The following is a 55226-nucleotide window of genomic DNA, read 5'->3' as shown; positions in this document are numbered from 1 at the left end:
GTCTACCGTTCGCGTGACGAAAGCTATTATGTGCAGGGCTTCGGCCAATGGGCGATCGACGGCCGGTCGTCGTTCAGTGTCGACCTGTACGGCAATTATTTCACCAGCGGGATCGAAGGCGGTCTCGATGCCTGGGGCGGCGGGGCGCAGGGCGGCTATTACCGGCGGTTCGGGCGAGCCTATGGAAGTTTGACCGCCGGGCTGTACGGGTTCGATGTCGAGGGGGCCGACGCCGATGTCATCGCGCAGGCGCTGCTGGGGGTCGGGTACCGGTTCTAGGGCCGATCGACCTTCAGTTCACCGGGCGCAGGAATAGCGTTCCATCCCCTTTCGTCACTCCCGCGCAGGCGGGAGTCCATAGACGCCAGCGTCGTGGATCGAGCCAAACCGTCGGCGCGTATGGATTCCCGCCTGCGCGGGAATGACGAAATTCCGTGGGTTTCGGTGAATGTCGATCGCCCCAGGATGAAGGGATAGCACCTCGCGCTGCTGCGCACGTCGCGTCCTTCCCGCGCAGGCGGCAATCCTTATCTGCGGACGGTCGTGCGGATTCGGTGACCCCGCGTCGATGCACCGCTGCCTTTGCGGGGGTGACGAGGGAATATTACGCCATCGTCAGCGGCTTGCCGTACCGTCATGACCTGCACATACATCGCGGCGCGAAATTTTAAGAAGAATAAACCGATCGGGGGTTATACAGCTCCCAACGGAGATGCTGATGTACGACGATCACTATGGCCTGACCGGTCGCCCGTTCCAGCTGACGCCCGATCCGGCGTTCTGGTTCGATACCGCGACGCATCGCAAGGCGATGGCGTATCTCGGCTATGGCCTGAGCCAGGGCGAGGGCTTCATCGTCATCACCGGCGATCCGGGTACCGGCAAGACGACGCTGCTCGGCCATTTGATGCGGACGATCGATGCCGCGCGGCTGAACGTCATCCGGATCGTGACGACACAGATCGAGGCCGACGACCTGTTGCGGCTGGTCGCGTCGGGGCTGGACGTCGATCCCGCCGGGCTGACCAAGGCGCAGTTGCTGAGCGGGATCGAACGCGGGCTGCACAATGTCGCGCGGTCGGGCCGGCGGACGCTGCTGGTGATCGACGAGGCGCAGTCGCTGCCGGTCGGGTCGATCGAGGAATTGCGGATGCTGTCAAACTTTCAGGCGGGCGGCTATGCGCTGTTGCAGATCTTCCTGCTCGGCCAGCCCGAGTTCCGGCAGCGGCTGCACGGGTCAGACCGGCTGGAGCAGCTGCGCCAGCGGGTGATCGCGATGCACCACCTCGACCCGATGGAGGTCGAGGAGGTCGGACCGTATCTGGAACACCGGTTGCGGGTGGTCGGATGGACCGGCAGCCCGAGCTTTTCGCCCGATGCGCTGGCGGCGCTGCACCGCTGGTCGGGGGGGATTCCGCGGCGGTTGAACCAGTTGGCCAGCCGGGTGCTGCTGTTCGGCGCGATCGAGGGGATCGACCAGTTCGGCGCGCTGGACGTCGAGAACGTGATTTCCGATCTGGACCGCGACGGGCTGGGCAGCCGGACCGGGGACGCCGAGGCCGAGGAGCCGGCGTCGTTCGGCGAGGCCGAGGCGCGCCCGATGACCCCGCCGCCGCCGCCGGTGCCGCCGCGCCCGATCCATTTGTCGGTGGTCGAGAGCGGCCAGCGCCCGCCGGCACCGGTTGCCGATACCGAGGCGTTGCTGGCGCGGATCGAGTCGCTGGAAGCACGGCTGGAGCAGCAGGATCTGGCGCTGCGCCGGGTGCTTACGCTGCTGGTCGACTGGGTCGAGGGTGAACAGCGCCGGCCCGACCTGACGTCCGTCCGCGTCGCGGGCTGAGCCACCCCCATGCGCAACGCGATGTCGGTCGACGTCGAGGACTGGTTTCAGGTCGGCGCGTTCGAAACGGTCATCGACCGGCGCGACTGGGACGGGCTGGAACACCGGGTCGAGGCGAATACCGATGCGGTGCTCGACCTGTTCGCCGCCGCCGGGGTGACGGCGACGTTCTTCACGCTCGGCTGGGTGGCCGAGCGGTTTCCGGGGCTGATGCAGCGGATCGTGGGCGGCGGGCATGAGCTGGCGAGCCATGGGTGGGACCATCGCCGGGTGTTCACGATGACGGCGGCGCAGTTTCGCGACGATCTGGCGCGGGCGCGGACGGTGTTGGAGGATGCCGGCGGACGGGCGGTGACCGGCTATCGCGCGCCGAGTTTCTCGATCGATGCCCGCACGCCGTGGGCGCATGGCGTGCTGGCCGATTCGGGTTATCGCTATTCGTCGTCGGTCGCGCCGCTGGCCCATGACCATTATGGCTGGGCCGATGCGCCGCGCGGGCTGTACCGGCCGGTGGCGGGCAACACTTTGGTCGAATGGCCGATCACCCTTGCCAGGGTGCTGGGCCGCGATGTGTCGGCGGGGGGCGGGTTTTTCCGGTTGCTGCCGAACCGGGTCGTCGAGGATGCGGTGGTGCGCAGCAACCGGACGGACGCACATCCGGCGATTTTCTATTTTCATCCATGGGAGATCGATCCCGGACAGCCGCGCGTGGCGAATGCGCCGTTCAAGTCAAAGCTGCGCCATTATTCGCGGCTGTCGGCGATGGCGGGGAAGCTGGAGCGGTTGATGGCGCGCCATGAGTGGGGCCGGGCCGATGCGATCGTCGCCGAGCGTGCGGTCGCGCTGTGAGCCTGCGCGTCCGGCGGGCGGATCTGGGCGATGTCGGCGAACGCGCGCGGATCATGGCGTTCGTCGAGGGGCGGGCCGATGCGACGCCGTTCCACCTGCCGATCTGGGGCGAGGCGACGGCGGCGGGGTGCGGGCAGGCTTATCGAATGCTGCTCGCCGAGGATGCAGGGGCACTGGTCGGGCTGGTGCCGCTGACGCAGGTGCGCTCGCCGCTGTTCGGCGCGGCGCTGGTATCGACCGGATTCGGGGTCGGGGGCGGCGTGCTGGGCGAAGGCGCGGCGGCGCGGTTGCTGGCAGAGGCGGCAGTGGGCGTCGCGCGTGAGCTTGGCTGTCCGACGATCGAGATGCGCGGCGGGGCGGCGATCGATGCGCTGGGCTGGACGTTCGACGACAGCCGCTATCTAGGGTTCGTCCGCTCGCTTGCGGGGGATGACGAGGCGGAATTGCTGGCGATCCCGCGCAAGCAGCGTGCGGATGTGCGCAAGGCGCTGGCCGCGCCGTTCGAGGTGGCGATCGGGCGCGACCGTGCGGCGCTGGCCGAGCATTTCCGGGTCTATGGGACGTCGGTGCGCAACCTCGGCACGCCGGTCTTTCCAAGGTCGCTGTTCCGCGAGGTCGTCGCGGCGTTCGGCGAGGATGCCGACGTGCTGACCATCCGCCACGAGGAACGGGCGGTGGCGAGCGTGCTGTCGATCTATTGGCGGGGCGCGGTCTATCCCTATTGGGGCGGCGGGACGGCGGAGGCGCGGGGGCTGCGCGCCAATGAGCGGATGTATTTCGAATTGATGCGCCATGCGCGTGCGCGCGGATGCGACCGGTTCGATTTCGGCCGGTCGAAGGTCGGGACCGGGCCGGCGGCGTACAAGAAGAATTGGGGGTTCGTCGGCGAACCGCTCGGCTATCCGACATGGACCGCCGATGGGGCCGCGCCGCGCGACGCCAATCCGCTCAACCCCAAATACCGGCTGAAGATCGCGGCGTGGCAGAAGCTGCCGCTGGTCGTGTCGAACCGGATCGGACCTTGGATCGCGAAGGGGCTGGGGTGAGCGACATCCTGTTCCTTGCCCACCGCGTCCCCTATCCGCCCGATCGCGGCGATAAGGTACGCAGCCATCATGTCATGCGGCATCTCTCGACGCTGGGACGGGTGCATCTGGCGACCTTCGCCGACGATCCGCGCGATCTGGGTCATGATGCGGCGCTGAAGCAATGGTGCGCGAGCGCGGTGGTGGTGCCACGGACCAAGGGCAATGCGCGGGCGGCGGTCGAGGCGCTGGCCGGCGGGCGGGCGGTGTCGCTGGCGGCGTTCGATCATCGCGCGATGCGGGCGGCGGTGGCGCGGTTGCTGGCCGCGCGGCGCTATGAGGCGATCTATGTCTATTCGGGGCAGATGGCGCAGTATTTACCGGACAATGCGCGGTTCGTCATGGATTTCGTCGACCTCGATTCGGCCAAGTTCACCGCCTATGCCGAGGATGCACGCGGACCGATGCGCTGGATGATGCGGCGCGAGGCGCGGTTGCTAGGCGCGTTCGAACGCAGCGTGGCGGATCGGGCGCAGGCGACGCTGTTCGTGAGTGCGGCGGAGGCGGCGCTGTTCGGCACCGGGCAGGTCCATGCGGTCGAGAACGGGATCGACACCGGCTTTTTCGATCCGGCCGCCGTGACGCCGGTGGCGGAGGCAGGGCCGCTGATCGTGTTCACCGGGCAGATGGATTATCGGCCGAACATCGATGCGGTGCGCTGGTTCGTACGCGAGGTACTGCCGGGGGTGCCGGGCAGGTTCGCGATCGTCGGGCGCAATCCGTCGGCGGCGGTCCGCGCGCTGGTCGGTGAGCGGGTGATCGTGACCGGCGAAGTCGCCGACGTGCGCGGCTGGATCGCGGCGGCGGACGTGGTCGTGGCACCACTGCTGCTGGCGCGCGGCGTGCAGAACAAGGTGCTGGAGGCGATGGCGATGGCGCGGCCGGTCGTCGCCTCGACGGCCGCCGCCGAGGGCATCGATCATGATGGTTCGATCCGGGTCGCGGGGGATGCAGGCGCGTTCGTTCGTGAGGTGAAGGCGTTGCTGGACGATCCTGTTGCGGGCGATACGCTCGGACAGGCGGCGCGGGCGCGGACGATTGCGCGCTATGGCTGGGACGCGCGACTGGCACCGCTGGCGGGGCTGATGGGATTGTGAACAGCCTGGCGCTCGATCGGCCGTTGGACGTGCTGACGCCCGAGTGGCGGCGGTCGTTGATCGCGCTGGGCGGGATCTGGGCGGCATTGCTGCTGATCTTTCGCCGCGATGTCGGCGATGTGGTCGATATCTGGTGGAATTCGACCACCTATGGCCATTGCCTGTTCGTGCCGCCGATCATCGGCTGGCTGGTATGGCAGCGGCGGCACGAGGTGCTGGCGTTGCAGCCCGGCGCATGGTGGCCGGGGCTGACGATCGTCGTGGTCGGTGGCGCGGGCTGGCTGGTGGGCGAGGCGGCGGCGGTGGCGCTGTTCCGGCATGTCGGACTGGTGATGCTGTTGCAGGGGGCGGTGGTCACGCTGCTGGGCTTGCGGGTCGCGCGGGGACTGTTGTTTCCGCTGGCCTATATGGTCTTTCTGGTGCCGTTCGGCGATTTTATGGAGCCGTGGCTGCAATCGGTGACGGTCGCGCTGACCATGCCGATCCTGCACGCGCTGGGCGTATCGGCGAGCGTCGAGGGCGTGCTCATCACCATTCCCAACGGCTATTTCGAAGTGGCGGAGGCGTGTTCGGGCGCGAAGTTCGTGATCGCGATGATCGCGTACGGGGCGCTGGTCGCCAATGTCTGCTACGTCGCGCCGGCACGTCGCGCGGCGTTCATGGCAATGGCGCTGGTGGTGCCGGTACTGGCCAATGGCGTGCGGGCGGCGGGGACGATCTATGCCGCGCATTTGACGTCGGTCGCGGCGGCGACCGGGTTCGATCACATCGTCTATGGCTGGGTCTTCTTTGCGCTGACGATGGCGGGGGTGCTGGCGATCGGATGGCACTGGTTCGATCGCGATCCCGATGCGCCGTGGTTCGACGTCGCGCGGGTGCAGGCGATGCCGATGCGCGTCGCCGACCGGTCGATGGCGGCGGGCGCGGTGCTGGGCATCGCCGTCGCCTTTGCCGCCTGGGGGTGGATGATTGACAGCCGCGCCGATCCGCTGCCCGACTGGATCGATTTGCCAAGCGTGCCGGGATGGCAGCGGATCGCAATCACCGGCGAGCCTTGGGTGCCGCATTATCCGGGCGCGGACCATTTCCTGATCGGTCGCTATGGCGATGCCCGCGGGCGCAGCGTCGACCTGGCGATCGCGGTCTATGCCGCACAGGGCGAGGGGCATGAGCTGGTCGGGTTCGGTCAGGGGCCGATCCGCGAGAACGACCGATGGGTACGGATCGCCGACACCCCGCCGATTGCCGGTGGCACCACGCTGCGCATGGCCGCGCCCGGCCCGGTCGAGCGCGAGGTCGCGACCTGGTATCGGATCGGATCGACGACCACCGGCAGCGAAGATCGGGTGAAGCTGGCGACGCTGAAGACGCGCCTGTTGGGCGGGCCGCAGCGCGGCGTGGCGGTGCTGATGTCGGCGGAAAAGGGCGTGGGCGATCCGCGGGGGACCATCACCGATTTCCTGCGCGCGGCGGGGCCGGTCGACGCCATCGCCGATCGCGCCGCGGGAGGGCGCTGACCATGTGCGGTATCGCCGGCATCTTCCATCCCGCCAGCCCCAAGCCGGTCGATCCCGCGCGGATCGCGGCGATGACGCAGGCGCAGGCGCATCGCGGGCCGGACGGATCGGGGGTGTGGACCGCGCTCGGCGTCGGTCTCGGCCATCGGCGGCTGTCGATCATCGACGTAGCGGGCAGTCCGCAACCGATGGCGCTGCCGGGCGAGCGGATCGTCGTCACCTATAATGGCGAAATCTACAACTTCGCCGAATTGCGCGCCGAACTGATCGCGCGGGGTGCGGTGTTTCGCACGCAGGGCGATACCGAAGTGCTGCTGCACGCATGGGCGGCATGGGGGCCGGACATGCTGTCGCGGCTGAACGGCATGTTCGCCTTTGCGATCTATGACGCCGATTGCCAGTCGCTGTTCCTCGCGCGCGACCGGATGGGGGTGAAGCCGCTCCACTATGTCGAGCTGGCCGATGGCGCGGTGGCGTTCGCTTCGGAACTCAAGGGGTTGCTGGCCCACCCGCTGGTGCGGCGGACGCCCGACCTGCGCGCGACCGAGGATTATATGGCGCTGGGCTATGTCCCCGACGACGCCTGTATCGTCGCGGGGGTGCGCAAGCTGCAGTCGGGGCATTTCCTGCTGATGCAGCGCGGGCGGGCGGTGCCGTCGCCGATGCGGTGGTGGGACATCGACTTTTCCAAGCGGGCGACGGGTAGCACCCGCGACCTGGAGGCCGAACTGGTCGAGCGGATGCGCGAGGGCGTCCGGTCGCGGATGGTCGCCGACGTACCGCTGGGCGCGTTCCTGTCGGGCGGAGTCGATTCGTCGGCGGTCGTCGCACTGATGGCGGAGGTGAGCCGTACGCCGGTGCAGACCTGTACGATCGGGTTCGACGAGGCGGGGCATGACGAACGCGGGCCGGCCGCCGCCGTCGCGACGCGCTTCGCCACCGATCATGCGGTGCGGACGGTGCGGTCGGACGATTTCGGGCTGATCGACACGCTGGTCGCGGCGTTCGACGAACCCTTTGCCGATGCATCGGCTCTGGCGACCTATCGCGTCTGCGCATTGGCGCGCGAGCGGGTGACGGTCGCGCTGTCGGGCGACGGCGCGGACGAGGCGCTGGCGGGATATCGCCGCTACAAATTCCATGCCGCCGAGGAACGAGTGCGCGGGCTGCTGCCGCCGGGATTTCGAGAGCCGGTGTTCGGGGCGCTGGGCGACGTCTATCCCAAGGCCGACTGGGCACCGCGTCCGTTCCGGGCCAAGACGACGCTGCTGGCATTGGCGCAGGACGGCAACGAGGCCTATGCCGGCGCGGTCGGGGTAACGACGCCGGGCGTGCGGCAGGCGCTCTATACGCCGGCAATGGCGCGGCAGTTGAACGGGTATCGCGGCGAGGATCGCTATGTCGCGGCGATGCGCCAGGCACCGGGTCGCCATGCGCTGGACCGCGCGCAATATGCCGATTTCCGTCACTGGTTGCCCGGCGATATCCTGACCAAGGTCGACCGGACCAGCATGGCCGTCGGGCTGGAAGCACGCGAGCCGTTGCTCGACCATCGGCTGATCGAATTCTGTGCGACCCTGCCGCCCCGGTTGCGGCTGCGGCGGGGCGAGGGCAAGTGGCTGATGAAGAAGGCGTTGGAGCCGTGGCTACCGCGCGACATTCTCTATCGACCGAAAATGGGGTTCGTGACGCCGGTCAGCGCATGGTTTCGGGGGCAGCTGGCCGAGGAGGCGGCGGCGCTGGCACGGTCGCCGGTGCTGGCGAGCTGGTTCGACCTGCATGCGATCGAACGGATCGTCGCCGACCACCGCGCCGGCCGGGCGGAGCATGGCCGGACGCTGTGGCAGCTGGTGATGCTGGAGCGTAGTGCGGCACGGCTGTTCGGCTGATCTGCTTCGTTTCTGCACGCAATCGCCACTCGACAAAGGAGTGCGCTGCGATAGACCTTTGATGACCGGCGGGGGCCGGATGACGAGGGGGATTGCGTGAAGCGTTTGGTCATGGCTCGGGCTGCCGTATTGGCGGCAGTGTGTGTTCCGGCACTGGCATGGGCCAGCGATACGCCACTCTATCAGCCTGCCCCTTCATGGGTGATCGCGCCGCCGTCGGTCCCGGCGAGCGCGGCAGAGGAATTGCCGCCGATCGTGCTGCTCGATTTCCAGAAGCGGATCGAGGGCGACCGGCTATGGTCCTATGTCCATCAGCAGACGCGGATCGCCAGCAGCGAGATGCTGTCGCAGGCAGCGACGCTGACCCTGCCCTGGGCACCGGACAAGGGTGACCTTATCGTCCACGGCCTGACCATCCTGCGTGGCGATCAGCGGATCGACCTGTTGGCGAAGGGGCAGAGGTTCGTCGTGCTGCGGCGCGAACAGTCGCTCGAACAGCGCGAACTGACCGGTATCCTGACGGCGACGATGGCGGTCGAGGGGCTGGAGGTCGGCGATATCCTCGACATGCGGTTCTCGGTCACCGGACGCGATGCGGCGCTGGGCGGGCGGGTGCAGGATGTCATTCCGCTGTTTGCGGCACCAATGCGGATCGGGGCGGGGCGGGTCCGCTATAGCTGGCCGACAGGAAGCCAGCCGAAATGGAAGGTCATGGCCGACGGGGTGCAGGCGACGCCGGTGACGAAGGGCGAATTCACCGAGTTGAGCTTCGCGCTGCCGCTCGCCAAGCCCAAGGAGATGCCCGAGGATGCGCCGTCGCGCTTCCGCCATCCACCGTTGATGGAGGTGGCCAGCTTCGCCGACTGGGCCGACGTCTCGAAGACCTTTGCGACGCTGTACAAGACTGACGGGTTGGTCGCGCCGGGCGGTCCGATCGCCAGCGAAGTTGCGGCGATCATGAAGGCGGAGGCGACGCCGCTCGGCCGGGCGCAACGCGCGCTGGAGGTGGTACAGGACAAGATCCGCTATCTGGCGGTCGGGATGGACGGCGGGAACTATGTCCCGCAAGTCCCTGCGAAGACGTGGGAAGTCCGCTATGGCGATTGCAAGGCCAAGACGCTGTTGCTGCTTGCCATGCTGCACGCCATGGGGATTGAGGCGGAGCCGGTCATCGCCAGCGTCGGCATGGGCGACTTCGTGCCCGAACGGCTGCCGAGCGCGGCTGCGTTCAACCATGTGTTCGTGCGGGCGACGGTCGGTGGCGAGACGCTGTGGCTCGACGGGACGGGCAGCAATGCGCGGATCGCCGATGTCCGCGACACGCCAGGCATCGGCTATGTCCTGCCGCTGCGGGCGGCGGGGGCGGTGCCGGTGATGGTCGCGACCCATGCCAATGCGCTGCCGATGGCCAGCGTCATGATCGATGCCGACGAAAGCAGCGCGGTCGATCTGCCCAGTGCGGTCGACGTGACGTTCGTGGCGCACGGCATGGTCGCGGCACAGTTGCGCGCGGCGAAGAGCCAGCTGGGACCGAAAGAACAGCGCGAGCTGATTTCGAACGTCTTGCAGAAGGCCGCCGGCGAAGGGCAATTCGCGGACGGGACGATCACGCCCGATCCCGTGAGCGGCGATGTCGTCATCCGCGCGAAGGGCGTGGTCGGCACGAGCTGGGGCATGGAAGACCGGCGGCGCAAGCGGTCGTTGAACGGTCCCTTGAGCGAGCTGACTTTCTCACCCGACCGCAGCCGTCCCGACTGGACGGCGATCCCGGTCGCCGCGCCACCGCCGCTGGGACTCGAGCGCCGGTTGCGGGTCAGGTTGCCCGATGGCGGGCGGGGCTTCACACTGGATGGAACGGCGGACGCCGATCAGCGGCTGGCGGGCCATGTCGTCAAGCGGACGACGCGCCTGACGAACGGCCTGCTGACGATGGACGAGCGGGTCGACGCACTGGGCGTGGAGGTGCCGGCGGCGCAGATCGCCGCCGAACGCGACGCGGTGGCGACGGCGACCGCCAATATCCCGCACGTGGTCGCGCCCGCCGATACGCCGCGCCGCTGGACGCTGGACAGCGCGGCAATGGCGCAGTCGAGCCAGATCAGGGCGATCCGCGCGGTCTATGCCAAGGCGATCGCCGCCGATCCCGACGAGATCAGCGGGTATCAGAGCCGCGCGAGTTTCGAGAGCGGGGTCGGAAATTACCGCGGGGCGTTGCCCGATCTTGACCGGGTCATTGCCAAGGAACCGGGAATCGATCTGTACCTGCAACGCGCCTATGTCCACGACATGCTCGGCGACCGGGCCAAGGCGCTGGCCGATGCCGAAAGCGCACGGCGGCTCGACCCGTCGAACCAGAGCGCGACGATGCGGCTGGCGTGGCTGAAGGCGGAGAATGGCGACCTGCCCGGCGGCGTCGCGCTGCTCGACCAGCGGATCGCGCTGGGCGGTGAACAGAAGCGTGCGGCGCGGCAGGACAAGGCGGCGCTGATCGGCGAGTTCGGGGACGCGGCGGAAGCGGTGAAGCTGTACGATGCGATGATCGCCGAAAAGCCGGGTTCGCCGAACCTGCTCAACGGTCGCTGCTGGATCAAGGGCACGCGGTCGGTGATGCTCGACACCGCGCTGAAGGATTGCACCAGCGCGATCGAATTGAGCGACAGCACGCTCGCCGCGCTCGATAGCCGGGCGATGGTCTGGTACCGGATGGGCCGGTATCCCGAGGCGTTGGCCGATCTCGACGCCGTGCTGGCGGCGGAACCCGACATGGCGAGCAGCCGCTATCTGCGCGCCGTGGTGATGAAGGCGATGAAGCGCGATGCCGATGCGCTCGCCGATCTGACGATGGCCCGGCGTGTCGCGCCGCAGATCGATCGGCAATATGCCCGGTTCGGCTTCAAGATGTAGGCGGCGGAGATACGGCCGATACGAGAACGGCGGGGGATTGCTCCCCCGCCGTTTGCGTTTGCAGCGATGTGCCCGCGGTTCAGTCGAACATCTTGCCGAACGCGCGCTTGGCACGGTTCTTCCATGCGCCGCGATGATAGGCGTCCGATGCCAGCAGCGGCATGACCGAGCCGGCTTCGGCAAAGACCATCTGTTCGAGCGCGGTGTCGACCTTGCCCCAGCTGGCCGCTTCCTTCAGCGTCGACGACGAACACGCGCCGTCGCGGACGTCGGCGACGGTGATTTGCACGGCGTATTTGTGCATCTCGACATCGTCATGGCCGAGGATTTCGGCGCAGACGACGGTGTCCTGGATGAAGTTCTTCGGCACGCCGCCGCCGATCATCAGCAGGCCGGTGGTGCCCGCCTTGATCTTGATGTCGGTCAGTTCGCGGAAGTCGGCGATGGCGTCGAGCACCATGTACGGCTTGCCTTCCTTCGCGCGGTCGACCTGGTGCTTGACCAGACCGAAGCCGGCCGAGCTGTCGACGAAGGCCGGGCAGAAGATCGGCACGTCATGCTCATACGCCAGCTTGACGAGGCTGTTTTCCTTCTTGCCATGCTCCGACAGATACTTGCCCATTTCGCGGATGAAGGCGCGCGACGAATAGGCCTTCGGCTCAAGCGAATTGGCGATTTCACCGATGGTGTGGTCGCAATCCTGCAGCTGCTCTTCGTCGATATAGGTGTCGTAGATGCGGTCGATGTAGAGCGAACGCAGCACGTTATCGTCAGGGATTTCAAGCGCCTGATAGTGCTTGTGACCAAGGCCTTCGAAGAAGTCCATGTCGACGATCGACGCGCCGGTCGCGACGACGCCGTCGATCATGTTCGAGCGCAGCAGTTCGGCGTACAGGTCCATGCAACCGCCGGCCGAGGTCGAACCGGCGATCACGAGGAAGATCGAGCAGTCCTTGTCCTCCAGCATCTGGTTGTAGATGCGGGTGGCGCGCGCGAGGTCGCGGCTGGTGAAGCTCATCTTGCCCATCGCGTCGATGATCGGGCGGGCGTCGAACTTGGTGATGTCGACATGCTCGACGGTGGTCGAAAGCAGTTCGGCCTTGCGGGTGTCGTTGATCGTCGTGTCGGTCATGATGGTCCCATCATCATCGATAAGCCGTCGTCGTTATGGGGACGCGGAAACCCGGTATGGCCTCCTGCCCGAAAAAGTGGGGAGGAGCCGATGGCGGTCGCATAGCGCAAAGGCCATGCAAAGCCCACCCCCGGCCCCTCCCGCACAGGTGCGGGAAGGGGGAGGTGGCTGGTTAGGATAGTGGCGTTACAGCTTGACGACGTTGTTCGAAACGAACGCCGGCACGGGATCGAGTTCGATGTACATCGATTCCATCGGCTCGTCGTCGGTCACAACGGTCTCGCCATTGCCGAAGCCGTTGAACGCGGTGCGCATCGCCGAGCCATAGGCACCGAGCATGCCGATCTCGAAATAATCGCCGCTACGGGTATCGGCCGGCAGCGGGAACGGTCCCTGCATCTGGTCGATATCGTCGCAGGTCGGACCCCAGAAGCTGAAGTCCATGTCGCGCGCGTCCGATTCCGGCTGCCGCAGCAGCTGCACCGGATATTTCCAGCCGATATGCGCCGCATCGAACAATGAGCCATAGGCCCCGTCGTTGATGAACAGTTCCGCGCCACGGCGATGTTCGACGCGGACAACGACCGACGCATATTCGGCGCACAGCGAGCGACCCGGTTCGGCCCACAGTTCCGCCGAATAGCTGATCGGCAGGCTTTCGAACGCGCGGTGGATCGTTTCGAAAAAACGCTCCAGCGGCGGCGGGGTCATGCCGGGGTAGCAGGACGGAAAGCCGCCACCGACGTCGATGACGTCGACGGTGACACCGGCATCGACGATCGCACCACGAACGCGTTCCATCGCGTTGCTGTACGCGTCGGGCGACATGGTCTGGCTGCCGACATGGAAGCATATGCCGAGCGCGTCGGCGACCTGACGGGTCGCGATCAGGAGTTGCTTCGCTTCGCCCGGACCGACGCCGAACTTCGACCCCAGCGACAGCTTTGCATATTCGGACGAAACGCGCATCCGCACGCACAGGGTCAGATCGGTCGCGCCGTCGGTGGCGGCCACGATCTTTTCCAGTTCGTCCATGCTGTCGAGCGAGAAGGTCCGCACGCCATGGTCGAAATAGGCCTCGGCAATCGCTTCCGGGGCCTTGATCGGGTGCATGAAGTGGCAGGTCGCTTCCGGCAGCGTCGACTTCACCAGACGTACTTCGCCGATTGAGGCGGTGTCATAGTGTACGATGCCGTTGTCCCGCAGGACACGGAGCAGGTCGGGCGACGGATTCGCCTTCACCGCATACATCGAGCGGCCCGGAAACTTCTCCACGAAGAATCGGGCTGCGCGCGCTGCGGCGTGCGGGCGAACGAGCGTCACCGGTTCGACCGGCCGGCGCTCTGCGATGTCGATCCCGCACTCCAACGAGGGGTCACGGCCGATAAAGGGGGCAGCTAGCCCCAGCGCGCTATAGTGCTTGGCCAATTCAAGGGACCTCCAATTGCCTTTCGGCATACGGTGACAAAAGCTGCCTTGCGGTTGGAAGTCCCATGGGGCAGCGGAGGCGCGATCTATGGTCCCTCATCCACGATGTAAAGTGGTTCTGCGACGGAACGGGCATTTTATGACTATTTTGCGACAGCCGACGCGAGCAGGGGTCCGCGATGCCGCGGCCAAGATGGCCGACATTCTGCCGCCATCGCCGCTGATGTTAAGAGAAGTCAATGGGTTGCAGGTAGCACTGAAGATGGAATCGCTGCAGCCGATCGGGGCGTTCAAGCTGCGCGGCGCATGGCACCGTTTGACCGCTCTCAGCGACGAATCGAGGGCGTGCGGCGTCGTCGCTTTTTCGTCGGGCAATCATGCGCAGGGTGTCGCGTGGGCCGCCAGGAGGCTGGGAATCGCCGCCACAATCGTGATGCCAGCCGACGCCCCCGAAACGAAGCTGCGGGCAACGATGGCGCTGGGGGCGGAGGTCGTCCGCTATGACCGGGCGACCGAGAGCCGTGAGAAGATCGCCGCGCATCTGGCACATGCGCGCGGCGCGACACTGGTGCCCAGCTTCGACGATGCGTGGGTAATTGAGGGGCAGGGCTCCGCCGGGATCGAGGCGGCGGAGCAGATGGTGGCGGCCGGGCTTCCGACGCCTTCGCTGGTCGTCGTGCCGTGCGGGGGTGGCGGACTGGCCGCCGGCATCGCGCTGGCGCTGCCCGATGCCGAGATCGTAACGGTCGAGCCGGAGGGCTGGGACGATATGCGCCGCAGCCTTGAGGCGGGATGGATCGAACCTGTCGGCGATGCGCCGCCGCCGACCGCCTGTGATGCGCTCCAGACGCTGCGGGTGGCCGAGCGCACCTTCGACGTGCTCGCTCGCCGTGGTGCTACCGGGGTGGCGGTCAGCGAGGGGGAGATTGCCCATGCGCAACGCTGGGCCGCGCTACATTTGCATGCGGTCGTCGAACCGGGTGGCGCCGTGGCGCTGGCGGCGATTCTGTCGAAACGGGTTACGGTGAGGCCGGGTACGCTGGTGCTGGTGTCGGGCGGCAATGTCGATCCCGTCGCCTATGGCGCGGTCGTGGCGGCGTGACGCAGGGTCCGGCGGGAACGCTGCTCGCGGTGCTGATGCTGGTTGCGATCCTGCTGATCGTGTTCGGCATCCGGATGATCGCACGCGGCGAACGGCGCAACGGCAGCCTGATGCTGGTCTGCGCATTGGTGATGGTCGGGAACGTCGCGATCTGGACGATGTAACGGTCAGTCGCGCTGCGGCGACATGCGATAGCTCCGCTGGTCGAGCGCCTGTCCGGCATTGGCGGCATTCTGCGCGTCGATCTGCGTCCATTCGGTCTTGGTGTGGCAGACTGGACGGGCCATGATCGAGCCGGTCGTCACTTCCCGGCGGCAGATCTTCTTTTCGGGTTTCGGCGGCGTCGGGGCGGCCGCGGTTTGGGTGGCCGCCGCGAGCAGCAAGATGGTCAGCATGGGCAGGACGTCCTGTACCGGAATGGTATCGGCATCCTATGGTGACTATCGAATATGGCAAGCATCAAACGCTCGCCGCGGCGAAGCCGCGTCGTCGGTCGGTGCCGGTTGGCATCGCCGGCCGGGCGCGGACTGGCGTTGCCAATCCGCTGCGCCGCGCCTCACTTGATCGGCGAGTTCGGGTCCAGCCGCATGTCCAGATACTTGTCCACGCTGCCCATCAGTTGCGGCATTTCGTTCTGGAAGAAGTGGTTGGCCCCGGGGATCACATCGTGATGGATGGTGATGTGGCGCTGGGTACGCAGCTTGTCGACCAGCTTCTGCGTCGCGACCGGCGTCACGACTTCGTCGGCGTCGCCCTGGATGATGATGCCTGAGGACGGGCATGGCGCGAGGAAGGTGAAGTCGTACATGTTCGCGGGGGGCGCGATCGAGATGAAGCCGCGGATTTCCGGGCGGCGCATCAGCAACTGCATGCCGATCCACGCGCCGAAGCTGACGCCCGCGATCCACGTCGTCTGCGCTTCGGGATGGAAGCTCTGCACCCAGTCGAGCGCCGAGGCGGCGTCCGACAATTCGCCGACGCCGTTGTCGAACGTGCCCTGACTCTTGCCGACGCCACGGAAGTTGAAGCGCAGCGTCGCGAAGCCGCGGCGCTGGAACGTCTTGTAGAGTTCCTGCACGATGCGGTTGTTCATCGTGCCGCCCGACGACGGGTGTGGGTGCAGGATCATCGCGACCGGCGCGCGGGGGCGGGGAGCGGGGGCGAAACGACCCTCCAGTCGACCTTCGGGACCGGGGAAGATGACTTCGGGCATGGGACGTCCTGTTACGTTTCGGGCGCGGCGATGGCGCGAAGATGGATCGCGGCTATATAGGCCTGTGCAATCGGAACGGAAGTGTTTTGACGACCCGCATCTATCTCGACCACGCCGCGACCACCCCGATCCGGCCCGAAGCGGCAGCCGCCGTCATCGACGGCATGGCGCGCTGGGCCAATCCGTCCAGCCCCCATGCCGAGGGGCGCGCCGCCCGTAGGGCGCTGGAGGATGCGCGCGCGCGCATCGCCACGGCGCTGGGCTGGGATGGCGAGGTCATCCTGACCGGCGGGGCGAGCGAGGCGCTGGCGATCGCGCTGCGCGGTGCAGGCCGATACGAAACGGTCGTTAGCGCGGTCGAGCATGACGCGGTCCTGCGGGCGGCGGAGAGCGACATCCGGTTGCCGGTGGGCAGGGGCGGACTGGTCGACACTGACGATCGTTCGTGGTTGTTGAATGCCTTCGACCCCCGCGAAGCGACGCAGCGGTTCACGATCCAGTCGGCCAACAGCGAGACGGGGGTGTTGCAGCCGCTCGACCGGATCGATGCGCTCCGGCGGGAGGCATGGGTCGGGCGACCGATCACGCTGGTCGCGGACTGTTCGCAAAGCGCGGGCAAGCTGCCGTTGCCACCCGCCGACCTGATCATCGTGTCGGCGCACAAGCTGGGTGGACCGCCGGGGATCGGCGCGCTGCTCGTCCGGGACCTGGCGTTGCTGCGGCCGACCGGCGGGCAGGAGCAGGGTTATCGCGGGGGCACGGAAAACCTGCCCGCCGCGCTGGGCTTTGCCGCTGCGCTGGAAGCGCCGGGCGACTGGTTCGCCCGGGTGACGACACTCCGCACGGAACTGGATCGCATCGTGCGGGCGCATGGTGGCGAAGTGATCGCCGATGCGTCACCCCGGATTCCGACCATCGCCGCCTATCGACTGCCGGGGCGGTCGGCGGCGGCGCAGTTGATGCGGCTGGACTCGGCCGGGTTTGCGGTGTCCGCCGGAAGCGCGTGTTCGTCGGGGACGCTCAAGACCAGTCACGTCCTGACGGCCATGGGCATCGACGCCAAGGCGGCGAGCGAAGTGATCCGCGTCAGTTTCGGTTGGACCACGACCACCGAGGATGTCGAGCGATTCGCCGAGGCATGGAAGGCGATGGCGTGACCTATCTGGATTATCAGGCGACGACGCCGCTCGCGCCGGAGGCGTTCGCGGCGATGGTGCCGTGGCTTCGCGACCACCATGCCAACCCGCATTCGCCGCATCGCGAGGGGCGGCGGGCAAAGGCGGCGGTCGAGGTCGCCCGCGATCAGGTGCTGGCGGCGTTGGCTCCGGGCGCAGAGGGGCGGTTGTTCTTTACCAGCGGCGCGACCGAGGCGGCGAACTGGGCGATTGCGGGGACGTTCGAACGGTCGGGCGCTGCCCGGCCGAAGGTGGTGACGATCGCGACCGAGCATAGTTGCGTGCTCGATACGGTGCGGGCGCTGGCGGCGCGGGGGGCGGAGGTCGTGGTGCTGCCGGTCGGTCCGGACGGGCTGGTCGATTGCGACGCGGCAGTGGCGGCGCTCGATGAGCGAACCGCACTGGTCGCGGCGATGCTGGTCAATAACGAGATCGGCGTGGTGCAGCCGATCGCATGGCTCGGCGAACGGGCCCGGTCGGTCGGGGCGGTGATGGTTTGCGATGCGGTGCAGGGCTGGGGGCGGGTCGCGCTGCCGGTTTCTGCTTGCGACCTGATCGCGGTGTCGGCGCACAAAATCTATGGACCGAAGGGGATCGGCGCGCTGTGGGTTCGCGCCGGAGCCGAGCCGGCCGCCTTCCTCTACGGCGGCGGGCAGGAAGGCGGATTGCGATCAGGCACGCTAAGCCCCGCCTTGTGTGCCGGGTTCGGCGTGGCGGCGGCGTTGCTGGCGCAGGATGATCCGTCGCACGTCGAGACCTTGTGGGACGCGACGCGGGCGGTGTTGTCGACGCCGGACTGGGTGCTGAACGGGGATGACGGGGCGCGCTGGCATGGCAATCTCAACGTGCGGATGGACGGGCTGGATGTGGCGCGGCTGATGAGCGAATGCCGCGACATCGCCTTTTCGGCCGGGTCGGCCTGTGCCAGCGGATCGGGGCGGACCAGCCATGTGCTGCGCGCGATCGGATTGAGCGATGCGCAGGCGAAGAATGCGATCCGGATCGGGTTCGGGCGCTACACGACGCAGGAGGAACTGGTGGCGGCATTGCAGACGATCGATCGCGCGGCGCGGGGGCAACGATGATCGTCCGCTTCGTCCGGGCCGATGGCAGCGTCGAGGAAGCGCGCGGGGCGACCGGCGACCGGCTGCTCGATCTGGCGCATGCCTATGACCTGCCGCTCGAAGGGACGTGCGGCGGACAGATGGCGTGTTCGACCTGCCATGTCATCGTCGACCCGGCCGATGCGCCGCGCCTGCCGCCGCCGGGCGAGGACGAGGAGGATATGCTCGATTTTGCCGAAGGCGCGGTCGCGACCAGCCGGCTGGCCTGTCAGATCGTGCTCGACGAGTCGCTCGACGGGCTGACGGTGCGGATGCCGGCCGCGGCGCGCGACGCGCGGCGGTAACGTTCGACCAGCAGCACTGCGACCGCGCCGCTGGCATAGGCGATGAAGTCTTTCGGATCGAAACCGCTGCCGAGGATCATCCGGGCGAAGCGGTCGTGATCGAGGCCGATGGCGGCAAGCACGCGGAAATACTGGCCGAACTCGATCACGACGGCGATGGCGAATGCGATCAGCGTGGCCGGCAGGACGCCCGCGTTGGTGACGGCGCGCAAGCCGGCATAGACCAGCACCACCGCCAGCGCGTCGCCGACATAGGGCCGGATGATCGGATCGTGCAGGAACAGCGCGATGGCCAGCTCGATCGCCAGCAGCGCGATGGTCAGCGCGGCATAGCCCTTGTGCAGTCGCATGGTCGCTCCCCGAACGGTGCGATCGGCATGGCGTGCGACGGGCGTCGACGCAAGCGCTTGCCCCGACGCGGCACCACCGCCTAAAGACCCGCGATGACCGTGAACGTCGATATGGGGACGGACCCGGCGGGCAAGACCGTTCCCCTTGATCTCGAAGAATTGCTGGCGACCCGATTGCTGGTGCAGGGCAATTCGGGGTCGGGAAAGTCGCATCTCCTCCGCCGCCTGCTTGAACGCAGCGCGGGCCATGTCCAGCAGGTGGTGATTGATCCCGAAGGGGATTTCGTCACGCTGGCAGGCGCCTATGGTCATGTCGTGATCGAGGCGGCCGACCATAGCGAGCGCGAGGTCGCGAGGTTCGCGACGCGCGCGCGCGAGCATCGCGCCTCGGTGGTGCTCAGCCTAGAAGGGCTGGAGGCGGAGGGGCAGATGAAGTGCGCCGCCGCGTTCCTGAACGCGCTGTTCGATGCGCCGCGCGAGCATTGGTATCCGGCGCTGGTCGTGGTGGACGAAGCGCAGTTGTTCGCACCGGCGGGCGGCGGCGAGGTCGTCGAGGAAGTGCGGCGTGCGTCGCTGTCGGCGATGACCAACCTGATGTGCCGCGGGCGCAAGCGCGGCCTTGCCGGCGTGATCGCGACCCAGCGTCTGGCGAAGCTCGCCAAGAACGTCGCGGCCGAGGCGTCGAACTTTCTGATGGGGCGCACCTTCCTCGACATCGACATGGCGCGGGCGGCCGATCTGCTCGGCATGGAGCGGCGGCAGGCCGAGGCGATCCGCGATTTGCAGCGCGGGCATTTCCTCGCGCTCGGGCCGGCGGTGTCGCGGCGGCCGCTGTCGATCAAGATCGGCCCGGTGCAGACGTCGGCGCGCAGCGGCAGTCCCAAGCTGACGCCGCTGCCGAGCGCACCGGTGGCCGATATCAAGGGTTTGTTGCTCGCCCCGGTCGAGGCGATGCTGCCGCTGGGGCCGCCGATCCGGCACGTCGCGCCACCCGAAGCGGTGGAGGCAGCGATTGCCGCGCCGGTGCGGCCCAGCAACGCGCCCGACCTGCCCGAACGGTCGGCGGACGAAACCGATACGATCGTCGCGGAGGTGCTGCGGGCGCTGGTCGAGGACGAGGGCGATCAGCCACGCGCGGCGGCGGTGCTGTATCAGGACTTCGACGTGCGCTGCCGCATGGTGGGCCTGCCGCGCCCGCCGCTCGACCTGCCGGCCTTCACGCGGCGGCTGGCGTGCGCGCGGGCCGGCATTTTCGAAGCGCCGGACGAGGAATGGGCACAGGCGCTGGCGATCGCGGATGTGTTGCCCGACGACATGCTCGGCGCGTTCATGCTCATCGCGCGGGCGGCGCGGGAAGGGCGGCCCTGCCCGAGCGATGCGGCGATCGCGCGGACCTATGGGACGAGTTCGCTGGGGCGGGTAAAGCGGCTGCTCGCCTATATCGAGGGGCGCGATCTGCTGGTGTGCCGCATCGATCTGGCGGGGAAGCGGTCGATCGCGTTGCCGCATCTGGGGTGGACGACTGAGGCGGCGGAGGCGGCGTAACGCCTCGCCGCTGTGCGGGTAGGGGGAGCACCTCGAAACGCAGCGGTGCCGTATGGGGACATCCCCCTCCACCACCGCTTCGCGGCAGTCCCCCTCCCCGTGCCGGGGAGGATTCAGGGTTTGGCGTATCGGTCTTTCAGGAGCCGCCACGTCGCGCGCAGGCCATAGGCTTCACCGCCCTTCGCCCGGCCCGGCTTCGCCGCCGCGCGCCACGCGAAGGTGTCGAGATGCGCCCATGCGGTGCCCGGCGTCACGAACCGCCGCAGGAACAGCGCGGCGGTAACCGCGCCCGCCATGCCGCCATCGGGCGCGTTGACCATGTCGGCGATGTCGGATTTCAGCAGGTCGTCATAGCCATCCCATAGCGGCATCCGCCACAACGGATCCTCCTCCGCCGTGCCCGCCGCGAGCAGGTCGGCGGCGAGCGTATCGTCATTGGCAAAGGTCGCCGGCAGATCGGGGCCGAGTGCCACGCGCGCGGCACCGGTCAGGGTCGCGAAGTCGATCAGCAGGTCGGGGTGATCCTCGCACGCCCGGGTCAGCGCATCGCCCAAGACGAGCCGTCCTTCGGCATCGGTATTGGTGTTCTCGACCGTTAGCCCCTTGCGTGTGGTCAGCACGTCGCCGGGACGGAAGCTGTCGGCCGATACGCTGTTCTCGACCGCCGGGATCAGCAGATGGAGCCGGACCGGCAGATGCGTCTCCATCACCAGCCCGGCGAGGGCCAGCGCATGGGCCGCGCCGCCCATATCCTTCTTCATCAGGCGCATGCCCGAGGAGGGCTTGATATCGAGCCCGCCACTGTCAAAGCACACGCCCTTGCCCACCAGCGCGACGCGTGGATGCGCCGGATTGCCCCAGGCCAGTTCGATCAACCGGGGTTCGCGGCCTTTGGCGGCGGCCTTTCCGACCGCATGGATCATCGGAAAGCCGGTCTCCAGATCGCGGCCTGACGTGACGGTAACGGTCGCGCCGTGCGCGTCGCCGATCGTGCGGACGGCAATGGCGAGTTCGGCAGGGCCGAGGTCGGCGGCGGCGGTGTTGACCAGATCGCGGACCCGCGCGGTGGCGGCCGCCTGTCGCAGCGATTCGTCGATCCGGGCCGGTTCGTTGGAAAGCAGGATGCGGGGGGCGTCGTCATCGCCCTTGCGATAACGGGTGAAGCGATATTGCGCGGTCGCCCAGCCGAGTTTCGCCGCGCCGGGGGTACCGCTGGCGAGGCGATAGCTCCCGGCGGGAAGCTGTGCGGGCAGGTGCGCCAGATCCCATGCCGACAGGTTTGCCGGGTCGGCGACGACGGTGGCGACCGACCATTCTTCGGGTCGTTCGCCCGGCAGCGTCGCGGTCTTGCCCGCCTTGGCGACCAGCCGCTGCGCCGTCGCGGCGGCGCGGATGCGGGGGGGGTGCTGGTCAAGCCACGCATCGAACGCGGCTACGGGGATCAAGTGGATGGTACGGGCGTCCTGCCCGCGGTCGGCGATGATCATCGGAGTCATCGCTCGGATGTAGGGGGCGGGGGGCGTCCTGTGCAATCCTCCCCGTGCCGGGGAGGAGTTCAGGCCACCGAAACGCCGTACAGGTCGTGTTCGTCGGCGTCCTCGACCTCGACCTTGACGATATCGCCCTGGGCCAGATGGCCGGCGTCGCGAAGGAACACCTCGCCGTCGATGCCCGGCGCGTCGGCGGTGCTGCGGCCGGTCGCGCCGCCTTCCTCGCCGACCTCGTCGATGATGACGTCGATGGTGCGCCCGATCTTTGCGGCCAGCTTGGCGGCGGAGATGGCGGCGGTCTTTTCCATGATCCGCGCGTAGCGTTCTTCCTTCACCGCCTCCGGCACCGGATCGGGCAGCGCGTTGGCGGCGGCACCCTCGACAGGTTCGAAGCGGAACGCGCCGACCCGGTCGAGCTGCGCCTCGTCCAGCCAGTCGAGCAGATACTGGAAATCGGCTTCGGTCTCGCCCGGGAAACCGACCACGAATGACGAACGGATCGCGATGTCGGAGCACACCTCACGCCAGCCGCGCAGGCGTTCGAGCACCTTGGCATCGTTCGCCGGACGCTTCATCGCCTTTAGAACATTGGGCGAGGCGTGCTGGAACGGAATGTCGAGATACGGCAGCACCAGCCCCTCGGCCATCAGCGGGATGACGCTGTCGACATGCGGATAGGGATAGACATAGTGCAGCCGCACCCACGGCGCGATCTGTCCCAGTTCGCGCGCCAGATCGGTCATGTGCGGCACGACCTCGCGCCCCTTCCATGCGCGCGGTTCGCGGCGGATGTCGATGCCATAGGCCGACGTATCCTGGCTGATGACCAGCAATTCCTTCGTCCCCGCCGCGACCAGCTTTTCCGCCTCGCGCAGGATCGCGTCGGGGCGGCGGCTGGCCAGATCGCCGCGGATCGACGGGATGATGCAGAACGAGCAGCGGTGGTTGCAGCCCTCCGAAATCTTAAGATAGCTGTAATGGCGCGGCGTCAGCTTCAGCCCGCTCTCGGGCACAAGATCGACGAACGGCGAGGGGATCGGCGGCGCGGCTTCGTGCACCGCTTCGACCACCTGTTCGTACTGATGCGCGCCGGTGACGGCCAGCACCTGCGGGAAACGGGCGCGGATCGTCTCCGCCTCCTGTCCCATGCAGCCGGTGACGATGACGCGACCATTTTCGGCAATCGCCTCGCCGATCGCTTCGAGCGACTCTTCCTTGGCGGAATCGAGGAAACCGCAGGTATTGACCAGCACGACATCGGCCCCGGCATAGTCGGGCGACATCTGATACCCGTCGCTGCGCAATTTGGTCAGGATGCGTTCGCTGTCGACAAGGTTCTTGGGACAGCCGAGGGAAACCATCCCGACACGGGGAGGCGAAGGAAGACGAGTTGCCATGATTGCCCGGTCACATAGCGATTTCGGCAAAAAATGATAGGGGCGGTGGTGCGGTGCGGTTTGTCGCGTCCGGCGAAGGTCGTGACGCTGCGGAAACCGATCGGCCCGAACCGCGCGACCTCCGGCGTTACCTCGTGACCACTTCGACGATCATGTCGCCGGGTTGCAGGTTGCGGGCTTCGGGGCTGTCGAACCGGATCTTGTCGCCCTGCCGATAGACGCGCAGGCCAAGGCCGGTGGTGATCGCCGACAGCGGCTGACCGACCTCGTGCGCCGCGACCGGACGTTCGGACAGCGCGACCGCGCCGTCGATCGATGCCAGATCGAGCATGTAATCGGCGATATGCGGCCCGCGGCACGATCCGGCGAGCAGCAGCCCGGCGAAGCTGACCGGATTGATGACCGTCGTCGCCCCGGCGGCGCGGGCGGGAAACTCGTTGTCCTCCGCCTTCACGATCACGCTGATCGTCAGATCGGGTGCGAGATGGCGGGCGGTCAGCGTCACCAGCACCGACGTATCATCGCGACCGGTGGCGATGATCAGCGCCCGGGCGCGGGCGATGCAGACATCGTTCAGCGTCGCGTCGCGGGTGGCATCGGCCAGCAGCACGATGCAGCCCAGTTTCTGTGCGGCGTCGAGATGCGCTTGGACGGGATCGATTACGACGATACGACGCGGGTCCTCGCCCCGCGCGACCAGTTCGTCGACCGCCTCGGACCCGGTCTTGCCGAAGCCGGCGACGACGATGTGACCGGTCAGTTTGTCTTGCAACAGCGCCATGCGCCAACGCTCCCAATTGCGCCGAAGGACGAATTGATAGGTCGTGCCGATGAACAGCAGCACGACGAAGACCCGGATCGGCGTAACGATCAACGCGTCGAACAGCCGCGCGCGTTCGCTGACCGGCGCGATATCGCCATAGCCGGTGGTCGTGATCGAGATCATCGTGAAGTAGATCACGTCGGCGAAGCTGACCTGCCCGTCATAATTGTCGCGCAGACCCTTGCGATCGAACCAGTGCACCGCGACCGCGATGCCGACCAGCGTCAGGACCGCGACCACCCGCCACAGGATCGACGCCCAGACCGGTAGCGGCGACGATTGCCGCAGGACGGCGCGGCGGAACGGCGGCTTCACCGGCGCGGCAGTCGCGACAGCGGATCAACCGGGGTACGGCCGGACCGCACCTCGAAATGGACCGCCGGGCGTTCGGCATAGCCGGTGTCGCCCGACAGTGCGATCTTCTGCCCCTTCTTCACCGCCTGCCCGCGCTGCACCAGCAACTGGCTGGCATGGCCGTACACGGTGGTGAGGCCGCTGCCGTGGCGGATGATGACCACCCCGCCAAGCCCCGGCACGCCGGTGCCGACATAGGCGACGGTCCCGGCGGCGGCAGCGGCGATCGGCGTGTCGATCGGGACCGCAATCTTTATGCCGTTGTTGCGCTCCCCGCTGTCGCCCGCGCCGAATCGTTTGAACACCCGGCCATCGACCGGCCAGATCAGCGTGCCCGGATCGGCGCTGGGCGGGACGACGGCAGCGGTCGACGGCAGGACCCGGCGGGGCGAGGTGACGGCGGGGGCAGGGCGTGCGTCTGGTTCGATCGCCGGTTCGCCGCCGGTCAGGATGTCGTCGATGTCGAGCTGGAACGCGGCGGCGCGTTCGGCGGCCGACCGCGGCACGGCATCGACCGGGATCAGAATGCGCTGCCCGGCCCGCAGGATGAACGGTTCGGTAAGCGCGTTCGCCGTGGCGATGCGCGACCAGTCGACGCCGTACGCGCGGGCGATGGCGATGCCGCTCTCGCCTTTGCCGACCATATGGTAGCGGCCGCCGGGGATGGCCAGGCGCTGCCCCGCGCGGATCATGAACGGCGGCGGCAGATTATTGGCGCGCGCGATCGCCTCGGTCCCGGCACCGGTCAGGTTGGCGATGCCGCGCAGCGTATCGCCGGAGCGGACGACATAGCTGCTGGGCGCGACGCTCCGCGCGTCGGGCACGACCCGCTTCGCTTCCCATGCGGGCGGCGGCGACGGCAGGGCGGTGACGCCGTCGCCTTGGGACTCGGTGGCGGGCGGCGTGCCGGGGGCGGCGATCGGTGCCGGTTCGACGGTCGGCTGTGACGCGATGCGGCCCGGATTGGACGGGATACAGCCACTCGCGCCGATCATCAGCGCCGCCGCTATCGCACCCCCTATCGCGAACCGCATCACCGCCCCCGTTCGTTGCTTAACCCGCCGGCGTCAGGACGTCCTGCCCGACATACCGGCGCAGCACGTCGGGCACGACGACCGAGCCGTCGGCCTGCTGATAATTCTCCAGCACTGCCACCAGCGTCCGCCCGACCGCAAGGCCGGACCCGTTGAGGCTATGGACGAAGCGCGTCGCCTTCTCCCGTTCCGGGCGATAGCGCGCGTTCATGCGGCGCGCCTGAAAATCGGTGCAGGTCGAACAGCTCGAAATCTCGCGATACCGGTTCTGGCCCGGCAGCCATACTTCGAGATCATAGGTTCGCGCCGCCGAAAAGCCCATGTCGCCGGTACACAGTTTCATGCGACGGAACGGCAGGACGAGGCGGTTGAGGATATCCTCCGCCGCCTGCGTCATCCGCTCATGCTCGGCGTCCGACTGGTCGGGGGTGGTGATCGATACCATTTCCGCCTTCTCGAACTGATGCTGGCGGATGAAACCCCGTGTGTCGCGCCCGGCGGCTCCCGCTTCCGAACGGAAGCACATGGTGAGCGCGGTGAAGCGCAGCGGCAACTCGCGCTCGGCCAGGATCTGCCCGGCAACGATGTTGGTCAGCGATACCTCGGCGGTCGGGATCAGCCAGTGATCGCCGGTCGTGCGGAACAGGTCCTCGGCGAATTTCGGCAACTGACCGGTGCCGTACAGCGCCTCGCCACGCACCAGCACCGGCGGCACGACCTCTTCAAAGCCATGGATGCCGGTCAGCGTATCGAGCATGAACTGGCCGAGCGCACGATGCAGTTTGGCAGCTGCACCGCGGACCAGCGTGAAGCGTGCGCCCGACAGCTTGGCCCCGGTTTCGAAATCGAGACCGATCGCCGGCCCGATCGCGTCATGCTCGGCGGGGGGGAAGGCAAAGGCGGTGGGATCGCCGACCGTCTTTTCGACGACATTCTCGTCCTCGCCCGTCCCTTGCGGAACGTCGGCGAGCGGAAGATTTGGGATCGCGGCAAGGCGAGCGGTCAGTTCCTCGCCGAGCATCGCCTCCTCCGCCTCGATCGCGGGCATCCGCTCCTTGAGCGTTGCGACTTCGGCCATCAGCGCGGTGGCGGTCGCTTCGTCGTGGCTTGCCTTGGCCGCGCCGATCGCCTTCGACGCTTCGTTGCGGCGCGCCTGCGCGACCTGCACTTCGGTCAGCAGGGCGCGACGGCGTTCGTCGAGATCGACGATCGCGGCCGACAGGGGCTCCATCCCGCGGCGGGCAAGGGCGGCATCGAAGGCGACGGGATCGTCGCGGATCAGGCGGATATCGTGCATGGCCGGGCTATGGCGAGCGCCGGTCGGCCATGCAAGCCGCAACCGCCGCCGCCGCCGGTGCGTTGGGCGGTCGTTGCAATCAGAGGAGAGATGGAATGCGGATTCCCCATGACGCCTGTGTGTTGGTCGCGGATGGCCGCAAAATGCTGTTTTTCCGCAACGAGGGCGATGCGAATACGCCGAACCTGGTCGTCGAGGATCAGGCGATGCAGGCGAACCCCGCCGATCGCCATCAGAAGACCGACGCCGCCGGACAGGCGCAGTCGATCCGTGGCGGCAATTTCGCGCAGGGCGGCGGCAGCATGGGCGAGACCGACTATCATCAGCAGGCGGAGGATCGCTTCGCCGCCGAAGCGGCCGAACTGCTGCGCAAGCGCGCGCTGGCCAACGAGTTCGAGGCGCTGATCGTCGTCGCCCCGCCCAAGACGCTGGGCGAGATGCGCAAGCACTATCACAAGACGGTCAGCGAGCGTCTGACCGGTGAACTCGACAAGGACCTGACCGGCCATCCGGTCGACCAGATCGAAAAGCTGATTTCGGCCGCGTGATCGACCCGCGGACCGTGCGTTGTCGCGCGCGGTCCGTTAGTCGGCGACGGCGGTCCTGCGTGCCAACCGCTTGCGCAAAACCAGCGCCGCAGCCGCTCCGCCGAACAGCAGCAGCATCGGCGGGGCGGGGACCGGCGTCGGGCCGTCCGGGTTTCCGGGCGGCGGCTTGCCGTTCGAACTGCCGTTCGAGCTCCACCCGCCGTTCGAACTCCAGCCCTTGCTCGACGAGCCGTTCGACGAGGATGAGGTCGATGTGCTGGTCGAACCCGACGATGCTGAGGACGTGCTGGTCGAAACGTTGCCGCTCGACGAAGACGAGGTTGATGACGAGACGTCGCCGCTGGACGAGGCCGACGACGATACATTGCCGCTCGACGAAGACGACACGTTTCCACTGGATGAGGAGGAAACATTGCCGCTGCTGCCGCCGGAGGCGGACGACGTGCTGCTGGTGCTCGAAACGCCGCCGGTGCTGGTCGACGACCCGCCCGACGACGTCGAGGAAGAAGAGCCCCCCGAGCCACCCGACGAGGTAGAGGTCGAACCGCCGCTGGTACTCGATGTCGAGGATACGATGATCCCGCTCGACCCGCCGCCGGAACCGCCGCCGCCGAAGAAGCCGCCGGCAAAGAAACCGCCACCGATCCCGCCGCCGCCGGTGCCACCGACCAGTACCGGTCCGCCGCCAAAGCCGCCGCCGCCCAGCATCGGCGACATGTCCGTACCGGTGAAGGCCGGGGGCAGCGGGACCGGTGCCCCCTGACTGGCGACGGTTACCACGGTCGGCGGGCACACCGTCTTGGTCCGCGTGACGACGCGGGTGACGACACGGCGCAGCGCCGGACGGGGCGCTGCACGTTTGGTGATGGCGCGTTTGGTAATGGCCCGCTTCGTGATCTCACGGTTCTGGGCAGATTCGGCGACATGCACGGCACCACCGCCAAGGACGGCACCACCGCAGGCACATGCGCACAGTTTCGCCAGGGCCATCTTCACCGACATGCCGCACCATTCTTCCTGTAAGAACCACCGGTCATCGCGTCGCCACGATACTCGGGGGTTAGTCTGCTCCACCAAGACAAAACAAAGCGTAAAACTCAACCCATGCCGGGTTCGTTTTGCCGCCTTATTTGGGAACGGCGCGACACGCTAGCCGGCGACGGCGGTTAACGTACCGTAAAGGGACGTGGGTTCACAAGCGAACCGATCCGGTTAACCCTTTTGAACCGCCGCGCTTTCGACGGCTGGTCCTGGACGCTTGTGGTGCTGCCTTCCGCCCGATATAGGCGCGCGGACAAACGAGAGGCGGCACCCCGCGGACTTCGTCAGGGGAAGCTCCGGGGTGGAGATTGGGATGGCCACGGTTTTGAGCGATACGACACGACCTCTCGACATACCGCCGCCGGCAAATGATGACGGGTATCGTCCGCACGCGGACGAGCCGTTCATGAATCCGCGGCAACAGGCCTATTTTCGCGCCAAGCTGCTCGCTTGGAAGGAAGCGATCCTGCGCGAATCGCAGGATACGCTGGCGCATCTTCAGAATGAATCGCTGCGAGAGGCGGATCTGACCGATCGTGCGTCGAGCGAGACCGACTGGTCGATCGAACTGCGGACCCGCGACCGGCAGCGCAAGCTGATCTCCAAGATCGAGGCGGCGGTGCGTCGGATCGACGACGGTGAATATGGGTATTGCGAGGTGACCGGAGAGCCGATCGCGCTGGGCCGGCTGGAAGCGCGTCCGATCGCGACGATGACGGTAGAGGCGCAAAGCCGTCACGAACGGCAGGAAAAGGTTTCGCGCGAGGAATAGCGTCGATGCGAAGCGCGGGGCCGATGACCGACCCCGCGCGGTGCGTCACAGCGACGATATCTCCTGCTTCACCTGCAATTTGCGTTTCTTTAGCGACGACAGGAGCGACTGATCGGGCGCGGGGCGATGGGTCTCTACCGAAATCTGTCGGTCGAGCGTCGCGTGTTTCGCTTCGAGTGCGGTGAGGTGGGCAGACTGCATCGTTGCATCCTCCTGCTTGGCTGTTGGGGGAATGAGTAGAACACAGGACCGGGCCAATGTCGCCATGTCCGATGGGATTTTCGACACGACGTGCGAAAATCGCTGACGGACCGTTGCCAGCGCCCGGACGGCGGGTGACTATGGGAGCCGATGGACGAATCGGACCTTGAGCAGCGGCTGGGACTGTTGCGGATCGAGCACCGCGATCTGGACGACGCGATTGCGGCGTTGGCAACCGCGACTCACCTCGACCAGTTGCAGCTGGCACGGCTGAAACGCCGCAAATTGCGCCTCCGCGACGAAATGGCGGCGATCGAGGACCAGCTGATCCCCGATATCATCGCCTGATCGTCATATTCGGGGACGGACGGCACAGCCAGCCAATCCGGCCGCCTCTTTCGCGAGTCGAGCCGGCGTGGCATCCTGCCGCCATGGACGTAGCCGAAAACGGTGCGATGGTGCATCGCCGATTGATCGATTCGATGTACGTCGAAGCGATGGTGCTCGCCGATGAGGCACGAGCCTATTTCGATCAGGTCGGGATGGCCGAGCGGGCGACGCTCGATCCCATGGCGCGTGTGGTGCTGTCCTGCGAGTCGCTGAAGATCACGACCCGGTTGATGCACGTCATTGCATGGCTGTTGACGCAGAAGGCGATCGACGCGGGCGAGATGTCGCAGGAAATGGGTGACGATCCGTTGCGCACGCTGGCCGCCGGGCCGGCAACCGACGACGACACGCTGGGGGCGATGCCGGTGGGCACGCAGACGCTGATCCGGGCGAGCGTTGATCTGTATCGCCGGGCGGAACGGATGGAGCGGTCGCGGAGCGCACCGCCGGCAGCCAGTCCCGCGCGGGCGATGTTCGAACGGCTGGCGACGCGGCTATAGCAGGCGGGTACGGGCGGCCTGATATTCGGCCGCCATCCGGGCGACAAGATCGGCGGCGGGGACGACCGCGTCGACCGCGCCGATGCCTTGCCCGGCACCCCAAATATCCTTCCATGCCTTGGCCGCCGAACCGAAATTCATCGCCGAATGGTCGCTTTCGGGAAGAGCGTCGGGATCGAGTCCGGCTGCGACGATCGAGCCACGCAGATAATTGCCGTGTACGCCGGTGAACAGATTGCTGTAGACGATATCGTCGGCGCGACCGTCGACCACCGCCTGCTTATAGGCCGGGACGGCACTGGCTTCGGCGGTCGCGATGAAGGGGGATCCGACATAGGCGAGGTCGGCACCCGCTGCCTGCGCCGCGAGTACCGCCCCGCCATTGGCGATCGCGCCCGACAGCGCGAGCGGGCCGTCGAACCATTGCCGCACCTCCTGCGTGAAGGCGAAGGGGTTGAGACGACCGGCATGACCGCCGGCCCCGGTGCAGACGAGAATCAGCCCGTCGGCACCCTTTTCCACCGCCTTGTGCGCGAAGCGGTCATCGATCACGTCGTGCAGGATAATGCCGCCCCAGCCATGGACGGCAGTATTGAGATCCTCGCGCGCGCCGAGCGAGGTGATGACGATCGGAACTTTCCATTTGGCACAGGTAGCAAGGTCCGCCTCCAGCCGATCGTTCGAACGGTGGACGATCTGGTTCACCGCGAACGGCGCGGCGGGACGGTCGGGATGGGCGCGGTCATGCGCGGCCAGTTCCTCGGTAATGCGGTGCAACCATTCGTCGAGCTGCGCCTGCGGGCGGGCGTTCAGCGCCGGGAACGAGCCGACGATCCCCGCCTTGCACTGCGCGATGACCAGATCGGGGCCGGAGATGATGAAGAGCGGCGAGCCGATCACGGGGAGGGCGAGCGTTTCGAACAGGGGAGGGAGCGCCATATCAGTTTCATAGCGCAACCATAATCGCTGTCCAGTGGCGGAAGTTGGCGAAGTTGACACGATGGCGATGTTGGAGCTTTGGGCCGGTCGCGTTTAAGTACAGCGATGGCAATTGGTTAGAACGGTTCGCATCGCGCCGATGTTTACACTGGCTGCGCCGCGAGCTCGAAATCGGAACGGTGCTTTCAAAGAACAGTCGCATCGTCGCACGGCCCGGCAAAGTAGGAAAGCTTGCCCGCCACCTATGGCCAACGCGTTGTTAACCCGTCTGTCCTATCGTCGTTCGCGACAGAGAGAGGGATGATGATGGTCGAGGTCACGCGCAAGCGTAGTCTGGTGCTGTTCGAGGTCGGTGCGGCGGCGCTGTTGCTGTTGCTGGCGTTCGGGCTGGCGGCGAAGGGGGTGCTCGACATGCATCATTATCCGAGCCAGCCGGTCGTGGCGGCGGCATTCGCAACGCCGGCCGGGTGCGACTATGCCGGTGAGAAGTCGACCGTCCGGGTGCCCGCGCCCTGCGTCGTCGCCGCGTATCGGCTGACCGGGCTGACCGATCTCGGCCTTAGTGCTGCCAGGGCCGACGAGCATTGGTACCGGGTCGGCGACGATGCGCTGCTGCTGCTCTGTGTCAATGGCGACGCGACTTGCCTGGTGCGGGCGCGGGTGTCGGGCAAGTTCGTGCACGGCGCGGGCGATCAGGCTTAGGAGCGATCGACATTCAGCGACAACCACGGAATTTCGTCATTCCCGCGCAGGCGGGAAGCGATAGACGCCGAGGGTTTGGCTGGATTCGCGACGCCGGCATATATGGACTCCCGCCTGCGCGGGAGTGACGAAAGGCGATGGAACACTAATCCGGCGTCCAGCGAACCGAATGTCAAGCCCGTCTAGTTTAGATGCCGGTCAGCCGGTCACGACCTGATACAACAGCACCGAATTGAGCACGATCACTGCCGCACAGATCGTCGATGCCGCCATCGCAAGGACCGGGCGGTTGGCGAATTGGCCCATCTTGGCGCGATCGCCGGTGAAGCGGACCAGCGGGTAGACCGCGAAGGGGAGTTGCAGGCTCAACACCACCTGGCTGGCGATCAGCAATTGCGCGGTCCCGCTCTCGCCATACAGGCTGGCGACAACCACCGCCGGCACGATCGCGATCAGCCGGGTGACGATCCGCCGCAGCCACGACGGCAGCCGGATGTTCAGGAACCCTTCCATCACGATCTGTCCGGCGAGCGTCCCGGTGATCGTCGAGTTCTGCCCCGATGCCAGCAAGGCGACGGCGAACAGGATGCTGGCGGCACCGGCACCGAGCATCGGCGTCAACAACTGATACGCGTCCTGAATTTCCGCCACGTCGGTCCGCCCGGCGGTGTGGAAGGTCGCGGCGGCGAGGATCAGGATCGATCCGTTGATGAACAACGCCAGCATCAGCGCGATCGAGCTGTCGATGGTGGCGAGCTTCACCGCTTCGCGCCGGCCCTCGACCGATCGATCGAAGCTGCGCGTCTGCACGATCGAACTGTGCAGATAGAGGTTGTGCGGCATCACCGTCGCGCCGAGGATGCCGATCGCTATGTACAGCATCGCCGGGTTGGTGACGATCTCCGCACGCGGAATCAGGCCGCCCGCGATGGCGGCGAGCGAGGGTTGGGCAAGCGCCAGCTCGACCGCGAAGCAGCCCGCGATAACGATCAGCAGGGCGACGATGAACGCCTCCAGCTTGCGAAAGCCATATTGCTGGAGCAGCAGGATCAGCATCACGTCGACCGCGGTGATGCACACGCCCCATACGAGGGGAATACCGAACAGGAGTTGCAAGGCGATGGCGGTGCCGATCACCTCCGCCAGATCGCAGGCGATGATCGCCAGTTCGCATAAGGCCCACAGCACCCAGCGGGTCGGTGCCGGATAATATTCACGGCATGCCTGCGCAAGGTCGAGGCCGGTGACAATGCCGAGCTTGGCCGACAGCGATTGCAGCACCATCGCCATGATGTTCGACAGCAGGACGACCGACAACAGCGTATAGCCGAACGCCGATCCGCCGGCGATGTCGGTCGCCCAGTTGCCCGGGTCCATATAACCGACCGCGACCATATAGCCGGGGCCGGCAAAGGCGCCGAGTTTGCGCCAGAACTGGCCCGCACCGGCCGGAACGGGCACGGTGCGGAACGATCCGGGAAGGCTGGGTCGACGTTCGGGGACCGGTTCGGCGGCGGACGGTGGTGGTGCCATGGTCGGTCGCATTCCCCGGAGACGTGTCAAATCGCGGCGCTGGTCTTCAGCAGCCCGTTGACGCCTGCGGGGAAGAACCCGCCGAGCGCGACCGAGGTCCGCGTCTGGTACGCCACGTTCAGAACCTGGGCCGGCGCGCGGGCATAGGTGATGCCGCTGCCGTCGGTCGGCACGATATTCGACGCGTTGTTGGCGGGGCGCACCCCCTGATCGATATCGGCGGCGCCGTCGAACCCGTCGCGGGCGGTCGACAACGCTTCGGTCGCGTCGATCAGTGCCGGGGTGGCAATGCCGCGACGGTAGAGCGCCGACCGGATCAGGCCGGCATGATAGGATTTGGCACCCTGCATCCCGGCGGCGGCATCGAGGAACGTGGCACCGGCGAGCGATCCGATGATCCCGCGATAGGCGGTGACGACGACATCCTCGAACACGAACGCGCCGAGCAGGAAGCGATCGTCGCTTTCATACACGTCATAGGTCGCCGTCGCGGCGGTGATGAGCGCGGCGGTGCGGGCAAGGTTGGAAAAGGCGCTGGTCGCGGTGACGCCAAGGTCGATCGCGGGCTGCGCGATCACGGTCGAACCGATCACGCCGCGCAGAAAGGCAACATGGGCACGGGTGTCGGCGGCGAGTTCGCGGGCATAGCGACCGATCGTCGCATCTTCGAACACGCGTTGCCGGCCGCCGGTCGCCGCACCGGCGGTGCCGCTGCCGCCGAGCAGGCTGGCGTCGAGGCCGGCACCGGTCGTGGCGACGCTGTAATATTGCGCCTGCAGATACGCGAAGTTCAGCGTGAAGTTCAGAATGTCCGCATCCGTCGCCGGGCTCGGCACCGGTGTCGGTGTGCCCGATGCGGTCGGCGTGGGGGTGGGCGTCGGCGTCGGCGCAGGATTGCCGTTGTTGCCACCGCAGGCGGCAAGCAGCCCGGCCCCGGCGACGGCGGCGGAGACGCCACCGGCGGCGCGCAGGAAGTCGCGGCGGCTGTCGCCGGCATTGCGGTCCATCAGGATCGATTCGTTGGTCATTGGTCTCGCTCCCGAAAGGCTCAGTTCGCCGCGCTGGTCTTGATGTTGCCGTTGACGCCGGCGGGGAAGAACCCGCCCGTCGCGACGGCATTGCGGTTCAGATAGGCGATGTTGAGCACCTGTCCGGTGGTGCGGCCGTAAGGCAGGCCGTTGGTGTCGAACGGCATGATGTTCGACTGGTCGCCGATCGGGCGGATGCCCTGATCGATATCGATGCCGCCGTCGAGGCTGTCGCGCGCGTTGGAGATCGATTCGGTCGCATCGATCAGTGACGGTGCCGCCAGCCCGCGGACATAGAGCGCCGAACGGATCATCGACGCATGATAGGCTTCCGCGGCGAGGATGCCGGCGGCGGCCTGTCGGATCAGCGTGTTGGCGATGATCGGCAGCGCACCGCGATAGGCGGTGACGCCGACATCCTCGAACAGATAGGCGGCCAGCAGGAAATTATCGTCGCTGGCGTACGGATCGAAGGTCTCGCCGGCGCCGATCAGCCCGGCGGCCCGTGCGGCGTTCGAAAACGCGCTGGTCGCGGTCGCGCCGATGTCGAGTGCGGGCATGGCGACGGCGGAGTTGCCGAGCGCGTTGCGGATGAATTCGACGTGGGCGATTTCGTCCTGTGCGATTTCGCGGGCGAAATTGGCGATGACGGGGTCGTTCAGCGTCGCCTTGCGTCCACCCGTCACTGCGCCCGGCGTCGTGCCGGTCGGGCCGGTCAGCAGGCTGGCGGCAAGGCCGGTGCCGTTGGCGGCGAAGGCATAGAATTGCGCTTCGAGATATTCGAGATTCAACGCGAAGTTCAGCACGTCGATGTCGGACGCACCGGCGGTTCCCGACGGGGAAGGGGTCGGGGTCGGCGTGGGCGTTGCGGTGGAGGTCCCGGTGGGGGTCGGCGTCGGCGAGGAATTGCCGCTATCGCACGAGGTCAGCGCGAGGCCGCCGCCGATCGCCGCGGCGGCACCGAACGCTCGGAAGAAGTCGCGGCGTTCCTCACGCCGGCGCGCCCGTACGTCCAGCGCTTCTACCATCTGTGTCTCGTCGGTCATCTACCGGTTCCCTTAACGCGTTCGGCCCCGTCCCGCACGGAATCGCGGAACGACCCGGGCCAGTCGTGTGACGTGCGCGCCATGATGGCGGCGCGCGTGCCCGTTGCCGACGTGCTGTATTGCGTGTGGGCGCAAGAGGCTAGGGGGTGGTTGTGCTTCGGGAAATTCGACGGGGCCGGGAGTCGGTACCGAAGTAAGGGCGTCCTCGCGAGCGTGCGAGGATCACTCGATATTCCGTGATTCAGGCATCCGTCCTCGTCACCCCGGATCGAGTCCGGGGTGACGGGTCGGGGCAGTACAGGGCAGCAGCCCGCTTGAAAGTCCCGTTACGCCGCGACGCGGCGGCGTTCGGACAGTTCCTCGTTCAGCATCTCGGCGAGCAGGAACGCCAGTTCGAGGCTCTGCCCGGCGTTCAGGCGCGGATCGCAGTGGGTGTGGTAGCGATCGGCGAGGCTCTGTTCGGTGACCGCAATCGCGCCGCCGGTGCATTCGGTAACGTTCTGCCCGGTCATTTCGGCGTGGATGCCGCCGGCATGGCTGCCCTCCGCCCGGTGAACGGCGAAGAAGCCGCGCACTTCGGCGAGGATCCGGTCGAACGGCCGCGTCTTGTACCCCGTCGTCGCCTTGATCGTGTTGCCGTGCATCGGATCGCACGACCACACCACCGGATGCCCTTCGCGCTGAACGGCGCGGATCAGCTTGGGCAGGCCCGCCTCGATCTTGTCATGGCCATAGCGGGTGATGAGCGTCATGCGGCCGGCAACCCGGTTCGGGTTGAGCGTGTCGAGCATCCGCAGCAGCGCATCGGGCTCAAGGGTCGGGCCGCATTTGATGCCGATCGGATTGCCGATACCGCGCAGGAATTCGACATGCGCCGACCCGTCGAAGCGGGTGCGGTCGCCGATCCACAGGAAATGGGCGGAGGTGTCGTACCAGTCGCCGGTCAGCGAATCCTGCCGGGTAAGCGCCTGTTCGTACGGGAGCAGCAGTGCTTCGTGACTGGTGTAGAAGCTGGTCGCCTTCAGCTGCGGCACGCTGTCGGCATCGATGCCGCAGGCGGCCATGAAGTCGAGCGCCTCGCCGATGCGGTCGGCGACGTCGGCATATTTCTTGGCCCATGGGGACCGGCCCATGAAGTCGTGCGTCCAGCGATGGACCTGATGCAGGTTCGCATAGCCGCCCGTCGCGAAGGCGCGCAGCAGGTTCAGCGTTGCCGCCGCCTGCGAATAGGCGCGGATCATCCGCTGCGGATCAGGGATGCGGCCTTCGGGGGTGAAGGCGATGTCATTGATATTGTCGCCGCGATAGCTGGGCAGTTCGACGCCGTCGACGACCTCGGTATCGGCCGAGCGCGGCTTGGCGAACTGGCCGGCCATGCGGCCGAGCTTTACGGTCGGCAGCTTCGACGCGAAGGTCAGCACCACCGCCATCTGGAGGATGACGCGGAAGGTGTCGCGTATATAGTTGGGATGGAATTCCGCAAAGCTTTCCGCGCAATCGCCGCCCTGCAACAGGAACGCGCGGCCCTCGGCCACTTCGGCGAGCTCGGCGGTCAGGCTGCGCGCTTCGCCGGCAAAGACCAGCGGCGGATAGTTGGCGAGCTGTGCCGTCGCTGCGTCGAGCGCCTGCGCATCGGGGTAATTGGGAAGCTGGCGCGCTTCGGCGGTGGTCCAGCTATCGGGGGCCCAGTTGGCGGCCATGTGCGGTATCCATCAAGTCGGTTCGGGCAATTCCCATGCGCGAAACCGGCCGTTCGCGCAATGAAGGAAAGGTTGTCCGCCCGGATCGACGGCTCGATCAGCCGTAGCGGTGATGGAACTCGTCATGGTCCATCACGAGATAGCGGATCGCGTCGATCAGCGCCCAGATACCGGTGACGAGCAGGCCGACGACGGTGCAGGTCAGCAGCAGCATGACGATGCCCGAACCGGTCTTGCCAAGATAAAAACGATGGATGCCGAGCGTGCCGAGGAAGAAGGCGAACAGCACGGCGGCGATCTTGTCCTTGCGCGGGCGGCGACGGCGATCGTCGTTCGCCGGGACCGGCGCGACGGTGCCGGGGACGTGATAGATCCGCAGCGCGCGGCCGTTCGATACCTCGAAATCGACCTGCGCGCCGACCGCCGGGCCGACGCGATCGCTCCAGTCGTCCGGTTCGAACCAGTAACGCTGTCCGTCGTCGCCGGCGATCCGCCCCTCGCGTCCGTCCCGATCGACGCCCAGCACCTGTCCCCGCATATCGTCCCCCGATGATTCGCGGGCCGGGTATGAAGGCGAAGCGGGGCCGGGAGCAAGGGGTTAGCGGATGCTATCCCAGCGTCGGCCGCCAGTCCCAGCCGAGCGGGTCGCCGTCCATGACCTCCACGCCCGCGGCGGTCAGTTCGTCGCGGATCGCGTCGCCCTTCGCGAAATCCTTCGCAGCGCGGGCTTCGCGGCGGTCGGACAGGCGGGCTTCGATCGCGTCGGCGTCGATGATCGCACCGGCCGGACGGACACGCAGGTCGGCGCGTTCGAGGGTGGCGAGACCGAGGCCCAGCACCGCGTCGAAATCGACGAGCGCCGCCAGCCGGTCGGCAGGCGTCAGCTTCTTGTCGGCGAGCAGCTCGTCGAGCACCGGCAGCGCGCGCGGCGTATTGAGGTCGTCGGAAACGGCCGCATCGAGGCGTTCGCGATAGGCCGCCGCCTTCGTCGCATCGCCGGTACCCGACGCGCGGGTACGCAGGGCGACGACGGTCATCGCCAGCCGCTTCAGCCGGGTCAGCGCCGCGACCAGATTGTCGGCCGAAAATTCCAGTTCGGAACGATACTGCGCCGACAGGCACATCATCCGATAGGCGAGCGGATGGACGCCGCCGTCGATCAGCGTCTGGAGGGTGGTGAACACGCCCTTCGACTTCGACATCTTGCCGGAGCGTTCGACGAGGAAGTTGTTATGCATCCAGAAGGCGGCACCGCTGTCGGCGCAACCGCAATAGGCCTGGTTCTGGGCGATTTCGTTCGGGTGGTGGATTTCGCGATGGTCGATGCCGCCGGTGTGGATGTCGAACGGCGCCCCCAGATATTTGAGGCTCATCACCGAGCATTCGAGATGCCAGCCCGGCGCGCCCTTTCCCCAGGGTGAGTCCCATTCCATCTGCCGCGTCTCGCCCGGCGGGGTCTTGCGCCAGATGGCGAAGTCCTGCGGATGGCGCTTGCCCGCGACGGGATCGATGCGGCCTTCGCCGGCATCGTCGTGCCCGCCGGCCAGCGCGCCATAGTTCGGCACGCTGCTGCTGTCGAAATAGAGACCGCTGTCGAGTTCGTAGCAATGCTCGGGTGCGATGCGTTCGGCAAAGGCGATCATCTCGGCGATGTGATCGGTCGCCACCGACCAGCGCGTCGGGTCGTCGATGTTGAGGTCGCCCAGATTGCCCTTGAACGCGGCGGTGTAGTGCGCGGCGATGTCCCAGATCGACTGGGCGCGCGCCTTTGCCGCCGCCTCCATCTTGTCGTCACCGGCATCGGCGTCGGAGGTCAGATGGCCGACATCGGTGATGTTGATGACATGGGTGAGCGCATAGCCTTTCCACCGCAACACCCGGCTGAGCGTATCGGTGAAGACGTACGCGCGCAGATTGCCGATATGGGCATAGTTGTAGACGGTCGGCCCGCACGAATAGACGCGCACGCCCTTTACCGGGTCGAGCGGTTCGAACCGCTGGAGGCTGCGAGTCAGCGAATTGTGAAGCGTGAGCGGGGCACCATGCATGGCCGATCGCATAGCGCGGCGCGCCCCGTCTGCAAATCCGTACCGTTGACCGGTAAAGTGGCAGTTGGCCCGGAACAGGGCTGGGCGACAGTGGTTGAGGATGCGGTGGTTAAAAACCGCAGCTAGAACAAATATTTAACATGGATCAATTCGCCGGGCCGCTGGGTTCGGCGGACAGGAGAGCATGACCATGGCCCGAAGCGAACACCCCGATGATATCGAACGGGACGATGCGCCTGCCTTCACATCGAAGGACGGGGCCGAACGCGGCGAGGCCGCACCGAACGGCGAGTCGTCGGTGTCCGGCGTTGCGGTGACCATCAACCGACCGGCCGGCGAACTCTATGCCTATTGGCGCGACTTCCAGAATCTGGCGACGTTCATGCAGAATGTTCAGGCGATCGAGGTGCACGATCGCGACCGATCGCACTGGACGGTAGCCGGCCCCAACGGGCAGTACGAATGGGACGCCATCGTTACCGAAGATGTTGATGGCGAACGTATCGGCTGGCGCGCCGAAAATAGCGACGTGCCGAACAGCGGCTGGGTATCGTTTCACGAAGCGGCCCCCGGACGCGGCACGGTGGTCACGTCAATGATCGCCTATTCTCCACTCGCCGGCATTTTCGGCAAGCTGGTTGCCAAGGTGACGCAGAAGGAACCGGCGATCCAGTCGCGCCGTGATCTGCGCCGGTTCAAGCAGCTGATGGAAACCGGCGAGATCGCGACGACCACGCCGCCCAACCGCGAACCCAAGTCTTAAAAGAAGGAGCCGGCGATGCGCGCACTTACCTGGCACGGCAAGCACGACGTCCGCGTCGATACCGTTCCCGATCCCGAGATCATCAACCCACGCGATGCGATCATCAAGATCACGTCGACCGCAATCTGCGGGTCTGACCTGCACCTGTATGACGGCTATATCCCGACGATGAAGGCCGGCGATATACTCGGCCACGAATTCATGGGCGAAGTCGTCGAGACGGGGCCGAAATCCACGCTGAAGAAGGGTCAGCGCGTCGTCGTGCCCTTCGTTATCGCCTGTGGCAGCTGCTACCATTGTTCGAAGCAGCAATATTCGGGTTGCGACAACGGCAACCCTGCCGACAATCAGGATATTGCGCAGGAATTGTGGGGACAGGTCGGGTCGGCTCTGTTCGGATACAGCCATATGACCGGCGGCTATCCCGGCGGACAGGCGGAATATGTCCGTGTCCCGTTCAGCGATGTCGGGCCGATCGTGATCCCCGACGGGGTCGAGGACGATAAGGTGCTGTTCCTGTCCGACATCCTGCCGACCGGATGGATGGCGGCAGAAAATGCCGATATCGAGGACGGCGATATCGTGGCGGTCTGGGGATGCGGCCCGGTCGGGCTGTTCGCGATCCAGTCGGCGTTGCTGATGGGTGCGCACCGGGTGATCGCGATCGATCACTTCCCGCACCGCCTCTCACTGGCCAAGGGATTAGGGGCGGAGGTCCTCAATTTCGAGGAAACCGATATCTACGATGCGCTGATGACGATGACCGGCGGGATCGGTCCCGATGCGGTGATCGACAGTGTCGGCCTCGAAAGCCATGGGATGTTCGTCGACAATATCGTCGACCAGATCAAGGCATCGACCTTTCTCGGCACCGATCGACCGCATGCCTTGCGTCAGGCGATCGTCGCTTGCCGCAAGGGCGGACGGGTCTCGGTGCCGGGCGTCTATGGCGGATTGATCGACAAATTTCCGTTCGGTGCGCTGATGGAAAAGGGGCTGACGCTCAAGACCGGGCAGACCCATGTGCAGCGCTATCTGCCGGGCCTGTTGGCTGCCATCATGGAGGACAAGATCGACACGACCTTCATGATTTCCGACCGGATGGCGCTGGAGGATGCGCCCAGGGGCTACCAGAAATTCCACGACGAACAGAATGTCTGCACCAAGGTCGTGCTGAAGCCCGACTGGGCAAAGGCCGCCGCGACGGGAGAAGCGTGATGGCGAACAAACTGGCAGTAATCACCGGTGCCTCGACCGGGATCGGGTATGAACTGGCAAAGATCGCGGGGGCGGAAGGCTATGATCTGATCGTCGTTGCCGACGAACCGCAGATCACCGTTGCCGCCGACGATTTCGGTGGGGGAGCAGTGTGGGCGGTCGAGGCCGATCTGGCGACGTTCGAGGGCAACGACCGGTTGCTGGACGAGGTGGCCGGGCGGCCGGTCGACCTGCTGATTGCCAATGCCGGGCGCGGTTTGGGTCATGCGTTCATCGAGCAGGACGTGTCGGCGTGGCGTCGGGTCATCGATACCAACGTCACCGGCACGACGTACCTGCTGCAAAAGGTGGCGCGCGACATGGCGGCGCGGGGCGAGGGGCGCATCCTCATCACCGGATCGATCGCCGGCCTGATCCCTGGCAGCTATCAGGCGGTATACAACGCGACCAAGGCGTATCTCGACAGCTTCGCCTATGCCCTGCGCGAGGAGTTGAAGGACAGCGGGGTGACGATCACGGTGCTGATGCCGGGGCCGACGGATACCCGCTTCTTCGAACGTGCCGGCATGATGGATACACCGGTCGGCAAGGATGATTCGAAGGAAGATCCGGCGAAGACTGCGCGTAATGGCTGGGACGCGGTGATGGCCGGATCGGCGCATGTCGTGTCGGGGGCGAAGAACAAGCTGCAAGCCGCGATCAGCCATATCACGCCGGACAGCGTGCTGGCGAAGATGCACACGAACATGGCAAAGCCCGACGGGGAGTAGGACGATCGTTCGCAAACTGAACCGTTCGTCCCGAGGGCTCAGGCCCTGCTGGCGCGAACGGTTCGGGGCACATCGGACCTTATCGAAACACCACCGTCCGGTGACCGTTCAAAAACACCCGCCGTTCCGCTGCCCAGCGGACGGCGCGGGCCAGCACCTGCGCCTCGACATCGCGGCCGATGCGGATCAAATCGGCTTCGGTGTCGCGGTGGTCGACACGTTCGACCGCCTGTTCGATGATCGGGCCTTCGTCGAGATCGCCGGTGACATAATGGGCCGTCGCGCCGATCAGCTTGACGCCGCGCTCATGCGCGCGGGCATAGGGGCGGGCGCCCTTGAAGCTCGGCAGGAAGCTGTGATGGATGTTGATGCAGCGCCCCGCCAGCCGCTGCGACAGGTCGCTGCCGAGCACCTGCATATAGCGGGCGAGCACCAGCAATTGCGCATCGGATTGTTCGAACACTCGCAGCATCGCCGCTTCCTGTCCCAGCCGGTCGCCGTCAACGATCGGCAGGTAATGGAACGGCACGCCATGCCATTCGGTCAGCGCGCGCAGCGACTGGTGGTTCGAAACGACGCCGACGATCTCGACCGGCAGGTCGCCGGTCTTCCACCGGTGGAGCAGGTCGTTGAGGCAATGGCTGCCTTTCGACACGGCGATCAGCACGCGCATCCGCTCGGCAAGGGGAACGATCGACCAGTCGAGCGCGAAGTCGTCGCCGATCGCCGCGAACCCCTGCACCAGTGCGTCGAGGTCGACCGGAAAGGCCGGGCCGGCGCCGGCGAATTCCACGCGCATGAAGAAACGGCCGGCTTCCAGATCGGCATATTGCTGGCTGTCGAGGATGAAGCCGTCGATCCGCGCCAGATGCCCGCTGACCGCCGCGACGATCCCGACGCGGTCGGCGCATGACAGCGTCAGCACATAGGCGGGCGACCCCGCTGCGTCGGAAACCGGCATCGACTTTTCCCCTGTTGGTCGGGGCGCTCTAACGACGAATGCGCGGGGTTAAAACCATGCACGGATGCCGGCGACCAGACCGATGCCGCCGCTATCCTCGCCCGCCGCGCGGCCGAAGCGCCGGGTATCGCCGAAGCGACGTTCCCAGTTCACCCCGACATAGGGCGCAAATTCGCGGGCGATCTCGTACCGCAGGCGGAGGCCCAGTTCGGCATTCGTCAGCCCCGATCCCGTACCGGTCTCGCGTATGTCCTGTGCGGACAGGTTCAGTTCGGCGCGCGGTTGCAGGATCAGCCGCTGGGTGAGGCGCTGATCGTAATAGCCCTCGATCCGGCCGAGCAACTCGCCTTTGGTCGAGAGGAATGCGGCGGCGTTCAGTTCGAACCAATAGGGGGCGAGGCCCTCGACACCGACCGTCAGATAGGTTCGCGCCGGGGTCGGGCGGATGTCCTGCCGGATGCCGGCCTGCAGGTTGAAATAAGGATCGATCGCGCGCGAATACAGCGCCTGGACTTCGGCAGCGTCGAGGCGGTCGCCGCCTTCACCCTCGCTCTTGACGACGAGGCGGTGGATGTCGCCGCCATACCAGCCCTCGCCTTCCCACGCATAGCCGCCGTCCTTCCACTCGGCACGGTCGAACAGGAGCTGGGCGAAGCGCTGGCCGCCGCCTTCCTCGGCCATCATCGCATCGCGCGACCGGGCCATGACATCGCCGCCCCAGACGCGGTCGGCGTAATGCGGCATCGGGACCGGCGGGGGCGGCGCGCTCCCGGGCGACTGATCAGTGCCGGTGGGTTCGCCCGCTTCGGCGGGCGAGGCCGGTTCGGTGGTCTTCTCGGCCGGCTGCGCCTTGGATTGTGCAGGTGCCGCGGGCGGCATCTGCATATGGTCCATATGGCTATGGTCCTGCGCGACGGCGGGGACGGCAGCGGCGAGCGCGAGCAGCGTGGCGAGGGTGCGGATCATGCGGCGGCTCCCTGCGGACGGACCGAGACGACGCGCATCATGCCGGCGAGCATGTGGTAGAGCATATGGCAATGAAACGCCCAGTCGCCGACCGCATCGGCGGTCAGGTCGAGACTGACGATCCCGCCCGGTTGCACCAGCACCGTATGCTTGCGGGGACTATGGTCGCCATGCCCGGTGACGAGCTCAAAGAAATGGCCGTGCAGATGGATCGGATGCGCCATCATCGTGTCGTTGATCAGGTTGATGCGGACCCGCTCCCCTTCGGCAAAAGCAAAGGGTTCATGGGTGTCGACCATCCGCTTGCCGTCGAACCCCCACATGAAGCGTTCCATGTTGCCGGTCAGGTGGATGTCGATCTGGCGACCCGGCGCGCGGACGTCGGGATTACGATCGAGCGAGCGCAGCTGGCGATAGGTCAGCACGCGGTGGCCGGCATCCTCCAGCCCCTGTCCCGGATAGTCGGTGCGGTCGGCTGCCATCGGCGAGATCGTCTGGACGCCCGGTGTCTTCGCGACGCCCGGCGCGTTGGCGAAGTCGCGCATGCCATGATCCATCTCGGCCATGCCGCCGCCCATGCCGCCCATGCCGCCCATTTCATCGCTCGCCGCGCCATCATGGCCCATCGCGGCGTGGTCCGGTGCGGGCTGTGCCTGCGTCTGCGCCGTCGTGGCGAGACGACGCGAGGCATTCTGTTCGGCGGTCGGGTCGGGACGACCGGGTTTGCTTTCATTCCCCATGCCACCCATGCCCATATCGGTCATCGTCGCGAGCGGGCGGGCCCGCAGCGGCGGGACCGGCGCGGTCAGGCCGGGGCGGGGGGTGAACGTCGCGCGGGCCATGCCCGACCGGTCGACGCTTTCCCCGACCAGCGTATAGGCCGCGTCGCCGGGGGTGACGATCGCATCATAGGTTTCCGCGACGCCGATCTGGAACTCGTCGACGGTCACCGGCTGCACGTTCAGCCCGTCGGACTGCACGATCGTCAGCGGCAGGCCGGGGATGCGCACGTTGAACGTCGTCATCGCCGAGGCATTGACGATCCGCAGCCGCACCCGCTCGCCGGGGGTGAACGCGCCGGTCCAGTTGTCGACCGGACCATGGCCGTTGACCAGGTAGGTATAGGTCGCCCCGGTCGCGTCGGCGATATCGGCGGGGTCCATCCGCATCTTGCCCCATTCGGCGCGGTCCTTCGCGCTCTGGTCGCGACCCGCCAGCAAGCCGACCAGCGTCTGGCGCTGGAAGTTATAATAGCCGGGTTGCAGCTTCATCTTGCGAAAGATCGTGGCGGGACTCGACTGGCTATGGTCGGACAGGACGATGACATGCTCCCGGTCGAAGGCGACGGGGTCGGGGGCGGCGGGATCGATGACGATCGGGCCGTACAGCCCCGCCTGTTCCTGCCCGCCCGAATGGCTGTGATACCAGTAGGTCCCGTTCTGCCGGACCGGGAAATCGTACAGGAAGCTCTGTCCCGCCGGGATACCGGGAAAGGAGATGCCGGGCACGCCGTCATATTGGAACGGCACCAGCAGCCCGTGCCAGTGCAGCGAGGTTTCTACGTCGAGATCGTTGACGACGCGGATCCGCGCGCGTTGCCCTTCGCGCAGGCGGATCAGCGGGGCGGGGGACATGCCGTTGATGCCGATGCTGCGCGACGGGCGGCCATCGACCATGCGGTTGATCCGGCCGATCCGCAGTTCGATCAGGTCGCCCGACACCACGGGGCCGTTCGTCGCCTGTCGTGCGCCAAGCGGCGTCCATGCGCCGAGCGTCATCGCGCCGCCGCCCAGCGCCACGCCCCGTAACAACCGGCGGCGATCGATCGTCGTCGTCATGCAAAAATCCTCGTCATCCATCCGGTCATACGCAGCACGGGCACCGCCCCCTCAACCATCCAGCAATTCGGCGAGCCTGATGCGGGCGCGCCGGATGCGGGTCTCGACCGCCTTGGTGGAAATGCCGAGCAGCGCGGCGGCGTCGGACTGCCGCATCTCCTCGACCGTGCACAGCAACAACGGTTCGCGCAGGGTCGCAGGCAGCATCGCGATCGCAGCGCGCAGCCGGGCGGTTTCCTGTCGCTGCTCGGCGGCCACTGCCTGATCGGGACCGTTCGTCGCGATCGAGTCGGCCATCTCATCGACCGATCGTGCGCCGAAAAAGAAGCGCCGCAGCGCCCGCCGCCGCGCAAGGTCGCGGCATTTGTTCAGCGCGATCGTCGCCAGCCACGCCGCCATCGGGCGCGATCCGTCATAGCGGCCGAGCGCGCGATAGGCGGACAGGAACGTCTCCTGCACCAGATCGAGCGCTTCGTCGGGATCGCCGACGCTGTTCAGGATCAGGCGATACACCCGGCTGCGATGACGCTGCATCAGCGATGCGAAAGCGGCTTCGCTGCCGGCCAGTGCCTCTGCCGCCAGGTCGCCGTCATCGGGGCCGGGATCGGCTGCGGTCACTGCGCGGGGTGGGTGAGCGCGCGTGCCACCGCCCGGTCGAACGCCGGGGTCTGATCGGGACGCAGCAGTCGCCGCATCGCGAAGACATGCGCGAGGGTGGCTTTCTGCAACGTGCCCATCGTCCTGTGCGACGCATCCACTGCCGCGGCGACGCGCGGGCCGTCATCCTGCTCGGCGGCCATCGCCTGCGCCAGCCGCGCATTGTCGGCGCGCATCTGCGCCTGCAACGCCGCACGCTGCGTCGCATACCCCGCTTCCAGCGCGTCGAGACGGCGCATCTGCTCGGGCGTCAACCGCATGTCGTCATGGAGCAGGGCATGAAGTTCACCGCCATGCGCCGTCGAAGGACGATCGCCGATCATGCGACCGGCAAGTACCCCGCCCAGCGCCGCGAGAAAGGCGACGATGGCGACCAGAACCGTCCACCGGGTCCGGCTCATCGGCCGGCCAGCAGCGTCGACGGCGCGAGCGCGAGGTCGTCAGCGAAGGTCGCCGCCGGCTGCGGACGCGGGATCGGATCGGCGGCGATCAGCCCCATGGTCACCGCCCCGATCGCGGCGACCCCGGCCAGGCGCACGCCCGCCGCACGCGCCGCGCCATCCGCCCGCATCCGGGCGAACACGGTCGGGGCAAGCGCGTCGAGGCGCGGATCGTCGGTGACGTGCGACAGCCGGCGCAGCGATTGGTCGAGATCGTCGATCATAGCATCCATTCCACCCTTACGCTGAAATGCTACGCAGCGTCTCCGGTCAACCCTCGACCAGGACGCAGATCATGCCGAATTTCTCGGATTTCTCGACCCGGCTGGCGATTGCCGACCTTTCGATTTTCACGCCAAGCTGCTCACGTTGTCGAAACGAGCAGCCAACGGCTTGACCGACGATCGCGCCGGGCATCGGTCCGACAGGTGGGCGGGCCGCCAATCCCACGCACGTCGTCTGCGCGTCACCCTTGGACGCACGACGCCCGAAGCGGATACGACAGGCCATCCCTAACCCGCTCCGATCGCCTGGGCGATACCGCGCAGCCCACCGGCACTGCGGGTTCTTGGCATATGCCGTCCTGATTTCCAGTCGCCGGGCATCCGTCCCTATCGCCGTCCGGAGGCAACACGGAGCGAGTCACGTCTTGCCGCTATGGAGTACCGGCTCTTGCCGAATATCTCGAACGCAAGCGTCGAAACTTGATCTCTTCCCGGCATTTTCAAAGCGTGGGAACTGCCATGCCGGAACGCATTCACAGCTTTCGAAGAGGCAGCCAGATGGACAATTTCCCGACACATGCAGGCCGCGTGGCGGTCGTTACCGGCGCGGGTCGAGGCATCGGGGCGGCGATCGCGATCGGTCTGGCGGCCCGCGGCGCTCGCGTGGTGATCGCCGACATGACGCCGCCGGACGCCACCGTCGCGACGATCGGCGGAGCGGCCGTCGGCGTCGCAGCGGACATCTCCACCCCCGCGGGCTGGGCGGCGATCGAACACGCCGCCACGGCGGCATTCGGCGACGTCGACATCGTCGTCAACAATGCGGCCTATTATCCCAACCACCCGATCGACGACCTCGATTTCGAGACGTGGCGCCGGACGATGTCGGTCAATCTGGACGCGCAATATCTCTCCGCCAAACAGTTCGTGCCGGCGATGCGGCGCAGGGGCTGGGGCCGGTTCGTCGGCATCTCGTCCAACTCGATCGGCCTGAACGTGCAGGGCATGAGCCATTACATGGCATCGAAGATGGGCATCATCGGCTTCATGCGCGGTCTGGCCAACGATGTTGCCGCCGACGGCATCACCTGCAACGCGATCCTGCCCGGACTGACGCATACCGTCGCCACCGAGGCGCAGGGCGAGGAAGCCCGCCGCGCGGTGTGGCAGGCGCAGGCGATCCAGCGCTTCGCCGAACCCGACGAGATCGTCGGTCCGGTGCTGTTCCTGACCAGCGACGACGCCGCCTTCATGACCGCACAGGCGGTGGTCGTCGACGGCGGACAATATCGCGTCGGCTGAACCCTTTTTCGGAGTGACGGACATGGCGGGACGTTTGCAGGACAAGGCGTGCATCATCACCGGCTCCGGCGGCAGCATCGGGCGCGAGGCGGCGTTGCGCTTCGCCGCCAATGTCGCGCTGTTCCTCGCATCCGACGAAAGCTCGTTCGTGACCGGCGTCGATATCAAGGTCGATGGCGGCATGGCGGTGTGGTGAGCGCCCCCGCGCGCGGCCTGGTCGCGCCCTGCTCCCCCCTTGTTCCAGAAAGCAGTTTGCGCATGACCGACCTCCGTTCCGACATCCTGTTCCAGCCCGGCACCATCGGCGCGTTGCCGATCCGCAACCGCATCGTCATGGCGCCGATGACCCGGTCGCGGTCGCCTGGCGGCGTGCCGGAGGCGGACATCGCCGCCTATTACCGGCGCCCGGCGGAAGGGGGTGTCGGGCGGCGGCGGCGCTCGCCATACCGGTCAACAGGCTGTAGGAAGAGGAAGACCGCGACGGGACATGGCGGGCATATGTCAACGGGATGTTGGCAGAGCCCTACCGATCACTGTTCGCGCGGATCGACCTGTTGATACTGTTGGCCGCGCCGGGCTGAGACGTGATGCTCGACTGGCAACTGGAGCAGGAACGGGCGCTGCGACGCAGTGGTGCCGAGGGTCGGGGCGTCATGAAGGATACCGAGGTCGTCCGCTTCATCGTCCACTATGAGAGGCTGACCCGGCACATCCTCGAAGAGATACGGCAACGCGCCGACATCGTGGTGTTGCTGGACAAGGACCGGCGTCTTTCGTCGCTGCTCGCTCGATAGCATCCGTTCGGCAGACCGGTCTTCGAGCACCATGTCCCCCGGCCGGCGAGACCGGCACTGTTCGAAACGATCGAACGATCTGGTTTAAACTATTCGTCTGTCCGGGACGCGCTTTCGCCAGCATATACCCCATAGCATCGCTGCCGGTTACGAAGCATCCGCCGCCGAAAAGGGAAACCGCCATGAAGACACTGATTGCCGCCGCACTCTCGATCACCGCCATCGCCGCGACCACCGCGACCGTGGCCCAGACCGCGCCGGCCGAGGGTCCCGCCACCGTGAAGGCGGGCACCTACACCGTCGAGACCTATCACACGTTGGTCCGGTTCGGGGTGAACCACTTCGGCATCAACGAATTCTTCGGCACCTTCCCCGGCGCCAGGGGCAGCCTGACGATCGATCCGAAGAACGTGGCGGCGACGAAGCTGGACGTCGCGGTGCCGGTCGCCACCGTCTCGACGACCAACGCGATACTCGACAAGGAACTGGTCTCCGCCGACTGGCTGGACGCCGCGAAGTTCCCCGAGATGCGCTTCGTCTCGACCACCGTAACGCGCACCGGCGCGACGACCGCCCGGATCGCGGGCAACCTGACGCTGCACGGCGTGACGAAGCCGGTGACGCTCGACGCGACCTTCACCGCGGCAGCGACCAACCCGATGAACAAGGCGTATACGCTCGGCTTCAAGGGCAGCGGCGTCATCAAGCGGACCGATTTCGGCGTCAGCAAATACGCGCCGCTGGTCAGCGACGAGACGACGATCAATATCAGCGCGGCGTTCGAGTACAAGAGCTGATCGTTCGCTCGCGATGCCCCGTCCGGCGCGGCCGGGCGGGGCGTCATCACTTCGGAAAGGGATCCTCCATGCGCACCCGCTATTCCGCCGTCGCCATGGTCCTGCACTGGACCATCGCGGTGCTGATCCTGGCCAATCTGCTGCTCGGCTGGCGAATGGGCTATCTGAAGGGCATGGCGCAGTTCGACATGTTCCAGCTTCACAAGTCGATCGGCATCACCGTGCTGGTGCTGAGCGTCCCGCGGCTGGCGTGGCGGCTGCTCAATCCGCCGCCGCCGACGGTCGCGCCGATGAAGCCGTGGGAGCACCGCGTCGCGAGCGCCACCCACTGGTTCTTCTACGTCATGATGATCGGCATGCCGCTGACCGGCTGGGCGATGGTGTCGGTCAGCCCGTACAACATCCCGACGTTGCTGTGGAAGACGATCCCGTGGCCGCACATCGGCGTCCTCCATTCGCTCGATGCGGCCGGCAAGGCGCAGGTCGAGGCGATCGGCGGTGGCGCGCACCTGTACCTCGCGCTGGGCGGCGCGGCGCTGATCGCGCTGCATGTCGCGGCGGCGCTCAAGCATCAATTCATCACGCGTGACGGCGTCCTGGGCCGGATGGTTCCGGGCCTGGCCAGCACGCCGACCGCAGACCGAGGATAATCGAACCATGCGTTACTTCCCCATCATGGCCGCCGTCCTGGTCGCCGCCCCCGCCATCGCCGCGCCCGCCCCGTCATGGACGATCGACAAGGCCCGATCGCAGGTCGCGTTCGTCGCCAGCATGAACGGACAGGCGATCAACGGCAGCTTCCGCCGGTTCGACGCGCGCATCGCGTTCGATCCCGCCAACCTCGCCGGGTCGAGCGTCGCGGCGGTGATCGACACCGCCTCCGCCGCGACCGGCGATGCCTCGCGCGACGAATCGCTGCCGACGCCGGACTGGTTCAACGTCCGCGCCTTCCCGCGCGCGACCTTCGTGTCCAAGTCGTTCAAGAGCCTCGGCGGCAACCGCTATCAGGCGGCGGGGACGCTGACGATCCGCGGCGTGGCGCGGCCGGTCGTCTTGCCGTTCCAGCTGGCGATCAACGGCAACGCCGCCCAGATGCGCGGCATACTCACAATCGACCGACGCTGGTTCGGTGTGGGGCAGGGGCAGTTCGCCGGCGTCGATGCGGTCGCGGCCGCGGTCAAGGTCAACATCACCATCAACGCCCGCAAGACGGGTTGAGGACATCGCCATGCAGCACAGCGGCAACACCATTCTCATCACCGGCGGCGGATCGGGCATCGGCGCGGCGCTGGCGCAGCGGTTCCACGATCTGGGCAACACCGTCATCGTCGCCGGACGGCGGCAGGCGACGCTGGACGCGACGATCGCGGGGCGGGCGGACATGCACGCGATGACGCTCGATGCCGATGACGCGGGGGCGATCACGGCGTTCGCCGCCGCGGTGACGGAGCGTTTCCCCAACCTCAACGTCCTCATCAACAATGCCGGCATCATGCGCGTCGAGTCGCTCGATACCGCGCGCGACCTTGGCGATGCGGAGGCGACGATCGCGACGAACCTGCTCGGCCCGATCCGGACGACCGACGCGCTGGTCGATCACCTCGTCGCGCGCGGCAACGGGGCGATCGTCAACGTCACTTCCGGCCTCGCCTTCGTGCCGCTGGTCGCGACCCCGACCTATTCGGCGACCAAGGCCGCGCTGCATTCCTACACCGTGTCGCTGCGCGCCGCGCTGTCCGGCCGGGTCGAGGTCATCGAGCTCGCGCCGCCCGCGGTCCAGACCGAACTCACCCCCGGCCAGTCGACGCGGGAGGGCTATCAGCCGCTCGACGCATTCGCCGACGAGGTGATGGCGCTGTTTGCGCAGGAGCCGACCCCGGCCGAGATCTTGGTCCAGCGCGTCCATCCGCTGCGCTTCGCCGAGCGCGACGACCGCTTCGCCGCGACACTGGAACGGCTGAACGGTCAGGCGCACTGAACCTTTTCGAAGCGCTGAATCATGGCCAGGATCGGCCTCATCGGCGCATCAGGAAACGGTGGCGCGTGCATCCTGAAAAAACGGTCGGACCGCGGCCATAGCGTCACCGCCATCGCGCGTCGTGTGGACAGGATCACGACGCTGCCGGGCATCACCGCTCTTTACGGCGACATGGCGGATGCGGAGCAGCTTGCCAGCCTGCTCGCAAGGCAGGGCGCGGTCGTCAGCCCCGTCCAGAGGCGTAGGGCGCATAGCCCTTGCCCGTTTCGCTCAGCAGGACAAGGCGCGAGATCCGCGCTCAACCGGTTGGCGACGATCGCCCGGACGAACCGCCATCGAGGATGATGATGACGAAGGCGGGATCGGCGTCCCGCCGCGGTCGAGGGGCTTGAGGCTGTGTGTCAACATCGGTCCTGCTGCTATAGCGGGCCGGGCAGGTCGGCGCATGGCTTTCGCCGGCTCGTCTGCGAAGGCGCATCCGGTCAGATGGATGAGCACCAGCCTTGGCAAAACCGGGTAACTTTCGATCGACGCTCACAGCCGGAGGCGGTGACGAATCCCGCTCAAATAGTTTCGACCCACTGGCCTTTCTGTGTCATCGGCGTCGATGACGACCCACGCCCCTGCGCCGACATGACGCATTCCCTTTATGCGCGTCAGATCGATGACCGTGGACCGATGGATGCGCACGAACGACTGTGAAGCGAGGCGGCTCTCCATATCGCCGAGAGTCGCGCGAAGCAGATAGGACCGGCCTTCGCCGATAATCCGGATATAGTCGCGTTCGGCCTCAATCCGTTCGATCCGATCGGTGGCCAACCGGATGACCGATCCGCGATATGGTACCCAGAAATCCAATGGGGCGCTGGCGATCGCTGAATCCTGCGCCAGAGTTGCGGTCAGACGATCTAGTGTCCGTCAGATACGTTCGGGGACGATCGGCTTCAACACATAGTCGACGACGGCAAGGTCGAACGCCTCCTTGGCGAAGTGGTCGTGCGCAGTGATGAACACGATCCGCGGTGGCGTTGGCAGCGCGCACACCTCGGCGGCGACTTCCAGACCACTCAACCCGGGCATTGCGATATCGAGGAACACGACCTGTGGCCGGGTTTCGGTGATCAGGTCCAGCGCGGTTGGCGCGTCTACCGCCTCGCCGACGATCCGTACCTGTCCGGACCGCGCGCAGAACCGGCGCACGCCCTCGATCGCGAAAGGTTCATCTTCGATGATGACGGCCGTGAAGGGCGCAGCTGTCACGACGACACCAGCGGCACTGTAAACTCGGATCGGAAGCCGCCGCGCTGCAGCGTGCGCGCGACCAGTCGACCGGCATTGCTGAATCGGGCCAACAGACGCTCGGTGACGTTGCAAAGCCCGATGCCCAGTCCGATCAGCGTCGCCGGCTCGTCCGACGGTGATCCAGACCACGCGTCATCCTCGATCCGGACGACGAGCATGTTCGCGTCGGACCGGAACGCCCGTATCTAAAGCAGCACGGACGCTCGTCATTGCCACGCCGTGCTTGATCGCATTCTCGACCAATGGCTGGAGGATCAGCGCAGGCAGCCGGGCGTGGCGGACGTCATCGTCGACGTCGATGGTCACCGTCATCAGATGCGCGAACCGGCGGCGCGCGAGCGTGAGGTAGCGCAACTGCATGTCCACCTCGTCAGCCAATTCGACCTCGGCTACCGGATCGGCGGCCAGCCCGTAGCGCAGCAAGGCGCTGAACTCGCCGATCATGCCCTCCGCCTCGGACACGTCCCGACGATTGACGAGCGTCGCCAGAGAATTCAGGCAATTGAACAGGAAGTGCGGGTTAATTTGATAGCGAAGCGCGCGGATCTCGGCGAGCCTCGCCTGCTCGCCTGCTCGCGGGCACGACTGGCAAGGCGTTCCACCGCTGCGGTCTGCGCAGCCGATTCCAGCCAGAGATAGAGCAGACCCCAAGCGGCGAACACGAACAAGAAGTTGACCGAATATTCCTTGGCAACCAACCACAGATACGCAGGCGTGCACACCGTTCCATCGACGCATAGCTCGTTGGTGAATAAGGAAAGCACATAGAACGCGAACGAATTGATGAGAGCGAAAAGGCATCCCGCGAGGATGCTGAGACCGGCGATCCAGATTAACCTGGTCGTGGTCGTGATCGGGCTAATTCGGCGCAGGACAAGGTGCATGGCCCAGGCCAGTCCCGCCCCGGCAGCCGAAACCGCGATCTGCCGTAGTATCGACGGGATTTGATTGCTCTCGTCGATCAACAGCGTTCGGACTGACGTGACCCCCGTTTCTTCATCCACCTGAACTAGGGTCTGTTGAGGTTCACCGTGAATTGATGACGGCAGCGGCAAGGTAGATAGCGGCGGAGAAGCTGGTGTCAGTTTTGTCGGCACGCATGGCGATGCGTTTGAACTCCTTCAGTTTGCAGAAGAAGTTTTCGATGAGATGTCGCCACTTGTAGATGTCGAGGTCGATAGGGATCGGTCTGGCGCGGCGTGGGTGCTGGGAAATGACGATTTGCGCACCGCGCTCGTTGAGGTCGGCGATGATGGCATTGCTGTCGAAGGCTTTGTCCGCGATCATACCTCCAAACTCGATGCCCTTGACCAGCGGTTCGACGCCAACGGTGTCGAACCGCTGTCCCGGCATGAGGACGAAGCGGACGAGATTGCCCAGCGCGTCGGTCAGCGCGAGGATTTTGGTCGTCATGCCACCTTTCGAGCGGCCGATGGCCTGGCTGCAAGTCCCCCTTTTGCGCCTTGTCCGTGGCGGTGGACTTTTACGATCGTGGCATCGACCATCGCATATTCCATGTCCGGCTCCTCGGAGCAGGCATCGAACAGCCGCTTGAAAACATCGGCTTTCACCCAATCCCGGTAACGACGAAACACCGTGTTCCAGTTGCCGAAGCCCGTTGGCAGGTCGCGCCACGGACTGCCTGTCCGCACGACCCACAGGATCGCCTCGACGAATAGACGGTTGTCGCCGCCGCTACGCCCGGGATCACCCGGCTTGCCATGGCAGTGGGGCGCCATCCTCGCCCATTGGGCGTCGGTCAGAACAGATCGGTCCATCCGCAGCGTGAATCAGAAAATCCCAACCAATGGAATCCTGAAACTCAACAGGCCTTAGAGC

Annotated in this window: 61 protein-coding genes and 2 pseudogenes (1 of these 63 running past the window's edge); 32 read left to right on the top strand and 31 right to left on the bottom strand. The window is 66.5% G+C overall.

Going from position 1 to position 55226, the window contains the following annotated elements:
- The 8 genes from ASE90_RS00295 to ASE90_RS00260 all read left to right on the top strand — a co-directional run.
- Positions 1 to 279: the final stretch of a hypothetical protein gene (locus ASE90_RS00295; RefSeq protein ID WP_055994426.1), read on the top strand. The gene continues 1332 nt to the left of window position 1, outside the view; the window shows 279 of its 1611 coding nt (coding positions 1333-1611); its start codon lies off the left edge, out of view; its stop codon occupies positions 277 to 279.
- A gap of 439 nt (positions 280 to 718) precedes the next feature.
- Positions 719 to 1840, top strand: a complete 1122-nt coding sequence (locus ASE90_RS00290; protein ID WP_055996953.1) for an ExeA family protein — start codon at positions 719 to 721, stop codon at positions 1838 to 1840.
- Between the two features lie 9 nt (positions 1841 to 1849).
- Complete coding sequence (locus ASE90_RS00285) at positions 1850 to 2689, top strand: XrtA system polysaccharide deacetylase (RefSeq protein WP_055994423.1); 840 nt, start codon at positions 1850 to 1852, stop codon at positions 2687 to 2689.
- Between the two features lie 53 nt (positions 2690 to 2742).
- Positions 2743 to 3735: a FemAB family XrtA/PEP-CTERM system-associated protein gene (locus tag ASE90_RS20420; protein WP_235531662.1), complete on the top strand. Its 993-nt coding sequence runs from the start codon at positions 2743 to 2745 to the stop codon at positions 3733 to 3735.
- Positions 3732 to 4871: a TIGR03087 family PEP-CTERM/XrtA system glycosyltransferase gene (locus ASE90_RS00275; protein WP_055994418.1), complete on the top strand. Its 1140-nt coding sequence runs from the start codon at positions 3732 to 3734 to the stop codon at positions 4869 to 4871. Before ASE90_RS20420 ends, ASE90_RS00275 begins: the two co-directional genes overlap by 4 nt.
- The gene (xrtA, locus tag ASE90_RS00270) at positions 4868 to 6388 is read left to right on the top strand and encodes an exosortase A (RefSeq protein WP_414888703.1); all 1521 of its coding nucleotides are present in this window, start codon (positions 4868 to 4870) and stop codon (positions 6386 to 6388) included. Before ASE90_RS00275 ends, xrtA begins: the two co-directional genes overlap by 4 nt.
- Before the next feature lie 2 nt (positions 6389 to 6390).
- On the top strand, positions 6391 to 8277 hold the full coding sequence (locus ASE90_RS00265; RefSeq protein ID WP_055994412.1) for an XrtA/PEP-CTERM system amidotransferase: 1887 nt from the start codon (positions 6391 to 6393) through the stop codon (positions 8275 to 8277).
- A gap of 111 nt (positions 8278 to 8388) precedes the next feature.
- Positions 8389 to 11181, top strand: coding sequence for a DUF3857 domain-containing protein (locus tag ASE90_RS00260; protein WP_200910760.1), 2793 nt, complete (start codon positions 8389 to 8391; stop codon positions 11179 to 11181).
- A gap of 79 nt (positions 11182 to 11260) precedes the next feature.
- Here the strand turns inward: ASE90_RS00260 and ASE90_RS00255 are convergent, their stop codons facing one another.
- Both ASE90_RS00255 and ASE90_RS00250 read right to left on the bottom strand, forming a co-directional pair.
- Positions 11261 to 12313, bottom strand: a complete 1053-nt coding sequence (locus ASE90_RS00255) for a 1,9-bis(guanidino)-5-aza-nonane synthase (RefSeq protein WP_055756247.1) — start codon at positions 12311 to 12313, stop codon at positions 11261 to 11263.
- 186 nt (positions 12314 to 12499) lie between these two features.
- Positions 12500 to 13741, bottom strand: coding sequence for a type III PLP-dependent enzyme (locus ASE90_RS00250; protein WP_082449244.1), 1242 nt, complete (start codon positions 13739 to 13741; stop codon positions 12500 to 12502).
- A 193-nt stretch (positions 13742 to 13934) separates the two neighbouring features.
- Between ASE90_RS00250 and ASE90_RS00245 the strand changes: the two genes are divergently transcribed.
- Both ASE90_RS00245 and ASE90_RS19430 read left to right on the top strand, forming a co-directional pair.
- Entirely contained in the window at positions 13935 to 14843 is a 909-nt protein-coding gene (locus ASE90_RS00245; protein ID WP_235531598.1) for a threonine/serine dehydratase, read from the top strand.
- Positions 14840 to 15007, top strand: a complete 168-nt coding sequence (locus tag ASE90_RS19430; RefSeq protein WP_156361354.1) for a hypothetical protein — start codon at positions 14840 to 14842, stop codon at positions 15005 to 15007. The genes ASE90_RS00245 and ASE90_RS19430 overlap by 4 nt, the downstream gene beginning before the upstream one ends.
- A gap of 3 nt (positions 15008 to 15010) precedes the next feature.
- Here ASE90_RS19430 and ASE90_RS00240 read toward each other — a convergent pair whose 3' ends face one another.
- Together ASE90_RS00240 and ASE90_RS00235 are read right to left on the bottom strand one after the other, a co-directional pair.
- Positions 15011 to 15238: a hypothetical protein gene (locus ASE90_RS00240; RefSeq protein WP_055994403.1), complete on the bottom strand. Its 228-nt coding sequence runs from the start codon at positions 15236 to 15238 to the stop codon at positions 15011 to 15013.
- A 161-nt stretch (positions 15239 to 15399) separates the two neighbouring features.
- Positions 15400 to 16056, bottom strand: coding sequence for an alpha/beta hydrolase (locus tag ASE90_RS00235; protein WP_055994400.1), 657 nt, complete (start codon positions 16054 to 16056; stop codon positions 15400 to 15402).
- A 41-nt stretch (positions 16057 to 16097) separates the two neighbouring features.
- Between ASE90_RS00235 and ASE90_RS00230 the strand changes: the two genes are divergently transcribed.
- From ASE90_RS00230 to ASE90_RS00220, 3 genes are read left to right on the top strand one after another with little or no spacing between them, the layout of a single operon-like run.
- Positions 16098 to 17213: a cysteine desulfurase family protein gene (locus ASE90_RS00230; RefSeq protein WP_055994397.1), complete on the top strand. Its 1116-nt coding sequence runs from the start codon at positions 16098 to 16100 to the stop codon at positions 17211 to 17213.
- Positions 17195 to 18316, top strand: a complete 1122-nt coding sequence (locus ASE90_RS00225; protein ID WP_235531597.1) for a cysteine desulfurase family protein — start codon at positions 17195 to 17197, stop codon at positions 18314 to 18316. Before ASE90_RS00230 ends, ASE90_RS00225 begins: the two co-directional genes overlap by 19 nt.
- The gene (locus tag ASE90_RS00220) at positions 18313 to 18639 is read left to right on the top strand and encodes a 2Fe-2S iron-sulfur cluster-binding protein (RefSeq protein ID WP_055994394.1); all 327 of its coding nucleotides are present in this window, start codon (positions 18313 to 18315) and stop codon (positions 18637 to 18639) included. The genes ASE90_RS00225 and ASE90_RS00220 overlap by 4 nt, the downstream gene beginning before the upstream one ends.
- On the opposite strand, the gene ASE90_RS00215 is transcribed toward ASE90_RS00220, so the two are convergent.
- The gene (locus ASE90_RS00215; RefSeq protein WP_082449242.1) at positions 18564 to 18989 is read right to left on the bottom strand and encodes a DUF2809 domain-containing protein; all 426 of its coding nucleotides are present in this window, start codon (positions 18987 to 18989) and stop codon (positions 18564 to 18566) included. The two genes, ASE90_RS00220 and ASE90_RS00215, sit on opposite strands and share 76 nt — an antisense overlap.
- 93 nt (positions 18990 to 19082) lie before the next feature.
- Between ASE90_RS00215 and ASE90_RS00210 the strand changes: the two genes are divergently transcribed.
- Positions 19083 to 20534, top strand: a complete 1452-nt coding sequence (locus ASE90_RS00210) for an ATP-binding protein (RefSeq protein WP_055994392.1) — start codon at positions 19083 to 19085, stop codon at positions 20532 to 20534.
- A gap of 113 nt (positions 20535 to 20647) precedes the next feature.
- Here the strand turns inward: ASE90_RS00210 and ASE90_RS00205 are convergent, their stop codons facing one another.
- From ASE90_RS00205 to serS, 5 genes are all read right to left on the bottom strand, one after another.
- On the bottom strand, positions 20648 to 22030 hold the full coding sequence (locus ASE90_RS00205; RefSeq protein WP_055994389.1) for a leucyl aminopeptidase family protein: 1383 nt from the start codon (positions 22028 to 22030) through the stop codon (positions 20648 to 20650).
- 59 nt (positions 22031 to 22089) lie between these two features.
- On the bottom strand, positions 22090 to 23421 hold the full coding sequence (gene rimO, locus ASE90_RS00200; RefSeq protein WP_055994386.1) for a 30S ribosomal protein S12 methylthiotransferase RimO: 1332 nt from the start codon (positions 23419 to 23421) through the stop codon (positions 22090 to 22092).
- A gap of 127 nt (positions 23422 to 23548) precedes the next feature.
- Positions 23549 to 24559, bottom strand: coding sequence for a potassium channel family protein (locus ASE90_RS00195; RefSeq protein ID WP_055994383.1), 1011 nt, complete (start codon positions 24557 to 24559; stop codon positions 23549 to 23551).
- Positions 24556 to 25632 (bottom strand): peptidoglycan DD-metalloendopeptidase family protein, encoded by a 1077-nt coding sequence (locus ASE90_RS00190; RefSeq protein WP_082449240.1) that lies wholly within the window; start codon positions 25630 to 25632, stop codon positions 24556 to 24558. Before ASE90_RS00190 ends, ASE90_RS00195 begins: the two co-directional genes overlap by 4 nt.
- A 19-nt stretch (positions 25633 to 25651) precedes the next feature.
- Complete coding sequence (gene serS, locus ASE90_RS00185; RefSeq protein ID WP_055994380.1) at positions 25652 to 26929, bottom strand: serine--tRNA ligase; 1278 nt, start codon at positions 26927 to 26929, stop codon at positions 25652 to 25654.
- A 95-nt stretch (positions 26930 to 27024) separates the two neighbouring features.
- Here serS and ASE90_RS00180 point away from each other — a divergent pair, with 95 nt between their 5' ends.
- From ASE90_RS00180 to dksA, 3 genes are all read left to right on the top strand, one after another.
- Entirely contained in the window at positions 27025 to 27477 is a 453-nt protein-coding gene (locus ASE90_RS00180) for a host attachment family protein (protein ID WP_055994377.1), read from the top strand.
- Between the two features lie 70 nt (positions 27478 to 27547).
- The gene (locus tag ASE90_RS20240) at positions 27548 to 28240 is read left to right on the top strand and encodes a hypothetical protein (protein ID WP_055994374.1); all 693 of its coding nucleotides are present in this window, start codon (positions 27548 to 27550) and stop codon (positions 28238 to 28240) included.
- A gap of 591 nt (positions 28241 to 28831) precedes the next feature.
- A complete protein-coding gene (dksA, locus tag ASE90_RS00170) occupies positions 28832 to 29290 on the top strand; it encodes an RNA polymerase-binding protein DksA (RefSeq protein WP_055994371.1) in 459 nt (152 codons plus the stop codon).
- 45 nt (positions 29291 to 29335) lie between these two features.
- Here the strand turns inward: dksA and ASE90_RS00165 are convergent, their stop codons facing one another.
- Positions 29336 to 29491 carry a YdcH family protein gene (locus ASE90_RS00165; protein WP_082449468.1) on the bottom strand — a complete coding sequence of 52 codons (156 nt, stop codon included), beginning with the start codon at positions 29489 to 29491 and terminating at the stop codon, positions 29336 to 29338.
- A gap of 150 nt (positions 29492 to 29641) precedes the next feature.
- Between ASE90_RS00165 and ASE90_RS00160 the strand changes: the two genes are divergently transcribed.
- A complete protein-coding gene (locus ASE90_RS00160; protein WP_055994365.1) occupies positions 29642 to 29839 on the top strand; it encodes a YdcH family protein in 198 nt (65 codons plus the stop codon).
- 83 nt (positions 29840 to 29922) lie between these two features.
- Positions 29923 to 30381, top strand: a complete 459-nt coding sequence (locus ASE90_RS00155) for a DUF1465 family protein (protein WP_055994363.1) — start codon at positions 29923 to 29925, stop codon at positions 30379 to 30381.
- Here ASE90_RS00155 and ASE90_RS00150 read toward each other — a convergent pair.
- Positions 30376 to 31320 (bottom strand): NAD(P)H-dependent flavin oxidoreductase, encoded by a 945-nt coding sequence (locus ASE90_RS00150; RefSeq protein ID WP_055994360.1) that lies wholly within the window; start codon positions 31318 to 31320, stop codon positions 30376 to 30378. The two genes, ASE90_RS00155 and ASE90_RS00150, sit on opposite strands and share 6 nt — an antisense overlap.
- A gap of 300 nt (positions 31321 to 31620) precedes the next feature.
- Here ASE90_RS00150 and ASE90_RS00145 point away from each other — a divergent pair, with 300 nt between their 5' ends.
- Positions 31621 to 32022 (top strand): hypothetical protein, encoded by a 402-nt coding sequence (locus tag ASE90_RS00145; protein WP_055994358.1) that lies wholly within the window; start codon positions 31621 to 31623, stop codon positions 32020 to 32022.
- 198 nt (positions 32023 to 32220) lie between these two features.
- Here the strand turns inward: ASE90_RS00145 and ASE90_RS00140 are convergent, their stop codons facing one another.
- The 6 genes from ASE90_RS00140 to cysS form a co-directional block, all read right to left on the bottom strand.
- On the bottom strand, positions 32221 to 33555 hold the full coding sequence (locus ASE90_RS00140; RefSeq protein ID WP_055996940.1) for an Nramp family divalent metal transporter: 1335 nt from the start codon (positions 33553 to 33555) through the stop codon (positions 32221 to 32223).
- A 26-nt stretch (positions 33556 to 33581) separates the two neighbouring features.
- The gene (locus ASE90_RS00135) at positions 33582 to 34583 is read right to left on the bottom strand and encodes a ferritin-like domain-containing protein (RefSeq protein ID WP_055994355.1); all 1002 of its coding nucleotides are present in this window, start codon (positions 34581 to 34583) and stop codon (positions 33582 to 33584) included.
- Between the two features lie 20 nt (positions 34584 to 34603).
- Positions 34604 to 35629 carry a ferritin-like domain-containing protein gene (locus tag ASE90_RS00130; RefSeq protein WP_055994352.1) on the bottom strand — a complete coding sequence of 342 codons (1026 nt, stop codon included), beginning with the start codon at positions 35627 to 35629 and terminating at the stop codon, positions 34604 to 34606.
- Between the two features lie 326 nt (positions 35630 to 35955).
- Positions 35956 to 37329, bottom strand: a complete 1374-nt coding sequence (locus ASE90_RS00125) for a class II 3-deoxy-7-phosphoheptulonate synthase (protein WP_055994349.1) — start codon at positions 37327 to 37329, stop codon at positions 35956 to 35958.
- Between the two features lie 97 nt (positions 37330 to 37426).
- On the bottom strand, positions 37427 to 37867 hold the full coding sequence (locus ASE90_RS00120; RefSeq protein ID WP_055994346.1) for a TM2 domain-containing protein: 441 nt from the start codon (positions 37865 to 37867) through the stop codon (positions 37427 to 37429).
- A gap of 70 nt (positions 37868 to 37937) precedes the next feature.
- A complete protein-coding gene (gene cysS, locus ASE90_RS00115) occupies positions 37938 to 39377 on the bottom strand; it encodes a cysteine--tRNA ligase (protein ID WP_055994344.1) in 1440 nt (479 codons plus the stop codon).
- A 190-nt stretch (positions 39378 to 39567) separates the two neighbouring features.
- Between cysS and ASE90_RS00110 the strand changes: the two genes are divergently transcribed.
- Genes ASE90_RS00110 through ASE90_RS00100 form a run of 3 tightly spaced genes read left to right on the top strand, consistent with a single transcriptional unit; the run spans position 39568 to position 42128 of the window.
- Positions 39568 to 40140, top strand: a complete 573-nt coding sequence (locus ASE90_RS00110; protein ID WP_055996936.1) for an SRPBCC family protein — start codon at positions 39568 to 39570, stop codon at positions 40138 to 40140.
- A gap of 15 nt (positions 40141 to 40155) precedes the next feature.
- Positions 40156 to 41358: a zinc-dependent alcohol dehydrogenase gene (locus ASE90_RS00105; RefSeq protein ID WP_055994341.1), complete on the top strand. Its 1203-nt coding sequence runs from the start codon at positions 40156 to 40158 to the stop codon at positions 41356 to 41358.
- Positions 41358 to 42128: an SDR family NAD(P)-dependent oxidoreductase gene (locus ASE90_RS00100; protein WP_055994337.1), complete on the top strand. Its 771-nt coding sequence runs from the start codon at positions 41358 to 41360 to the stop codon at positions 42126 to 42128. Before ASE90_RS00105 ends, ASE90_RS00100 begins: the two co-directional genes overlap by 1 nt.
- Positions 42129 to 42207: 79 nt before the next feature.
- Here the strand turns inward: ASE90_RS00100 and purU are convergent, their stop codons facing one another.
- From purU to ASE90_RS19425, 7 genes are read right to left on the bottom strand one after another with little or no spacing between them, the layout of a single operon-like run.
- A complete protein-coding gene (purU, locus tag ASE90_RS00095) occupies positions 42208 to 43089 on the bottom strand; it encodes a formyltetrahydrofolate deformylase (RefSeq protein WP_055994334.1) in 882 nt (293 codons plus the stop codon).
- 48 nt (positions 43090 to 43137) lie between these two features.
- The gene (locus tag ASE90_RS00090) at positions 43138 to 44055 is read right to left on the bottom strand and encodes a copper resistance protein B (protein WP_055994331.1); all 918 of its coding nucleotides are present in this window, start codon (positions 44053 to 44055) and stop codon (positions 43138 to 43140) included.
- Positions 44052 to 45893 (bottom strand): copper resistance system multicopper oxidase, encoded by a 1842-nt coding sequence (locus tag ASE90_RS00085; protein ID WP_055996933.1) that lies wholly within the window; start codon positions 45891 to 45893, stop codon positions 44052 to 44054. The genes ASE90_RS00090 and ASE90_RS00085 overlap by 4 nt, the downstream gene beginning before the upstream one ends.
- 51 nt (positions 45894 to 45944) lie before the next feature.
- Complete coding sequence (locus tag ASE90_RS00080) at positions 45945 to 46511, bottom strand: RNA polymerase sigma factor (RefSeq protein WP_055994329.1); 567 nt, start codon at positions 46509 to 46511, stop codon at positions 45945 to 45947.
- Entirely contained in the window at positions 46508 to 46951 is a 444-nt protein-coding gene (locus ASE90_RS00075) for a Spy/CpxP family protein refolding chaperone (protein ID WP_055994326.1), read from the bottom strand. The genes ASE90_RS00080 and ASE90_RS00075 overlap by 4 nt, the downstream gene beginning before the upstream one ends.
- Positions 46948 to 47214, bottom strand: coding sequence for a hypothetical protein (locus ASE90_RS00070; protein WP_156357672.1), 267 nt, complete (start codon positions 47212 to 47214; stop codon positions 46948 to 46950). Before ASE90_RS00070 ends, ASE90_RS00075 begins: the two co-directional genes overlap by 4 nt.
- A 46-nt stretch (positions 47215 to 47260) precedes the next feature.
- A complete protein-coding gene (locus ASE90_RS19425) occupies positions 47261 to 47407 on the bottom strand; it encodes a hypothetical protein (protein WP_156361352.1) in 147 nt (48 codons plus the stop codon).
- Positions 47408 to 47802: 395 nt separating this feature from the next.
- On the opposite strand from ASE90_RS19425, the gene ASE90_RS00065 reads away from it, so the two are divergent.
- The 9 genes and pseudogenes from ASE90_RS00065 (at position 47803) to ASE90_RS18850 (ending at position 52430) form a co-directional block, all read left to right on the top strand.
- Positions 47803 to 48516 (top strand): SDR family NAD(P)-dependent oxidoreductase, encoded by a 714-nt coding sequence (locus ASE90_RS00065; RefSeq protein WP_235531596.1) that lies wholly within the window; start codon positions 47803 to 47805, stop codon positions 48514 to 48516.
- 22 nt (positions 48517 to 48538) lie between these two features.
- Positions 48539 to 48712: an SDR family oxidoreductase gene (locus tag ASE90_RS18865; RefSeq protein ID WP_082449236.1), complete on the top strand. Its 174-nt coding sequence runs from the start codon at positions 48539 to 48541 to the stop codon at positions 48710 to 48712.
- A gap of 62 nt (positions 48713 to 48774) precedes the next feature.
- Positions 48775 to 48942, top strand: a pseudogene (locus ASE90_RS19420) (12-oxophytodienoate reductase); the annotation flags it as partial.
- Positions 48943 to 49103: 161 nt separating this feature from the next.
- Positions 49104 to 49310: a hypothetical protein gene (locus tag ASE90_RS18855; protein ID WP_082449232.1), complete on the top strand. Its 207-nt coding sequence runs from the start codon at positions 49104 to 49106 to the stop codon at positions 49308 to 49310.
- Between the two features lie 182 nt (positions 49311 to 49492).
- Entirely contained in the window at positions 49493 to 50107 is a 615-nt protein-coding gene (locus ASE90_RS00055; protein ID WP_055994316.1) for a YceI family protein, read from the top strand.
- A gap of 68 nt (positions 50108 to 50175) precedes the next feature.
- On the top strand, positions 50176 to 50757 hold the full coding sequence (locus tag ASE90_RS00050) for a cytochrome b (protein WP_055994314.1): 582 nt from the start codon (positions 50176 to 50178) through the stop codon (positions 50755 to 50757).
- A gap of 7 nt (positions 50758 to 50764) precedes the next feature.
- Entirely contained in the window at positions 50765 to 51325 is a 561-nt protein-coding gene (locus ASE90_RS00045; protein WP_162235035.1) for a YceI family protein, read from the top strand.
- A 10-nt stretch (positions 51326 to 51335) separates the two neighbouring features.
- Positions 51336 to 52085, top strand: a complete 750-nt coding sequence (locus tag ASE90_RS00040) for an SDR family oxidoreductase (RefSeq protein ID WP_055994308.1) — start codon at positions 51336 to 51338, stop codon at positions 52083 to 52085.
- Between the two features lie 21 nt (positions 52086 to 52106).
- Complete coding sequence (locus ASE90_RS18850; RefSeq protein ID WP_082449228.1) at positions 52107 to 52430, top strand: NAD(P)H-binding protein; 324 nt, start codon at positions 52107 to 52109, stop codon at positions 52428 to 52430.
- A 189-nt stretch (positions 52431 to 52619) separates the two neighbouring features.
- On the opposite strand, the gene ASE90_RS00035 is transcribed toward ASE90_RS18850, so the two are convergent.
- From ASE90_RS00035 to ASE90_RS18840, 6 genes and pseudogenes are all read right to left on the bottom strand, one after another.
- Positions 52620 to 52904: a LytTR family DNA-binding domain-containing protein gene (locus ASE90_RS00035; RefSeq protein ID WP_162235034.1), complete on the bottom strand. Its 285-nt coding sequence runs from the start codon at positions 52902 to 52904 to the stop codon at positions 52620 to 52622.
- Positions 52905 to 53003: 99 nt separating this feature from the next.
- The gene (locus ASE90_RS00030) at positions 53004 to 53345 is read right to left on the bottom strand and encodes a response regulator (RefSeq protein ID WP_055994302.1); all 342 of its coding nucleotides are present in this window, start codon (positions 53343 to 53345) and stop codon (positions 53004 to 53006) included.
- The gene (locus ASE90_RS20090; RefSeq protein WP_055994299.1) at positions 53342 to 53545 is read right to left on the bottom strand and encodes a hypothetical protein; all 204 of its coding nucleotides are present in this window, start codon (positions 53543 to 53545) and stop codon (positions 53342 to 53344) included. Before ASE90_RS20090 ends, ASE90_RS00030 begins: the two co-directional genes overlap by 4 nt.
- Positions 53520 to 53885 (bottom strand): histidine kinase, encoded by a 366-nt coding sequence (locus ASE90_RS20415; protein WP_235531660.1) that lies wholly within the window; start codon positions 53883 to 53885, stop codon positions 53520 to 53522. Before ASE90_RS20415 ends, ASE90_RS20090 begins: the two co-directional genes overlap by 26 nt.
- Positions 53882 to 54352: a hypothetical protein gene (locus ASE90_RS20410; RefSeq protein WP_055994293.1), complete on the bottom strand. Its 471-nt coding sequence runs from the start codon at positions 54350 to 54352 to the stop codon at positions 53882 to 53884. The genes ASE90_RS20415 and ASE90_RS20410 overlap by 4 nt, the downstream gene beginning before the upstream one ends.
- A 61-nt stretch (positions 54353 to 54413) precedes the next feature.
- Positions 54414 to 55126 (bottom strand): annotated as a pseudogene (locus ASE90_RS18840) (IS5 family transposase).
- Between the last annotated feature and the right edge of the window lie 100 nt (positions 55127 to 55226).

The sequence above is a fragment of the Sphingomonas sp. Leaf67 genome (assembly GCF_001421965.1).
Lineage (GTDB): Bacteria > Pseudomonadota > Alphaproteobacteria > Sphingomonadales > Sphingomonadaceae > Sphingomonas.
The sequence above is the reverse complement of the archived record's forward strand: the minus strand, read 5'-3'. Positions and strand labels throughout refer to the sequence as shown.

Bases quoted from the DNA above. Each gene is read 5' to 3' on its own strand.
- ASE90_RS00290 (WP_055996953.1), top strand. From the start codon at position 719: ATGTACGACGATCACTATGGCCTGACCGGTCGCCCGTTCCAGCTGACG.
- ASE90_RS00285 (WP_055994423.1), top strand. From the start codon at position 1,850: ATGCGCAACGCGATGTCGGTCGACGTCGAGGACTGGTTTCAGGTCGGC.
- ASE90_RS20420 (WP_235531662.1), top strand. From the start codon at position 2,743: ATGGCGTTCGTCGAGGGGCGGGCCGATGCGACGCCGTTCCACCTGCCG.
- ASE90_RS00265 (WP_055994412.1), top strand. From the start codon at position 6,391: ATGTGCGGTATCGCCGGCATCTTCCATCCCGCCAGCCCCAAGCCGGTC.
- ASE90_RS00260 (WP_200910760.1), top strand. From the start codon at position 8,389: ATGGCTCGGGCTGCCGTATTGGCGGCAGTGTGTGTTCCGGCACTGGCA.
- ASE90_RS00255 (WP_055756247.1), bottom strand. From the start codon at position 12,313: ATGACCGACACGACGATCAACGACACCCGCAAGGCCGAACTGCTTTCG.
- ASE90_RS00245 (WP_235531598.1), top strand. From the start codon at position 13,935: ATGGCCGACATTCTGCCGCCATCGCCGCTGATGTTAAGAGAAGTCAAT.
- ASE90_RS00240 (WP_055994403.1), bottom strand. From the start codon at position 15,238: ATGCTGACCATCTTGCTGCTCGCGGCGGCCACCCAAACCGCGGCCGCC.
- ASE90_RS00235 (WP_055994400.1), bottom strand. From the start codon at position 16,056: ATGCCCGAAGTCATCTTCCCCGGTCCCGAAGGTCGACTGGAGGGTCGT.
- ASE90_RS00230 (WP_055994397.1), top strand. From the start codon at position 16,098: ATGGATCGCGGCTATATAGGCCTGTGCAATCGGAACGGAAGTGTTTTG.
- ASE90_RS00225 (WP_235531597.1), top strand. From the start codon at position 17,195: ATGGAAGGCGATGGCGTGACCTATCTGGATTATCAGGCGACGACGCCG.
- ASE90_RS00220 (WP_055994394.1), top strand. From the start codon at position 18,313: ATGATCGTCCGCTTCGTCCGGGCCGATGGCAGCGTCGAGGAAGCGCGC.
- ASE90_RS00215 (WP_082449242.1), bottom strand. From the start codon at position 18,989: ATGCGACTGCACAAGGGCTATGCCGCGCTGACCATCGCGCTGCTGGCG.
- ASE90_RS00210 (WP_055994392.1), top strand. From the start codon at position 19,083: ATGACCGTGAACGTCGATATGGGGACGGACCCGGCGGGCAAGACCGTT.
- ASE90_RS00205 (WP_055994389.1), bottom strand. From the start codon at position 22,030: ATGACTCCGATGATCATCGCCGACCGCGGGCAGGACGCCCGTACCATC.
- rimO (WP_055994386.1), bottom strand. From the start codon at position 23,421: ATGGCAACTCGTCTTCCTTCGCCTCCCCGTGTCGGGATGGTTTCCCTC.
- ASE90_RS00190 (WP_082449240.1), bottom strand. From the start codon at position 25,632: ATGCGGTTCGCGATAGGGGGTGCGATAGCGGCGGCGCTGATGATCGGC.
- serS (WP_055994380.1), bottom strand. From the start codon at position 26,929: ATGCACGATATCCGCCTGATCCGCGACGATCCCGTCGCCTTCGATGCC.
- ASE90_RS00180 (WP_055994377.1), top strand. From the start codon at position 27,025: ATGCGGATTCCCCATGACGCCTGTGTGTTGGTCGCGGATGGCCGCAAA.
- dksA (WP_055994371.1), top strand. From the start codon at position 28,832: ATGGCCACGGTTTTGAGCGATACGACACGACCTCTCGACATACCGCCG.
- ASE90_RS00165 (WP_082449468.1), bottom strand. From the start codon at position 29,491: ATGCAGTCTGCCCACCTCACCGCACTCGAAGCGAAACACGCGACGCTC.
- ASE90_RS00160 (WP_055994365.1), top strand. From the start codon at position 29,642: ATGGACGAATCGGACCTTGAGCAGCGGCTGGGACTGTTGCGGATCGAG.
- ASE90_RS00155 (WP_055994363.1), top strand. From the start codon at position 29,923: ATGGACGTAGCCGAAAACGGTGCGATGGTGCATCGCCGATTGATCGAT.
- ASE90_RS00150 (WP_055994360.1), bottom strand. From the start codon at position 31,320: ATGGCGCTCCCTCCCCTGTTCGAAACGCTCGCCCTCCCCGTGATCGGC.
- ASE90_RS00145 (WP_055994358.1), top strand. From the start codon at position 31,621: ATGATGATGGTCGAGGTCACGCGCAAGCGTAGTCTGGTGCTGTTCGAG.
- ASE90_RS00140 (WP_055996940.1), bottom strand. From the start codon at position 33,555: ATGGCACCACCACCGTCCGCCGCCGAACCGGTCCCCGAACGTCGACCC.
- ASE90_RS00135 (WP_055994355.1), bottom strand. From the start codon at position 34,583: ATGACCAACGAATCGATCCTGATGGACCGCAATGCCGGCGACAGCCGC.
- ASE90_RS00130 (WP_055994352.1), bottom strand. From the start codon at position 35,629: ATGACCGACGAGACACAGATGGTAGAAGCGCTGGACGTACGGGCGCGC.
- ASE90_RS00125 (WP_055994349.1), bottom strand. From the start codon at position 37,329: ATGGCCGCCAACTGGGCCCCCGATAGCTGGACCACCGCCGAAGCGCGC.
- ASE90_RS00120 (WP_055994346.1), bottom strand. From the start codon at position 37,867: ATGCGGGGACAGGTGCTGGGCGTCGATCGGGACGGACGCGAGGGGCGG.
- cysS (WP_055994344.1), bottom strand. From the start codon at position 39,377: ATGCATGGTGCCCCGCTCACGCTTCACAATTCGCTGACTCGCAGCCTC.
- ASE90_RS00110 (WP_055996936.1), top strand. From the start codon at position 39,568: ATGGCCCGAAGCGAACACCCCGATGATATCGAACGGGACGATGCGCCT.
- ASE90_RS00105 (WP_055994341.1), top strand. From the start codon at position 40,156: ATGCGCGCACTTACCTGGCACGGCAAGCACGACGTCCGCGTCGATACC.
- ASE90_RS00100 (WP_055994337.1), top strand. From the start codon at position 41,358: ATGGCGAACAAACTGGCAGTAATCACCGGTGCCTCGACCGGGATCGGG.
- purU (WP_055994334.1), bottom strand. From the start codon at position 43,089: ATGCCGGTTTCCGACGCAGCGGGGTCGCCCGCCTATGTGCTGACGCTG.
- ASE90_RS00090 (WP_055994331.1), bottom strand. From the start codon at position 44,055: ATGATCCGCACCCTCGCCACGCTGCTCGCGCTCGCCGCTGCCGTCCCC.
- ASE90_RS00085 (WP_055996933.1), bottom strand. From the start codon at position 45,893: ATGACGACGACGATCGATCGCCGCCGGTTGTTACGGGGCGTGGCGCTG.
- ASE90_RS00075 (WP_055994326.1), bottom strand. From the start codon at position 46,951: ATGAGCCGGACCCGGTGGACGGTTCTGGTCGCCATCGTCGCCTTTCTC.
- ASE90_RS00070 (WP_156357672.1), bottom strand. From the start codon at position 47,214: ATGATCGACGATCTCGACCAATCGCTGCGCCGGCTGTCGCACGTCACC.
- ASE90_RS19425 (WP_156361352.1), bottom strand. From the start codon at position 47,407: ATGCCCGGCGCGATCGTCGGTCAAGCCGTTGGCTGCTCGTTTCGACAA.
- ASE90_RS18865 (WP_082449236.1), top strand. From the start codon at position 48,539: ATGGCGGGACGTTTGCAGGACAAGGCGTGCATCATCACCGGCTCCGGC.
- ASE90_RS18855 (WP_082449232.1), top strand. From the start codon at position 49,104: ATGCTCGACTGGCAACTGGAGCAGGAACGGGCGCTGCGACGCAGTGGT.
- ASE90_RS00055 (WP_055994316.1), top strand. From the start codon at position 49,493: ATGAAGACACTGATTGCCGCCGCACTCTCGATCACCGCCATCGCCGCG.
- ASE90_RS00050 (WP_055994314.1), top strand. From the start codon at position 50,176: ATGCGCACCCGCTATTCCGCCGTCGCCATGGTCCTGCACTGGACCATC.
- ASE90_RS00045 (WP_162235035.1), top strand. From the start codon at position 50,765: ATGCGTTACTTCCCCATCATGGCCGCCGTCCTGGTCGCCGCCCCCGCC.
- ASE90_RS00040 (WP_055994308.1), top strand. From the start codon at position 51,336: ATGCAGCACAGCGGCAACACCATTCTCATCACCGGCGGCGGATCGGGC.
- ASE90_RS18850 (WP_082449228.1), top strand. From the start codon at position 52,107: ATGGCCAGGATCGGCCTCATCGGCGCATCAGGAAACGGTGGCGCGTGC.
- ASE90_RS20090 (WP_055994299.1), bottom strand. From the start codon at position 53,545: ATGCTCGTCGTCCGGATCGAGGATGACGCGTGGTCTGGATCACCGTCG.